This is a genomic window from Streptomyces sp. NPDC036764, assembly GCF_055609385.1.
In genome coordinates, this window is the sequence record NZ_JBVJPT010000016.1 from 142,511 (window position 1) to 197,907 (window position 55,397).

General features: G+C 71.6%; 54 protein-coding genes and 1 pseudogene (2 of these 55 running past the window's edge). 28 read left to right on the forward strand and 27 right to left on the reverse strand.

Features of this window, described 5'->3' with window-relative positions:
• Positions 1-591, reverse strand: partial view of an ABC transporter permease gene (locus tag ACZ69Q_RS38975; protein ID WP_471051795.1) — the 5' portion only. It extends 192 nt beyond the left edge of the window; the window shows 591 of its 783 coding nt (coding positions 1-591); it begins with the start codon at positions 589-591; the stop codon falls past the left edge of the window.
• Positions 588-1,526, reverse strand: coding sequence for an ATP-binding cassette domain-containing protein (locus ACZ69Q_RS38980; RefSeq protein ID WP_471051798.1), 939 nt, complete (start codon positions 1,524-1,526; stop codon positions 588-590). The genes ACZ69Q_RS38975 and ACZ69Q_RS38980 overlap by 4 nt, the downstream gene beginning before the upstream one ends.
• Before the next feature lie 63 nt (positions 1,527-1,589).
• On the opposite strand from ACZ69Q_RS38980, the gene ACZ69Q_RS38985 reads away from it, so the two are divergent.
• A complete protein-coding gene (locus ACZ69Q_RS38985; RefSeq protein ID WP_471051801.1) occupies positions 1,590-2,312 on the forward strand; it encodes a TetR/AcrR family transcriptional regulator in 723 nt (240 codons plus the stop codon).
• A gap of 85 nt (positions 2,313-2,397) precedes the next feature.
• Here ACZ69Q_RS38985 and ACZ69Q_RS38990 read toward each other — a convergent pair whose 3' ends face one another.
• From ACZ69Q_RS38990 to hmgA, 3 genes are all read right to left on the reverse strand, one after another.
• Positions 2,398-3,540, reverse strand: coding sequence for a type ISP restriction/modification enzyme (locus ACZ69Q_RS38990; protein WP_471051804.1), 1,143 nt, complete (start codon positions 3,538-3,540; stop codon positions 2,398-2,400).
• Between the two features lie 117 nt (positions 3,541-3,657).
• On the reverse strand, positions 3,658-4,407 hold the full coding sequence (locus tag ACZ69Q_RS38995; RefSeq protein ID WP_471051807.1) for a GntR family transcriptional regulator: 750 nt from the start codon (positions 4,405-4,407) through the stop codon (positions 3,658-3,660).
• 27 nt (positions 4,408-4,434) lie between these two features.
• A complete protein-coding gene (gene hmgA, locus ACZ69Q_RS39000; RefSeq protein ID WP_471051810.1) occupies positions 4,435-5,787 on the reverse strand; it encodes a homogentisate 1,2-dioxygenase in 1,353 nt (450 codons plus the stop codon).
• Between the two features lie 160 nt (positions 5,788-5,947).
• Between hmgA and ACZ69Q_RS39005 the strand changes: the two genes are divergently transcribed.
• The 12 genes from ACZ69Q_RS39005 to ACZ69Q_RS39060 all read left to right on the forward strand — a co-directional run bounded on the left by ACZ69Q_RS39005 (position 5,948) and on the right by ACZ69Q_RS39060 (position 20,148).
• Positions 5,948-6,610, forward strand: a complete 663-nt coding sequence (locus ACZ69Q_RS39005) for a hypothetical protein (protein WP_471051812.1) — start codon at positions 5,948-5,950, stop codon at positions 6,608-6,610.
• Positions 6,607-7,221, forward strand: coding sequence for a TetR/AcrR family transcriptional regulator (locus tag ACZ69Q_RS39010; RefSeq protein WP_471051814.1), 615 nt, complete (start codon positions 6,607-6,609; stop codon positions 7,219-7,221). Before ACZ69Q_RS39005 ends, ACZ69Q_RS39010 begins: the two co-directional genes overlap by 4 nt.
• A 154-nt stretch (positions 7,222-7,375) precedes the next feature.
• Positions 7,376-9,628 carry a molybdopterin oxidoreductase family protein gene (locus tag ACZ69Q_RS39015; protein WP_471051817.1) on the forward strand — a complete coding sequence of 751 codons (2,253 nt, stop codon included), beginning with the start codon at positions 7,376-7,378 and terminating at the stop codon, positions 9,626-9,628.
• Between the two features lie 132 nt (positions 9,629-9,760).
• Positions 9,761-11,164, forward strand: coding sequence for a CitMHS family transporter (locus ACZ69Q_RS39020; protein WP_471051819.1), 1,404 nt, complete (start codon positions 9,761-9,763; stop codon positions 11,162-11,164).
• Positions 11,165-11,208: 44 nt separating this feature from the next.
• On the forward strand, positions 11,209-12,447 hold the full coding sequence (locus ACZ69Q_RS39025; RefSeq protein WP_471051821.1) for an MFS transporter: 1,239 nt from the start codon (positions 11,209-11,211) through the stop codon (positions 12,445-12,447).
• Between the two features lie 100 nt (positions 12,448-12,547).
• Entirely contained in the window at positions 12,548-13,159 is a 612-nt protein-coding gene (locus ACZ69Q_RS39030) for a hypothetical protein (protein ID WP_471051825.1), read from the forward strand.
• Complete coding sequence (locus tag ACZ69Q_RS39035; protein ID WP_471051827.1) at positions 13,149-14,048, forward strand: class F sortase; 900 nt, start codon at positions 13,149-13,151, stop codon at positions 14,046-14,048. Before ACZ69Q_RS39030 ends, ACZ69Q_RS39035 begins: the two co-directional genes overlap by 11 nt.
• 240 nt (positions 14,049-14,288) lie before the next feature.
• A complete protein-coding gene (locus tag ACZ69Q_RS39040) occupies positions 14,289-15,626 on the forward strand; it encodes an ABC transporter ATP-binding protein (protein ID WP_471051829.1) in 1,338 nt (445 codons plus the stop codon).
• Positions 15,627-15,655: 29 nt separating this feature from the next.
• Complete coding sequence (locus ACZ69Q_RS39045) at positions 15,656-16,108, forward strand: DUF3574 domain-containing protein (protein ID WP_471051832.1); 453 nt, start codon at positions 15,656-15,658, stop codon at positions 16,106-16,108.
• Positions 16,109-16,217: 109 nt separating this feature from the next.
• A complete protein-coding gene (locus ACZ69Q_RS39050; protein ID WP_471051835.1) occupies positions 16,218-17,606 on the forward strand; it encodes an aldehyde dehydrogenase family protein in 1,389 nt (462 codons plus the stop codon).
• An 11-nt stretch (positions 17,607-17,617) separates the two neighbouring features.
• A complete protein-coding gene (locus ACZ69Q_RS39055) occupies positions 17,618-18,697 on the forward strand; it encodes a Zn-dependent alcohol dehydrogenase (protein WP_471051837.1) in 1,080 nt (359 codons plus the stop codon).
• 128 nt (positions 18,698-18,825) lie between these two features.
• Positions 18,826-20,148 carry an MFS transporter gene (locus tag ACZ69Q_RS39060; protein ID WP_471051839.1) on the forward strand — a complete coding sequence of 441 codons (1,323 nt, stop codon included), beginning with the start codon at positions 18,826-18,828 and terminating at the stop codon, positions 20,146-20,148.
• On the opposite strand, the gene ACZ69Q_RS39065 is transcribed toward ACZ69Q_RS39060, so the two are convergent.
• From ACZ69Q_RS39065 to ACZ69Q_RS39075, 3 genes are all read right to left on the reverse strand, one after another.
• A complete protein-coding gene (locus tag ACZ69Q_RS39065) occupies positions 20,140-21,081 on the reverse strand; it encodes a DMT family transporter (protein WP_471051841.1) in 942 nt (313 codons plus the stop codon). The genes ACZ69Q_RS39060 and ACZ69Q_RS39065 overlap by 9 nt on opposite strands.
• 456 nt (positions 21,082-21,537) lie before the next feature.
• On the reverse strand, positions 21,538-22,248 hold the full coding sequence (locus ACZ69Q_RS39070) for an ArsR/SmtB family transcription factor (RefSeq protein ID WP_471051844.1): 711 nt from the start codon (positions 22,246-22,248) through the stop codon (positions 21,538-21,540).
• A 204-nt stretch (positions 22,249-22,452) separates the two neighbouring features.
• Entirely contained in the window at positions 22,453-23,094 is a 642-nt protein-coding gene (locus ACZ69Q_RS39075) for a TetR/AcrR family transcriptional regulator (protein WP_471051847.1), read from the reverse strand.
• 122 nt (positions 23,095-23,216) lie between these two features.
• On the opposite strand from ACZ69Q_RS39075, the gene ACZ69Q_RS39080 reads away from it, so the two are divergent.
• The 3 genes from ACZ69Q_RS39080 (at position 23,217) to ACZ69Q_RS39090 (ending at position 25,398) form a co-directional block, all read left to right on the forward strand.
• Positions 23,217-24,368: an acyl-CoA dehydrogenase family protein gene (locus ACZ69Q_RS39080; RefSeq protein WP_471051850.1), complete on the forward strand. Its 1,152-nt coding sequence runs from the start codon at positions 23,217-23,219 to the stop codon at positions 24,366-24,368.
• Positions 24,369-24,437: 69 nt separating this feature from the next.
• Entirely contained in the window at positions 24,438-24,683 is a 246-nt protein-coding gene (locus ACZ69Q_RS39085) for a YiaA/YiaB family inner membrane protein (protein ID WP_471051852.1), read from the forward strand.
• Positions 24,684-24,774: 91 nt separating this feature from the next.
• Entirely contained in the window at positions 24,775-25,398 is a 624-nt protein-coding gene (locus ACZ69Q_RS39090) for a TetR/AcrR family transcriptional regulator (RefSeq protein WP_471051855.1), read from the forward strand.
• Positions 25,399-25,432: 34 nt separating this feature from the next.
• On the opposite strand, the gene ACZ69Q_RS39095 is transcribed toward ACZ69Q_RS39090, so the two are convergent.
• Positions 25,433-25,894: a MaoC family dehydratase gene (locus ACZ69Q_RS39095; RefSeq protein ID WP_471051858.1), complete on the reverse strand. Its 462-nt coding sequence runs from the start codon at positions 25,892-25,894 to the stop codon at positions 25,433-25,435.
• 133 nt (positions 25,895-26,027) lie between these two features.
• Between ACZ69Q_RS39095 and soxR the strand changes: the two genes are divergently transcribed.
• Positions 26,028-26,522 (forward strand): redox-sensitive transcriptional activator SoxR, encoded by a 495-nt coding sequence (gene soxR, locus ACZ69Q_RS39100; RefSeq protein ID WP_471051860.1) that lies wholly within the window; start codon positions 26,028-26,030, stop codon positions 26,520-26,522.
• Between the two features lie 126 nt (positions 26,523-26,648).
• On the opposite strand, the gene ACZ69Q_RS39105 is transcribed toward soxR, so the two are convergent.
• The 3 genes from ACZ69Q_RS39105 to ACZ69Q_RS39115 form a co-directional block, all read right to left on the reverse strand.
• Complete coding sequence (locus tag ACZ69Q_RS39105) at positions 26,649-27,716, reverse strand: RNA ligase (ATP) (RefSeq protein ID WP_471051862.1); 1,068 nt, start codon at positions 27,714-27,716, stop codon at positions 26,649-26,651.
• A 103-nt stretch (positions 27,717-27,819) separates the two neighbouring features.
• Complete coding sequence (locus ACZ69Q_RS39110) at positions 27,820-28,551, reverse strand: 3-keto-5-aminohexanoate cleavage protein (protein ID WP_471051864.1); 732 nt, start codon at positions 28,549-28,551, stop codon at positions 27,820-27,822.
• Positions 28,552-28,669: 118 nt separating this feature from the next.
• The gene (locus tag ACZ69Q_RS39115) at positions 28,670-29,275 is read right to left on the reverse strand and encodes a hypothetical protein (protein ID WP_030951696.1); all 606 of its coding nucleotides are present in this window, start codon (positions 29,273-29,275) and stop codon (positions 28,670-28,672) included.
• A 221-nt stretch (positions 29,276-29,496) separates the two neighbouring features.
• On the opposite strand from ACZ69Q_RS39115, the gene ACZ69Q_RS39120 reads away from it, so the two are divergent.
• Positions 29,497-32,295: a penicillin acylase family protein gene (locus ACZ69Q_RS39120; protein ID WP_471051866.1), complete on the forward strand. Its 2,799-nt coding sequence runs from the start codon at positions 29,497-29,499 to the stop codon at positions 32,293-32,295.
• A gap of 20 nt (positions 32,296-32,315) precedes the next feature.
• Here the strand turns inward: ACZ69Q_RS39120 and ACZ69Q_RS39125 are convergent, their stop codons facing one another.
• Both ACZ69Q_RS39125 and ACZ69Q_RS39130 read right to left on the reverse strand, forming a co-directional pair.
• Positions 32,316-33,644 (reverse strand): serine-threonine protein kinase, encoded by a 1,329-nt coding sequence (locus tag ACZ69Q_RS39125; RefSeq protein ID WP_471051867.1) that lies wholly within the window; start codon positions 33,642-33,644, stop codon positions 32,316-32,318.
• Between the two features lie 97 nt (positions 33,645-33,741).
• Positions 33,742-34,974 (reverse strand): exo-beta-N-acetylmuramidase NamZ family protein, encoded by a 1,233-nt coding sequence (locus ACZ69Q_RS39130; RefSeq protein ID WP_471051869.1) that lies wholly within the window; start codon positions 34,972-34,974, stop codon positions 33,742-33,744.
• Positions 34,975-35,162: 188 nt separating this feature from the next.
• Here ACZ69Q_RS39130 and ACZ69Q_RS39135 point away from each other — a divergent pair, with 188 nt between their 5' ends.
• From ACZ69Q_RS39135 to ACZ69Q_RS39145, 3 genes are read left to right on the forward strand one after another with little or no spacing between them, the layout of a single operon-like run.
• The gene (locus tag ACZ69Q_RS39135) at positions 35,163-35,936 is read left to right on the forward strand and encodes an SDR family oxidoreductase (protein WP_471051870.1); all 774 of its coding nucleotides are present in this window, start codon (positions 35,163-35,165) and stop codon (positions 35,934-35,936) included.
• Complete coding sequence (locus ACZ69Q_RS39140) at positions 35,933-37,597, forward strand: class I adenylate-forming enzyme family protein (protein ID WP_471051873.1); 1,665 nt, start codon at positions 35,933-35,935, stop codon at positions 37,595-37,597. Before ACZ69Q_RS39135 ends, ACZ69Q_RS39140 begins: the two co-directional genes overlap by 4 nt.
• A gap of 55 nt (positions 37,598-37,652) precedes the next feature.
• Positions 37,653-38,246 (forward strand): TetR/AcrR family transcriptional regulator, encoded by a 594-nt coding sequence (locus ACZ69Q_RS39145; protein WP_471051876.1) that lies wholly within the window; start codon positions 37,653-37,655, stop codon positions 38,244-38,246.
• A gap of 1 nt (position 38,247) precedes the next feature.
• On the opposite strand, the gene ACZ69Q_RS39150 is transcribed toward ACZ69Q_RS39145, so the two are convergent.
• From ACZ69Q_RS39150 to ACZ69Q_RS39160, 3 genes are all read right to left on the reverse strand, one after another.
• Complete coding sequence (locus ACZ69Q_RS39150; protein WP_471051878.1) at positions 38,248-39,462, reverse strand: acyl-CoA dehydrogenase; 1,215 nt, start codon at positions 39,460-39,462, stop codon at positions 38,248-38,250.
• 6 nt (positions 39,463-39,468) lie between these two features.
• Complete coding sequence (locus tag ACZ69Q_RS39155; RefSeq protein ID WP_471051880.1) at positions 39,469-40,503, reverse strand: phosphotransferase family protein; 1,035 nt, start codon at positions 40,501-40,503, stop codon at positions 39,469-39,471.
• A gap of 176 nt (positions 40,504-40,679) precedes the next feature.
• Positions 40,680-40,976: a hypothetical protein gene (locus ACZ69Q_RS39160; RefSeq protein ID WP_471051882.1), complete on the reverse strand. Its 297-nt coding sequence runs from the start codon at positions 40,974-40,976 to the stop codon at positions 40,680-40,682.
• A 112-nt stretch (positions 40,977-41,088) separates the two neighbouring features.
• On the opposite strand from ACZ69Q_RS39160, the pseudogene ACZ69Q_RS39165 reads away from it, so the two are divergent.
• Positions 41,089-42,076 (forward strand): annotated as a pseudogene (locus tag ACZ69Q_RS39165) (NADP-dependent oxidoreductase).
• 49 nt (positions 42,077-42,125) lie between these two features.
• Here ACZ69Q_RS39165 and ACZ69Q_RS39170 read toward each other — a convergent pair.
• The 4 genes from ACZ69Q_RS39170 to ACZ69Q_RS39185 form a co-directional block, all read right to left on the reverse strand.
• On the reverse strand, positions 42,126-42,455 hold the full coding sequence (locus tag ACZ69Q_RS39170) for a DUF202 domain-containing protein (RefSeq protein WP_471051884.1): 330 nt from the start codon (positions 42,453-42,455) through the stop codon (positions 42,126-42,128).
• Complete coding sequence (locus tag ACZ69Q_RS39175; protein ID WP_359097598.1) at positions 42,452-42,844, reverse strand: YidH family protein; 393 nt, start codon at positions 42,842-42,844, stop codon at positions 42,452-42,454. The genes ACZ69Q_RS39170 and ACZ69Q_RS39175 overlap by 4 nt, the downstream gene beginning before the upstream one ends.
• 63 nt (positions 42,845-42,907) lie before the next feature.
• The gene (locus ACZ69Q_RS39180; protein ID WP_471051887.1) at positions 42,908-43,423 is read right to left on the reverse strand and encodes an NUDIX domain-containing protein; all 516 of its coding nucleotides are present in this window, start codon (positions 43,421-43,423) and stop codon (positions 42,908-42,910) included.
• 33 nt (positions 43,424-43,456) lie between these two features.
• On the reverse strand, positions 43,457-44,350 hold the full coding sequence (locus tag ACZ69Q_RS39185) for a DMT family transporter (protein ID WP_471051890.1): 894 nt from the start codon (positions 44,348-44,350) through the stop codon (positions 43,457-43,459).
• Positions 44,351-44,654: 304 nt separating this feature from the next.
• Between ACZ69Q_RS39185 and ACZ69Q_RS39190 the strand changes: the two genes are divergently transcribed.
• The 5 genes from ACZ69Q_RS39190 to ACZ69Q_RS39210 all read left to right on the forward strand — a co-directional run bounded on the left by ACZ69Q_RS39190 (position 44,655) and on the right by ACZ69Q_RS39210 (position 49,419).
• Positions 44,655-45,605 (forward strand): hypothetical protein, encoded by a 951-nt coding sequence (locus ACZ69Q_RS39190; RefSeq protein ID WP_471052093.1) that lies wholly within the window; start codon positions 44,655-44,657, stop codon positions 45,603-45,605.
• A gap of 107 nt (positions 45,606-45,712) precedes the next feature.
• Positions 45,713-47,257 (forward strand): APC family permease, encoded by a 1,545-nt coding sequence (locus ACZ69Q_RS39195; protein ID WP_471051893.1) that lies wholly within the window; start codon positions 45,713-45,715, stop codon positions 47,255-47,257.
• 79 nt (positions 47,258-47,336) lie between these two features.
• On the forward strand, positions 47,337-48,086 hold the full coding sequence (locus tag ACZ69Q_RS39200) for a molybdopterin-dependent oxidoreductase (RefSeq protein WP_471051896.1): 750 nt from the start codon (positions 47,337-47,339) through the stop codon (positions 48,084-48,086).
• Positions 48,070-48,693, forward strand: coding sequence for a cytochrome b/b6 domain-containing protein (locus ACZ69Q_RS39205; RefSeq protein ID WP_471051897.1), 624 nt, complete (start codon positions 48,070-48,072; stop codon positions 48,691-48,693). Before ACZ69Q_RS39200 ends, ACZ69Q_RS39205 begins: the two co-directional genes overlap by 17 nt.
• 456 nt (positions 48,694-49,149) lie before the next feature.
• Positions 49,150-49,419, forward strand: coding sequence for a hypothetical protein (locus ACZ69Q_RS39210; RefSeq protein WP_471051900.1), 270 nt, complete (start codon positions 49,150-49,152; stop codon positions 49,417-49,419).
• 517 nt (positions 49,420-49,936) lie between these two features.
• Here the strand turns inward: ACZ69Q_RS39210 and ACZ69Q_RS39215 are convergent.
• The 4 genes from ACZ69Q_RS39215 to ACZ69Q_RS39230 form a co-directional block, all read right to left on the reverse strand.
• The gene (locus ACZ69Q_RS39215) at positions 49,937-50,962 is read right to left on the reverse strand and encodes an L-idonate 5-dehydrogenase (RefSeq protein WP_471051903.1); all 1,026 of its coding nucleotides are present in this window, start codon (positions 50,960-50,962) and stop codon (positions 49,937-49,939) included.
• A 14-nt stretch (positions 50,963-50,976) separates the two neighbouring features.
• Complete coding sequence (locus ACZ69Q_RS39220; protein WP_471051905.1) at positions 50,977-51,738, reverse strand: SDR family oxidoreductase; 762 nt, start codon at positions 51,736-51,738, stop codon at positions 50,977-50,979.
• 27 nt (positions 51,739-51,765) lie between these two features.
• On the reverse strand, positions 51,766-53,163 hold the full coding sequence (locus ACZ69Q_RS39225) for a GntP family permease (protein WP_471051907.1): 1,398 nt from the start codon (positions 53,161-53,163) through the stop codon (positions 51,766-51,768).
• Between the two features lie 99 nt (positions 53,164-53,262).
• A complete protein-coding gene (locus tag ACZ69Q_RS39230; protein WP_471051910.1) occupies positions 53,263-53,781 on the reverse strand; it encodes a gluconokinase in 519 nt (172 codons plus the stop codon).
• A gap of 137 nt (positions 53,782-53,918) precedes the next feature.
• Between ACZ69Q_RS39230 and ACZ69Q_RS39235 the strand changes: the two genes are divergently transcribed.
• Positions 53,919-54,620: a FadR/GntR family transcriptional regulator gene (locus ACZ69Q_RS39235; protein WP_471051913.1), complete on the forward strand. Its 702-nt coding sequence runs from the start codon at positions 53,919-53,921 to the stop codon at positions 54,618-54,620.
• A 28-nt stretch (positions 54,621-54,648) separates the two neighbouring features.
• On the opposite strand, the gene ACZ69Q_RS39240 is transcribed toward ACZ69Q_RS39235, so the two are convergent.
• The gene (locus tag ACZ69Q_RS39240) at positions 54,649-55,020 is read right to left on the reverse strand and encodes a YchJ family protein (protein WP_471051916.1); all 372 of its coding nucleotides are present in this window, start codon (positions 55,018-55,020) and stop codon (positions 54,649-54,651) included.
• A 13-nt stretch (positions 55,021-55,033) separates the two neighbouring features.
• Positions 55,034-55,397, reverse strand: partial view of a M1 family metallopeptidase gene (locus ACZ69Q_RS39245; RefSeq protein ID WP_471051919.1) — the end only. 980 nt of this gene lie beyond the right edge of the window; the window shows 364 of its 1,344 coding nt (coding positions 981-1,344); the start codon falls outside the window, past its right edge; the stop codon is at positions 55,034-55,036.

Consider the following 55,397-nt stretch of genomic DNA (forward strand, 5'->3'; position numbering starts at 1 on the left):
GCGCAGCCAGCCCGGCAGACCGTCCGTCGGAATGTAGGCGTTGGACAGCAGCGGCAGGATGAAGGTCGCCCCGCCGAGCTGGCCGGCGGCCTCCTCGTTCCGGGTGAGCAGCCCCAGGAATATCCCGATCCACGTGGTCGCGAACCGGAACAGCAGCAACAGCGCCACGGCGCCGGCCGCTTCGAGCGCGGACCCCTCGATCCGCCACCCCACCGCGAGCCCGACCAGTAGGAACGGCACCGTTCCGGCGGCCGTCACGACCAGATCGGCGGTCGCCTGCCCGAGCGGTACGGCCGCCCGGCTCATCGGCAGTGTCCTCAGGCGGTCCATGACACCGCGGTGGGTGTCCTGGGCGGCCTGGAACATCCCGGTCATGATTCCGTTGGCCGCGGTCGCGACCAGCAGACCCGGCACCAGGAAGGACCGGTACTGCTCGCCCGGCATCGCCAGCGCGCTGCCGAAGACGTAGCCGAAGAACAGCAGCATGGTGATCGGCATGGTCTGGGTCAGGATCAGCAGCCCGGGGTTGTTGCGGATCCGCCGGAGCTGCCGGCCCAGCATCGCGCCGCCGTCGTAGGCCAAGGTGCTCATGCGGCACGCTCCTCGGTGAGTCGCAGGAAGACGTCGTCGAGTGTCGGTGGCTGGATGCTCGCGTCCAGCAGCGGGACGCCCGCCGCGTCGAGTTCGCGCACCAGCCGGGGCAGGGTCAGCGTGGCGTCCCGGGTGACGGCGCCGACGGAGCGCCGGTCATGGTCGAACGAGGGCTCGGCGCCGGTGAGTTGATCCAGTACGGCCGCCGCCTTGACCAGGACGTCGGCATCGGCGACGACGACCTCCACATGTGCGCCGATGGTCGCCTTGAACTGGGCGGGCGAGCCCTGGTGTGCGACCTTGCCCCGGTCCACCAGGGCGATGTCGTCGGCCAGTTGGTCGGCCTCCTCCAGGTACTGAGTGGTCAGCAGCACCGTGGTGCCGTCGGCCGTCAGCTCCCGTACGGCGTCCCAGATCCGGTTGCGGCTGGCCGGATCGAGGCCGGTCGTGGGCTCGTCGAGGAAGAGGACTTCGGGGCGGCGTACGAGGCTCGCCGCGAGGTCGAGGCGGCGGCGCATCCCGCCCGAGTAGGTGGACGCCGGCCGGTCGGCCGCCTCGGTCAGGCCGAAGCGGTCCAGGAGCTCACCGGCCCGCTCGGCCGGACCGCGCACCCGGTGCAGCCGCGCGAACAGCCGGAGGTTCTCGCGGCCGGTGAGGTCGCCGTCGACCGAGGCGTACTGGCCGGTGACGCCGATGCTGCGGCGTACGGCCGCCGGATCCCGGAGCAGGTCGTGCCCGGCGACCCGGGCCGAGCCGGCGTCCGGCCGCAGGAGCGTGGTGAGGAGCCGTACGGCCGTCGTCTTGCCCGCGCCGTTCGGGCCGAGGAGGCCGCAGACGGTGCCCTGCGCGACGGCCAGATCGAGTCCGCGCAGGGCGTGGACCTCGCCGAATCGCTTCTCCAGACCTTCACTAAGTACAGCGTACGTAGAAGTCATGGGTCGACCATAGCGCACTACGTACGGTGTACGTAACTAGGATGGTGGTCGAGGTGATGATCGATGGCAGGCAAGGCAGCCGAACCTGGCGTGATCTGGGCGCGACCCGAGCGGACGGGGCGGGGGCCGAAGCCCGCGTTCACGCGCGCGGACATCGCGGCCGCGGCGGTGCGGACCGCTGACGCCGGCGGGCTGGACGCCGTGTCCATGCGGCATGTGGCGGCCGAGCTGGGCTGCGGGACGATGTCGCTGTACAACTACGTCCCCCGCAAGGAGGACCTGTACGAGCTGATGATCGACGCGGTCGGTGCCGAGCACGAGATCCGGCAGCCCTCCGGCGACTGGCGGGCCGACATGATCCGCAACGCGCAGGAGACCCGCGCCATCATGCACCGGCACACCTGGGTGCCGCGCCTGATGTCAGGGGTGTACGGCTTCAGCCCCAACACCCTGCGCTACCTGGAGCACTGCCTGGCCTGTCTCGAACCGCTGGACGTTCCGTACAGCGTGAAGATGGAGCTGGTCGCGCTGCTCAACGGTGTCGTGACGACGTACACCGCGAACGAGATCGCCACCGCCGAGCGCACCCGTTCCCTGCCCTGGTCCGAGGAGGAGGAGAACGCGGTCCGCATCGCCTACCTCGGCAGTCAGGTCGCCACCGGCAGGTATCCGCTGCTCGCCGCCGCCTTCATGGCGGACAGCGGGCCGATCGATCTGGAGGCGGTGTTCCGGCGGGCGCTGGAACGGGTGCTGGATGCTTTTGACCCCGAGTGCCGCGAGTCGTAGTTGTTCGGGTGCGGCGGCGTCGTGGCTGGTCGCGCCCGCGCGGCGGAGCCGCAGATCAGATACGGTCCCGCGCCTCTGAGGTTGGTCAGAGCAACGCGAACTGGCCTTCTGGGCCTTCCTCGTGGTGGTCCAGGACGGATGCCGGGCGGCGTGCCGGCTCCGGCACCGGCAGGACGCCGGCCTTGCGGAGGTCGGTCGCGGTGATGGTCGACGTCAACTCCTGGTCGAGCGGCTGGAGTTCCGCCAGCAGGGCCAGGACGGTGATCAGTTCCAGCAGTTCCGATGTCCACGCCTGCGGCCAGGTCGCCGGGCGGATGGCCGCGAGGGTGCCCGGCTCGGGCTCCGTGACGCGGGCGATGAGCCACTGCTGCAGGACCTTCACGCCGGCCACCTCGTAGTCCCAGGCCTCGGGCGGGACCGGTGAGATGCGGCCCTCGTCCAGGAGCAGGGCCTCCTCGTCGCGGTCGTACTCCAGCGTCAGCGGCCGGGAGGGGAGCGGTGCGCGGACGTACGGGCGGCGGCCGCCGGGCAGCTTCGGGCGGTCGCCGTTGCGTCGCATCAGCCACAGGGCGCGGTGGCCCGACTCCACGCCGCGCGCCCACAGTTCCGGGTCGGCGGTGAGGGGGACGGTGAGGTCCGGGCGTACGGCCGCCAGCGTCCAGGCGAGGAGGTCCAGCGGCTCGACCGGTCCGCCGAGCCGGTCCCGGAGGTGCTCCAGGAGGCCCGGGGCCAGATTGGGTTCGTTGCCGCCCGGGCGGCGGTACAGCGGGCGGACGCGTCCCGGGCGCACCAGCGGGAGCACGGAGGTCGCCGCCAGCGGGGACTCCGGCGCCTCCAGGACGAAGACCTGGTGCTCGTCCAGCACCCGCCACAGCTCCGGGCGGGCCGCGTCGATCAGGCGGTGGTCGGGGATCAGCCACTGTTCGTCGAAAGGGGCGTGCAGCACGCGCACCGGCTCCGGGCAGGGGCCCGAGGCGCGGACCAGCCTCTCGGTGCCGGTGGACCGGCCGGGTAGCTGTCCGACCGCGGAGTGCAGGGTGCGGGAGCGGGTCGGCTCCAGCAGGGTCTCCCGGTCCGGGCCCTCGGCCTTGACGAAGGCGTCCCAGCGGGCCTTCAGGGTCGCTGCGTCGGGGCCCGCCGGCCACCCCCGGCCGAGCCGCGGCGGTGCGACGGACCACGGCATGAGGTCCGCCAGCGGCGGAGCGTCGTCGTGCGTCACGCTGGGCATCGTACGGCCTCGGTCCGACAGGCGGGGTGGGGCAGCGTCCCCTGTAAGGGGCGCGGGGAACTGCGCGACCGGCCCCCACCGGCCCGCAGGCTGCGCACCGTGCTTCCGGCGCCGCACCTATGTCGCGTCCAGGGTCACCGTGAAGGAGAAGCGGTCGCCCCGGTAGTGGATGACCGCCGCGTCCAGCACGCGCCCGTCCGCGTCGTACGTCACGCCCGTGTAGTGCAGGATCGGGCTCAGCAGGGGGACTTGGAGCAGCCTCGCCGTCTCCGGATCGGCCAGGCGCGCCTCCACAGTGTCCGTGATGCGGCTGATGTCCGCCCCGACGACGTCCCTCAGCACCTTCGTCATCGGCCAGCGGACGAGGTCGTCCAGGTCGATGCGCGCCGCCAGTTCGGGGCGCACGTAGTTGCGAGCGTGGTTGGTCGGCTCGCCCGTCTTCTCGTCGCTGCGCAGGCGGTGGTACGTCGCCACCTCGTCGATGTCCGGGAAGTACTCGGCGAGTTCCGCCGGCACCTGTGCGCGGCCGTGGTCCAGCAGTTCGGTCGCCATGCCGGACTGCTGGGCCACGATCGCGTCCACCGAGCCGAGCAGCCGCACGGGGGCGCCCCGGCGGGCGGCCGGCTCGATGAACGTGCCGCGCCTGCGATGGCGGGTGATCAGGCCCTCGTCCTCCAGCTCCTTCAGCGCCTGCCGCATGGTCAGCACGCTCACGCCGTAGTGCTCCGCCAACTGCTCCTCGGTGGGCAGCCGCAGCGGGTCCTGCGGCCGGCGGCCCAGTATCGAGGCGCGCAGCGACTGCGACACCTGGTACCAGAGCGGCAGCTTGCGGTTCAGGACGATCGAGTCCGGGGCGAAGGAGGTCACAGGGCCATCCGTACCGGTAGGGGATCTTTACTGCAAGGGGCGGAAGTGGCGCTCCATGCCTTGCCAGACGTCGTCGTAGCGCTGTTGCAGGTGGTCGGCCCCGGCCGCCTGCGGGGTCAGCGTCACCGGCCAGCGGGTCTCGAACATGAACGCCAGCCCGTCGTCGATCTTCTGCGGCTTCAGCTCGGCGGCGCTCGCCCTGTCGAACGTCTCCCGGTCCGGGCCGTGCGCCGACATCATGTTGTGCAGCGAACCGCCACCGGGCACGAAGCCCTCCGCCTTCGCGTCATAGGCGCCCTCGACGAGGCCCATGTACTCGCTCATCACGTTCCGGTGGAAGTACGGCGGCCGGAAGGTGTCCTCGCCCACCAGCCAGCGCGGCGCGAACACGACGAAGTCGACGCCCGCGAGACCCGGGGTGTCCGACGGGGACGTCAGCACCGTGAAGATCGACGGGTCGGGATGGTCGTAGGAGATGGTGCCGATCACATTGAAACGGCGTAGGTCATAGACGTACGGCACATGGTTGCCGTGCCAGGCGACCACATCGAGGGGTGTGTGGTCGTAACTGGCCGTCCAGAGGTTGCCGCAGAACTTGTTCACCACCTCCACCGGACCCTCGGCCTCCTCGTACGCGGCCACCGGCGCCTTGAAGTCCCGGGCGTTGGCGAGGCCGTTGGCGCCGATCGGGCCGAGGTCGGGGAGATGGAAGGGCGCACCATAGTTCTCGCACACATATCCCCGGGCGGAGTCATCCAGCAGCTCCACACGGAAGCGCACCCCACGTGGCATCAGCGCCACATGTCCCGGCTCCACATGCAGCAGCCCGAACTCCGTGCGCAGCAGCAGCCCGCCGAGCTCCGGCACGATCAGCAGCTCGCCGTCGGCGTCGCTGAAGACGCGGTCCATCGAGGAGTTGGCGTGATACAGGTGCACGGCCATGCCGGTGCGCTGGGTCGCGTCGCCGTTGCCGCCGAGGGTCCACAGGCCGGCCAGGAAGTCGGTACCGGGCGCGGGCTCGGGCAGCGGGTTCCAGCGCAGCCGGTTCGGGTCCGGCACCGACTCGGTGAAGGGCGCCGTACGGATCGCGCCGTTGTCCGTGCGGGTGAACGCCGGATGGGCGGCCGACGGATGGATGCGATACAGCCACGAGCGGCGGTTGTGCGCCCTCGGCTCGGTGAACGCCGTACCGCTCAGTTGTTCCGCGTACAGTCCCAGCGGGGCGCGCTGGGGTGAGTTGCGGCCCTCGGGCAGGGCGCCCGGCACCGCCTCCGAGCTGTGCTCGTTGCCGAAACCGGAGAGGTAGGTCAGCCCTTCCGCGGTCTTCCGCGCTCCCCCGTGCTCGAACACGCTCGCGCGGGAGGTGCCCCCATCGCTCATGATCGCTCCCTAGTGATCTGATTCCTATGCTTCACCGTAGGATTGCGATTTCCCTCGCGCAAGAGATCGGCCGGACCTCCTCTGCGGGTACGACCGGAAACGGACGCCAACCCGACTCAAGGGGGATTCGGCTGCCGGACCGGTGTTCTAGTCTCCGGGCATGTCGTGGATCCGGACCCCGCTCACCGTGTCGGCGGTCTGTGTCCTGCTGCTGACCGGATCCGCCGGTTGCGGCTCCGGCGATACGCGCGACCGGGGGGACGGTGGCGTGTCGCCGGCCCCGGTGGGCAAGGTCCTCGGCGACACCGACGCCGACGGGCGGCACTACCGGGAGGTCGGCAAGGGCGGTGCGCCCGAGGTCGCCATAGAGGTCCAGCCGGACCCGGACAGTGACGGTGAGGGTGACTGGGGGGTGCGGCTGACGGTGCGCGCCTTCCGCTTCTCGCCCGCCGGTGCCGAGCGGCGGGCGGTGGCCGGGCGCGGGCTCGCGTACCTCTTCGTGGACGGCCGCTTCGTCACCAGGCTCCGTGCTCCCGGCTACCGCCTCCCGGCCGACCTCGTCCCGCGCGGCACGCACCATGTCACCGTCCGGCTCTACGCCGACGACGGCACGGTGTGGGCCGTGGGCGGCGAACCCGTGGAGAGCACGGCCGACGTCACGGCCTCGGAAGCGGAGACGGAGACGGGGGCGGGGGCGGCGACGGAGACGACACCGGCACCGACGGCGTCCGCCCCTGTGCCGAGCGCAGCACTGAGTACACCGGGTACCCGATTCCGTACCGGGGGTCAGGGTTCACCCGACCGAGCCGGAAAGGCATCATGAAGACCGTGCCCCATCCAGCAACGCTTCGCAGGGCGCCCGTGCAGCGGCGCAGTGCCGAACGGCTCACCAGGATCCTCGACGCCTGCGCCGACCTCCTCGACGAGGTCGGCTACGACGACCTGAGCACCCGGGCCGTCGCCCAGCGGGCCGGCGTGCCCATCGGCTCGGTCTACCGGTTCTTCGGCAACAAACGCCAGATGGCCGACGCTCTCGCCCAGCGCAACCTCGAGCGCTACACCGCCCGGGTCACCGATCGCCTGGCGGCGACGGCCGACGGAGGATGGCGGGTGGCGATGAACGCCGTGCTCGACGAGTACATCGCCATGAAGCGCACCGCGCCCGGCTTCTCCCTGGTCGACTTCGGCAACCAGATCCCCGTCGGCACCCGCGGTGAACCCAACCACCGCGTCGCCGACCGCCTCACCACCCTGCTCTCCGGCTACCTCGACCGCGAACCGGACGAGGACCTGCGCCGCACCTTCCTGGTCTCCGTCGAAACGGCCGACACCCTGGTCCACCTGGCCTTCCGGGTGGCTCCGGAGGGCGACGAGCGAATCCTGGAGGAGGCCCGCGAGCTGCTTCGGGCGTATCTGGCGCGGGTGCTCGACTGACGGCCCCGCGCCCTTCGGCGTTCGGCCGTCCGCCGGCCGGTGGCCCGCGAATTTCCGATCCCGCCCCCGGAGAGGGCTCCCCTCCGTGCATACCGGTCGGTATGCTCGGCTCCGAGTCCGCGCGCCACCGCCGCCGCCATCTCCGGGAGGACCCGTGTCCCGCACCGCTCTGCGTATCTGCCCCCTCTGCGAGGCCACCTGCGGCCTGACGCTCACGATCGAGGGGACCGCGGTCACCGGCGCCCGCGGTGACCGTGACGACGTGTTCAGCCAGGGATTCATCTGCCCCAAGGGTGCCTCGTTCGGTGCCGTCGACGGCGACCCCGACCGGCTGCGCACCCCGCTCGTGCGCCAGGACGGCGAGCTGCGCGAGGCCACCTGGGAGGAGGCCTTCGACGCGGTCGCCGCCGGCCTGCGCCCGGTCGTCGAGCGGTACGGGCCCAACTCCGTGGGCGTCGTGCTCGGCAACCCCAACGTGCACACCGTGGCCGGCGCGCTCTACCCGCCGATCCTGATGGCCGGCCTGCGCACCCGCAGCGTCTTCACCGCCTCCACGGTCGACCAGATGCCCAAGCACGTCTCCAGCGGGCTGCTCTACGGCGACGCCCTCGCGATCCCGGTGCCGGACCTCGACCACACCGACCACCTCCTCCTCATCGGCGCCAATCCCCTGGAGTCCAACGGCAGCCTGTGCACCGCCCCCGACTTCCCGGGCAAGCTCAAGGCGCTCAAGGCCCGCGGCGGCACCCTCACCGTCATCGACCCGCGCCGCACCCGCACCGCCAAGCTCGCCGACCGGCATGTCGCGATCCGGCCCGGCACCGACGCGCTGCTGCTGGCGGCGATGGCGTACGTGCTGTTCGAGGAGGACCTGGTCGCCCTCGGGGAGCTCGCGCCACACGTGCAGGGAGTCGAGGAAGTCCGCGCGGAGGTACGGGACTTCACCCCGGAGGCCGTCGCCGGCGCCTGTGACGTGGACGCCGGCACGATCCGCGCGCTGGCCCGCGAGCTCGCCGCCGCCCCGACCGCCGCCGTCTACGGTCGCATCGGGAGCTGCACCGTCCCGCACGGCACCCTGGCGAGCTGGCTCGTCGACGTCCTCAACGTCCTCACCGGCAACCTCGACCGCCCCGGCGGCGCCCTCTTCCCGCAGGCCGCAACCGACAAGACGCCCCGCCCCGCAGGACCCGGCCACGGCTTCGCGCTCGGGCGCTGGCACTCCCGGGTGAGCCGGCACCCCGAGGCCAAGGGCGAGCTGCCGCTGTCCGCGCTCGCCGAGGAGATCGACACCGCCACCGCCGAGGGCGAGCCCGTCCGCGCGCTCGTCGCCGTCGCGTCCAACCCGGTCCTTTCGGCCCCCGACGGCGACCGGCTCGACAAGGCCCTCGGCTCGCTCGACTTCATGGTCAGCGTCGACCCGTACCTCAACGAGACCTCGCGCCACGCCCACGTCGTGCTGCCGCCGCCCCCGCCCTCGCAGAGCCCGCACCACGACTTCGCCTTCAACACCCTCGCCGTGCGCAACCAGGTCCGCTACACCCGCGCCGCCGTCCCGCTGGAGCCGGGTCGCATGGCCGAGTCCGAGATCCTGGCCCGGCTGATCCTGGCCGCGACCGGCATGCACGGCGCCGACCCCGCCGCCGTCGACGCGATGGTCATCGACCAGACGCTCGGCAAGGCGGTGAAGGAGCCGCACTCCCCGGTGCACGGCCGTGACCCGAAGGAACTCGCCGCGCAGCTCACCGGCGTGAGCGGCCCCGAGCGACGGCTCGACATGATGCTGCGCCTCGGCCCCTACGGCGACGGCTTCGGCGTACGGCCCGACGGGCTGACCCTCGAAAAGCTGCTCGCGCATCCGCACGGCATCGACCTCGGACCGCTGAAGTCCCGTCTGCCGCAGCCGCTCAAGACCGTAAGCGGCAAGGTGGAGCTGCTGCCGGAGCCCATCGCCGGCGATCTGCCCCGGCTGCGGGAGGCGCTGCGGCACCGCCCCGACGGGCTCGTCCTCATCGGCCGCCGCCATCTGCGCTCCAACAACAGTTGGATGCACAACGTGCCCGCCCTCACCGGCGGTTCCAACCGCTGCACCCTGCACATCCACCCGGAGGACGCCGAGCGGCTCGGTGTACGGGACGGGGCGGCCGTACGCCTCAAGGGCGCCGGGGGAGAGGTGACCGCCCCCGCCGAGGTCACCGACGCGGTGCGCACGGGTGTGGTGAGCCTGCCGCACGGCTGGGGCCACGACCGCCCGGGCACCCGGCTCGGCCACGCCGCCACCGACCCCGGGGTCAACGTCAACCAGCTCCTCGACGGCAGCCTGCTCGACCCGCTGTCGGGCAACGCCGTGCTCAACGGAGTGCCCATCGAGGTGGCCCCGGTGTCCGAAAAGATCACGCCTCTGACCTGAGCAAAGCTCTGACCTGGAGTTTTGCGCTTATTGCTCGCATGTCAACGTCTTGTTAACGCCGCTTGGCGGGACCTAACGTCGTCGCACCCCCGGCCCTCGTGGGATGTTCAAGGGCGAACGTTAGGTATCCACATGCTGACCATCCTCGGCTTCGCCATGATCGCGACCTTCCTGGTCCTGATCATGATGAAGAAGATGTCGCCGATCGCGGCGCTCGTGCTGATTCCGGCACTGTTCTGTGTGTTCGTCGGAAAGGGCGCCAAGCTCGGTGACTACGTCATCGAAGGCGTCACCAGCCTCGCCCCCACCGCGGCGATGCTCATGTTCGCGATCGTCTACTTCGGTGTGATGATCGATGTCGGCCTCTTCGACCCGATCGTTCGGGGCATCCTGAAGTTCTGCAAGGCCGACCCGATGCGAATCGTCGTGGGCACGGCGATCCTCGCCGCGATCGTCTCGCTCGACGGCGACGGCTCGACCACCTTCATGATCACCGTCTCGGCGATGTACCCGCTGTACAAGCGCCTGAAGATGAGCCTGGTCGTGATGACCGGCGTCGCGGCGATGGCCAACGGCGTGATGAACACCCTGCCGTGGGGCGGCCCGACCGCCCGCGCCGCCACCGCGCTCAAGCTCGACGCCAGCGACATCTTCGTCCCGATGATCCCGGCCCTCGCCGTGGGTCTGCTGGCCGTCTTCGTCCTGTCGTACGTCCTCGGTCTGCGCGAGCGCAAGCGGCTCGGCGTGCTCACGCTGGACGAGGTCCTGGTCGAGGAGAAGGAGACCGAGACGGTCCTGGTGGGGGCCGGCGGCTCCGGCACGGCCAAGACCCCCGCGGGCACCGGCGGTTCGGGCTCCGGCACCGACGCGGAGGACACCGAGGACGACGAGCGCTTCCAGGCCCTCGACCCCGACCGGCCCACCCTGCGCCCCAAGCTCTACTGGTTCAACGCGCTGCTGACGGTCACCCTGCTGACCGCCATGATCATGGAGTGGCTGCCGATCCCGGTGCTGTTCCTGCTCGGCGCCGCGCTCGCGCTCACCGTGAACTTCCCGCACATCCCGGACCAGAAGGCCCGCCTCGCCGCCCACGCCGACAACGTCCTGAACGTCTCCGGCATGGTCTTCGCCGCCGCCGTCTTCACCGGCGTGCTCCAGGGCACCGGCATGGTCGACCACATGGCCAAGTGGATGGTGGACGTCATCCCCGAGGGCATGGGTCCGCACATGGCCCTGGTCACCGGTGTGCTGAGCCTTCCGCTGACCTACTTCATGTCCAACGACGGCTTCTACTTCGGCGTCCTGCCGGTGCTCGCCGAGGCCGGCGCGGCGCACGGCGTCACCCCGCTGGAGATGGCCCGCGCCTCCCTGGTCGGCCAGCCGCTGCACATGTCGAGCCCGCTCGTCCCCGCGGTGTACGTCCTCGTCGGCATGGCCAAGGTGGAGTTCGGCGACCACACCAGGTTCGTGGTGAAGTGGGCGGCCCTCACCTGCCTGGTCATCCTCGCGGCGGGCATGCTCTTCGGAATCATCTGATCCACAAGTCCGGTCCACGCACACCGTTCACGGAGGACACGCTCATGAGGCCCGGTGGGAACCGCGGCTGGCTGCTCCGCCTCGTCATCGCCTTCAGCTTCGCTCAGGGGGCGGTGTCGATGGCACGGCCCGCCGTCTCCTACCGGGCCCTCGCGCTGGGCGCCGACGAACGGGCGATCGGTGTGATCGCGGGCGTGTACGCCCTGCTCCCGCTGTTCGTCGCCGTCCCGCTGGGCCGGCGCACCGACCACGGCCGCTGTGCCCCGCTGCTGCCGGTCGGCGTGGTCCTGATATCCGGCGGCTGTGCCCTCAGCGGCCTGGCGGGCTCGCTGTGGGCGATGGCGGTCTGGAGCGGGGTGATGGGCCTCGGCCACCTGTGCTTCGTCATCGGTGCTCAGTCCCTGGTCGCCCGCCAGTCCGCCCCGCACGAACAGGACCGCAACTTCGGCCACTTCACCATCGGCGCCTCCCTCGGCCAACTCGTCGGCCCGATCGCCGCGGGCGCGCTCATCGGCGGCCGGGACATGGCGGGGACCAGTGCGCTCGCCCTGCTGGTGGCGGGCGCGGGCGGCGCGGTCGCGTTCACGTCGCTGTGGCGCATAGAGAGCCGTACGACGGTCAAGTCCCGCGAGGAACGGGGCGAGCGGGTTCCGGTCCAGCGCATCCTGCGTGCCCGGGGTGTGCCCGCCGGCATCTTCATCAGCCTCGCCGTGCTGTCCGCGACGGACATCCTCACCGCCTATCTGCCGGTGGTCGGCGAGCACCGGGGCATCGCGCCGGCCATGATCGGCGTCCTGCTCAGCCTGCGCGCGGCGGCCACCATCGCGTGCCGGCTGGTCCTGACGCCCCTGCTCCGGCTGCTCGGCCGCACCCTGCTGCTGACCGTGACCTGTCTGCTGGCGGCCCTGCTGTGCGCGGGCATCGCGCTGCCGGTGCCGGTGTGGGCGCTGGCCGTGATGCTGGCGGTGTTCGGATTCTGCCTCGGCGTCGGCCAGCCGCTGTCCATGACGACGGTCGTCCAGGCGGCTCCCGAGGGTGCCCGCTCCACCGCCCTCGCCCTGCGGCTGACCGGCAACCGCCTCGGCCAGGTCGCCGCACCGGCGTCCGCGGGCCTGGTCGCCGGGCTCGCGGGGGTGGCGGCGCCGTTCGTGATGCTGGGCGCGCTGCTGCTGGTGTCGGCCGGCATTGCGCTGCGGGCGCCCGCGCGGCCGGCGGGGGAGTCCGAGGGCACCGGTCAGGCCATCCTGCCGAGGGCGATCTTGCGTCGAAAGAGTGGTATCTGATGGGCCGTAAGGCGCTGCTTCCACGATTCGGCGTGCACATGTGAAAGAGAGTCAGACGAAGAGCGATTTGTACGAAAATCGTCTGACTCGGAGGACTCGCATGCCCACCACGCCTCTTCCACGCCGCGCCGCGCGCATCGTCGCCGTCACGGCGCTGACCGCCGCGCTGACTCCGCTCACCGGGATGCCGACGTCGGGAGCCGCGCCGATGGCGCCCGGTGACAATGGCACGCTCAAGATCCACACGGCGCCTTGGGACGGGGTCGCGCGCACGCCGTACGGGGACGCGATCGACGAGCCGAGGGTCTGCCGGTTCTACCTCGACGCCGCCAACTTCGAGACCATCACGGCCGTCACCTGGAACATCGCGACCCAGCCCAATGTGCCGGGCGGCGCCACGCTGCGCGGGACCCTCAACCTCGCCGGCGGCATCGGCCACACCGAGGACCTGAACCTGCCCGACGGCCAGTACCAGCTCACATGGACGTTCACGGGCATCACCGGCGGCGAGCGGCAGAAGACCTTCTCGGTCGACTGCCGCACCTCGATGACGACGCCCCCGCCCGGCCCGCAGGGCGGTCCGCCGGCCGGCGGTGGTGGCATCGCGCGCGGTGAGGCCTTCACCACGGTCGCCGGTGCCGGCGTCGTCGGCCTGGCCGCGGTGGGCGGGGTGATCTGGTTCCGGCTCCGTCGCCGTACGCATGGCGCGTAGAAGACGCAGGCCCTGGTACCGCAGGCGCGCCTACCGCCTGGCGAGGACGGCCGTGCTGACCGTCTCGCTGGTGGTGGTCTGCGTCCGCTGCGACCACGAGAGGCCCGGAGCCGGTACGGCCGCTCCGGGCTCCGCCGAGGCCTCCGAGGTCCAAGCCGCCGGCACCGGAAGCGGTGCCGGCGGGGCGGGCGCCGACTCCCGCCCGCTCGCGGGCGATCCGCCTCCCGACCGGCGCGAGGCACCCCCCGGACCACCCGGCGGTTCCCCGCCCGACCCCGCGTCCCCGACCGACCCCGTGGCCGGCGCTCCGGCCCCGGTGGGCACCCCGGCCCCGGTGAGCACCCCCGCCCCGCCGTCCCCCTCGCCCCGGCCCGCCCGTGCCGGAAGGTCCACCGGCCCGAGCCCCCTGCCCCGCTCCCGTGCGACCCGCCTCGTGATCCCCTACATCAGCGTCGACTCCCCGCTGATGGACCTGCACCTCGACAGCGAGCGGCGCCTGCCCGCGCCCCCGGAGGACAAGCCCAACCTGGTCGGCTGGTACGCGGACGGACCCTCCCCGGGTGAGCAGGGCACCGCCATCGCCGTGGGTCACCTCGACACCGACACCGGACCCGCCGTATTCGGCGGCCTCGGCGAACTGAAGCGCGGCAAGCGCATCGAGATCCGGCGCGCCGACGGACGGACCGCCGTCTACAAGGTCGACGCCATCAAGACGTACCAGAAGGACAAGTTCCCCAACCGTGAGGTGTACGGCGCCCGGGCCCGGCCGGAGTTGCGGCTGATCACCTGCGGCGGCAACTACAACCGCAGGACCGGCTACACGGGCAACGTCGTCGTCTACGCCCATCTCGCCGCGACCCGGGGGCCGAAGGGCGCCGGCCGGCGCTGAATCCGGCCGTCCGCTTGCCCGCCTGATGGACAGCGGCGCCCGATTCGGGCCGTTCCCTTCCCCCGGCCGCACACATTCCGTTAACTTCCGTGACTCACACGCCCCGTGCGACCCGCACTAGGCGTTCGACCACGGAGCACCAGGGCCCGTCCGGCGCAGCGCGTGCCGGACCGTGCGTAATCCTCACCCGGCATGCCGGACGGGCCCCGGCGCCTGAATGAGCCCCCGGGGGCATCCGTCATGACACGCGCCATCTCCCTGCACGACGTGAGCAAGTCCTACACGCGCGGCACCCGCGTCGTGGACCGGCTCACGCTGGACATCGAGCCCGGTGAGTTCCTCGTGCTGCTCGGGCCCTCCGGCTGCGGCAAGTCCACCGTGCTCAGGATGATCGCCGGTCTGGAGGAGATCGACGAGGGCGAACTGCTGCTGGACGGCGAGTGGGCCAACGACCTGCTGCCTGCCGACCGGCGCATCGCGATGGTCTTCCAGAACTTCGCCCTGTACCCGAGCATGACCAGCCGCGACAACATCGGCTTCCCGCTGCGCATCGAGTCGCCCGGCGAGGACCCCCGGACGCGGGTGGACGCCACGGCCCGCATGCTGGGCATCGAGGACCTCCTCGACCGCTTCCCCGCCCAGCTCTCCGGCGGCGAACGCCAGCGCGTCGCCATGGGCCGGGCCATCGCCCGCCACCCCTCCGCGTTCCTGATGGACGAGCCGCTGTCCAACCTCGACGCGAAGCTCCGCAACCATCTGCGCGCCGAGATCTCCGACCTCACCCGCAAACTGGGCGTCACCACGGTCTACGTGACCCACGACCAGGCCGAGGCGATGTCCCTCGGCGACCGAGTTGCCGTCCTGCGCGGCGGCGTCCTCCAGCAGGTCGGCACGCCCCGCTCGGTCTACTCGCTGCCGCGCAACGTGTTCGTCGCCGCCTTCATCGGCACCCCGCGCATCAACCTGCTGCGCGGCATGGTGCGCGCCCCGCTGGACGGCGCGATGACCATCAGCCTGGGCAAGCAGTACCTCCGGCTGCCCGAACCCCTGTGCCTGGACCACCAGTTGCTGCGGGTGCAGCAGGGGCGCGAGGTCATCGTGGGCCTGCGTTCGGAGGCCGTCCGCATCGCGAAGCCCGCCAGTGCCCGCCCCGGCGAGGTGCACATCACCGGCCTGGTCGAGCATGTGGAGTTCCAGGGGCACGAGGTCCTCGTCCACTTCAACACCGGCTCCCGGCCTGCCGTCGTGCCCGACCTGGAGGCCCCGCGCCCCGCCCCGTCGGTCCGGCGCCGCCGCCGGGACTCCGGCGGGGTGCTGGAGCGGCTGCGCAACCGCGCGGGCGCCCTGCGCGCCGGGCCCGTGGTGACGCTCGATGACCCGGCCGACGGCGCCCACGACACCGCGCCGCCCGAGGGCCGGCTCCCCGGCGACCTCATCGTCCGCACCACCCCCGACTTCGACCTGCGGCACGGCATGCACGTCCCGCTCCTCGTCGACCTCGCCCATCTGTTCGTCTTCGACCAGCACGGCGACCGCATCTGCCCGGCCCCGGCGAGGCTTCCCGACCTGGAGGAGTGAAGTCGGCCCGGTTTGGCTAGTTATGGACCATGAACGCGCAATTCACCCGAACCCGGGCTGTTCTCGCCTCCGTTGGCCTGCTGCTGGCCGTCGGTGCGCCGACCGCCTACGCCACTCTCGACGCCGGCGCCACCGCGGTGCCGGCGCGGGGAGAGCCGTACATCGAGACCCAGTTGTTCTTCGGAACCGCGCGCCCGGACGGCGGCCCCGCGGTCACCGACGGGCAGTTCATGGAGTTCGTCGACAGGGAGGTCACTCCGGACTTCCCGGAAGGGCTCACGATCCAGTCCGGGCGAGGGCAGTGGCGGGACGCGAGCGGCGCGATCGAGAAGGAGCGGTCGTACGAGCTGATCCTGCTCTATCCGCGGACCCGGGCGGACGCCGGTGACCGCAGGATCGAGGAGATCCGGCGCGCCTACGAGAAGGCATTCGGCCAGGAGGCGGTGGGCAGGGTGGACGACGAGGCGCGCGTGGACTTCTGATGTCATGGACCGCGCGGCGAAGTCGCTGTCGATACAGTTGGCAGGCGAAAACTAACGCCGCTAGTTTATGAGCCGGACGACGAGGTCGCCCCGCCCGGGAGGAAGCGTGATGAAGGCACACGACGGCATGTACATCGACGGCGCGTGGCGCCCCGCCGCGAGCGGGGACGTGATCGAGGTGGTGAATCCGGCCGACGAACAGGTCATCGGACGGGTCCCGGCCGGCACCGCCGCCGACGTCGACACCGCCGTACGGGCCGCCCGCACCGCCCTCCCGGGCTGGGCCGCGACCCCGCCCGCCGAACGGGCCGCACGGCTGACCGCCCTCCGGGACGCGCTCCAGGCCCGCAGTGACGAGATCGCCGAGACGGTCACCGCCGAACTCGGCTCGCCCCTGAAGTTCTCCCAGTCGGTCCACGCGGGCGCGCCGATCGCGGTCGCGGGCACGTACGCCGAACTGGCCCAGACCTACGCCTTCGAGGAGAAGGTCGGCAACTCGACGGTGTACCTGGAGCCCATCGGCGTGGTCGGCGCGATCACGCCCTGGAACTACCCGCTCCACCAGATCGTCGCCAAGGTCGGCCCGGCGCTGGCGGCGGGCTGCACGGTGGTGCTCAAGCCCGCCGAGGACACCCCGCTGGTCGCCCAGCTCTTCGCCGAGGCGGTCCATGAAGCCGGCCTCCCCGCGGGCGTCTTCAACCTGGTCACCGGCCTCGGCCCGGTCGCGGGCCAGGCGCTCGCCGAGCACCCGGACGTCGACCTGGTCTCCTTCACCGGCTCCACCGCCGTCGGCCGGCAGATCGCCGCGGTGGCCGGCGCGGCCATCAAGAAGGTCGCCCTGGAGCTGGGCGGCAAGTCCGCCAACGTCATCCTGCCGAGCGCCGACCTGGCCAAGGCGGTCAACGTCGGCGTCGCCAACGTGATGTCCAACTCCGGGCAGACGTGCAGCGCCTGGACGCGGATGCTGGTCCACCGCGACCAGTACGACGAGGCCGTGGAGCTGGCCGCGACCGCCGCCGCCAAGTACGGCGAGCGCATCGGCCCGGTGGTGAGCGCCAAGCAGCAGGCGCGGGTCCTCGGCTACATCGAGAAGGGCGTGGCCGAGGGTGCACGGCTCGTCGCGGGCGGCACCGAAGCGCCGCGCGAGCAGGGCTGGTTCGTCAGCCCGACCGTCTTCGCCGATGTGACGCCCGAGATGACCATCGCCCAGGAGGAGATCTTCGGCCCGGTCCTGTCGATCCTGCGGTACGACGACGAGGACGACGCCCTGCGCATCGCCAACGGCACCGTCTACGGCCTCGCGGGCGCCGTCTGGGCGGGCGAGGAGGCGGAGGCGGTGGCCTTCGCGCGCCGGATGGACACCGGGCAGGTCGACATCAACGGCGGCCGCTTCAACGTCCGCGCCCCCTTCGGCGGCTACAAGCAGTCGGGCGTGGGCCGTGAGCTGGGCACGCACGGCCTGGCCGAGTACCTCCAGACCAAGTCCCTGCAGTTCTGAGGAGCCCGCACATGGTTCGCGCCGCCGTCCTGCCCGCCATCGGTGCTCCGCTGGAGGTCATCGACATCGAACTGCCCGACCCCGGCCCCGGCCGGGTCCGCGTCCGCCTCGCCGCCGCCGGCGTCTGCCACTCCGACCTGTCCCTGTCGAACGGCACCATGCGCGTCCCCGTTCCCGCGGTCCTCGGCCATGAGGGCGCCGGCACGGTGGTGGCCGTGGGGGAGGGTGTCGCTCATTTCGCGCCGGGCGACGGAGTCGTCCTCAACTGGGCCCCCTCGTGCGGCAGTTGCCACGCCTGCGGGCTCGGCGAGGTCTGGCTGTGCGCCAACGCGCTGAACGGCGCCGCCGACGTCTACGCCCGCACCGCCTCGGGCACCGACCTGCACCCCGGCCTGAACGTCGCCGCGTTCGCCGAGGAGACGGTCGTCTCCGCCGACTGCCTCCTTCCGCTCCCCGACGGCGTCCCGCTCACCGACGCCGCCCTGCTGGGCTGCGCCGTCCTCACCGGCTACGGCGCCGTGCACCACTCGGCGCGGGTGCGGGAGGGGGAGACGGTCGCCGTGTTCGGTGTCGGCGGGGTCGGCCTGGCCGCCCTCCAGGCCGCCCGGATCGCGGGCGCGGCGAAGATCGTCGCCGTCGACGTCTCCCCGGAGAAGGAGGAACTGGCACGCGCGGCGGGAGCCACCGACTATGTGATCGCCTCCGAGAACACCGCCCGCGAGATCCGGGGCCTGACCGGCAAGCAGGGCGTGGACGTGGCCGTCGAGTGCGTGGGTCGCGCGAGCGCCATCCGCACGGCCTGGGACTCCACCCGGCGCGGCGGCCGCACCACGGTCGTCGGCATCGGCGGCAAGGACCAGCAGGTCACCTTCAACGCGCTGGAGATCTTCCACTGGGGCCGCACCCTCTCCGGCTGCGTCTACGGCAACTCCGACCCGGCCCGGGACCTGCCGGTGCTCGCCGAGCACGTACGCGCGGGCCGGCTGGACCTGGGCGCGCTGGTGACGGAACGGATCGCGCTGGAGGGGATTCCGGCCGCGTTCGAGAACATGATCGCGGGCAAGGGCGGCCGGGCGCTGGTGGTGTTCTGAGGTTCCGATGTCGTTGCCCGGGGCCTCGGGTGCCCCGGGCAACCTTCATGCACAACCGTTGACCCCATACCGTCCGGTCAGTACGTTCGCCGCCAACGTCCCCACCGCACCCACCGGAGTGTGCACGCATGGACATGGCCCCCTCCGCTCACCCCGACACCACGACCACCCTCCCCACGGTCAACCGGCGCCGCGTGGCCACAGCGGCGGCCCTCGCCTCGGCCGTCGAGTGGTACGACTACTTCGTCTTCGGCATCGCCGCCGCCCTCGTTCTCGGCGACCTGTACTTCCCGGCGGGCAACCCCACCGCCGGAGTGCTCGCCGCCTTCGCCACCTTCGCCGTCGGCTTCCTGGCCCGCCCCATCGGCGGCGTCGTCGCAGGTCAGATCGGCGACAAGCGCGGCCGCAAGCCCATGCTGGTCCTCGCCCTCACCCTCATGGGCATCGCCACCACCGGCATCGGCCTGCTCCCGACCTACGAGACGATCGGCGTCGCCGCCCCGATCCTGCTCGTCCTCCTGCGCATCGCCCAGGGCGTCGCGGTCGGCGCCCAGTGGGGCGGCGCGATGCTGATGGCCACCGAGTACGCGCCCGAGGGCAAGCGCGGCGTCTACGGAAGCGTCGTCCAACTCGGCGTCCCCATCGGCGTGGTGAGCGCCAACACCGTCTTCCTGCTCGCCGGCGCCTTCACCACCGACGCGCAGTTCGCCGCGTGGGGCTGGCGGGTGCCGTTCCTGATCGGACTGTTCGTCCTCGCCCTCGCCTGGTACATCCACACCCGCGTCGAGGAGACCCCCGAATTCCGCGAGGCCGAGCGGGCGTTGGCGGAGAAGGAGAAGACCGAGCAGTCCAGCCCGCTGCGCACCATCCTCAAGGACCACCTCGGCACGGTCCTGCTCGCCGGCGGCTCCTTCGCCGTCAACACCGCGACCTTCTACATCCTGATCACCGGCGTCCTCGACTACACCACCCGCGAACTCGACATGGACAAGAGCGCGGTCCTCACCGTCTCGCTCTGCGTCAGCCTCACCCAGCTCGTGCTGATCCCGGCCGCCGCCGCGCTCTCCGACAAGGTCGGCCGCATCCGCGTCTACGCGCTCGGCGCCGCCGGCATCGCCCTGTGGGCCGTACCGCTGTTCCTGCTCGTAGACACCGGATCACTGCTGTGGCTGGCGGTCGGCTCCTTCGTCGCAAGCTGCTTCCTCAGCATCATGTACGGCCCCCAGGCGGCCCTGTTCGCCGAGCTGTTCACGCCCGAGATGCGCTACACCGGTGCCTCCCTCGGCTACCAGATCGCGGCCGTGCTCGGCGGCGGGCTCGCGCCCTTCGTCATGGTGCTGCTGCTGGAGGCCTCGGGCACCTCGATGGCGGTGTCCGCCTACATCATCGGCCTCGCCGTGATCGCCCTGGTCTCCATCAAGGTGCTGGCCGGCAGGGCGAGTTCACGCTGACTCGCGGGTCTGCTCGGGTTGCGGCGCACTCGCCACGACCCGGGCGGACCCGGTCCGCGACCGCGACACGGCCACGCCCGCCAGACACAGCGCACCGCCCGCGAGCGTGAGCAGCCCGGGCACCTCGCCGAGCGCCAGCCACGACATCAGTACGACCAGCGCGGGCACCGCGTACGTGGTCGCGCCCATGCGGCTGGCGGTCGTACGGGCGAGGGCGTACGCCCATGTCGTGAAGGCGAGCGCCAGCGAGAAGACGCCGAGATAGACCAGGTTGAGCGTCGCGGACACCGAGGCGTGGGCCGCGTCGTCGACGAGCTGTCCGGCGAACGGCAGGCAGAGCACCGCGCCGACCAGACACCCGTACGTCGTCACCTGGAGCGCGCTCGCATGGCCGAGCGCCGGCTTCTGCGCCACCGCGCCGCCCGCGTAGCCGATCGCGGCGAGCAGGCACAGCACCACTCCGAGCACCGACGAACCGCCCTCGCCGGACATCGAAAGCCCCACGGTGACGGCGCCGGCGAACGACACCGCCATGCCCGCCAGCAGCCGCGGCGGCATCGGGTCTCCGAGCAGCCGGGCGCCCAGCAGCGCGATGAGGATGGGCCCGATGTTCACGACGAGAGCCGCCGTACCGGCGTCCACCTGCTGCTCGCCCCAGTTCAGGACGACGCTGTAGAAGCCGAACCACAGCAGTCCCGATATCGCGATCCCGGGCCGGGCCGCCCGCGGAGGCGGCCCTTCCCGCCGGACCAGGCAGATGAGCCCCAGCACCACCGCACCGACGAGCAGCCTCCCCAGCGCGAGCGCGCCGGGCGAGTACTCGGCCCCGGCACTGCGGATGGACACGAAGGCCGAGGCCCACATCACGACGGTGACGCCGGCAGCACCGGCGGCGAGCAGATCGGGACGACGGGCAGAGAGGCTGTTCATCATGTTCCAGAGGCTAGAAAGGAAGACGGGCGAAGACTGGCGATTTTCGGACGGGGCGTGAATGCCGGGCCCTGTCAGGGCGACAGCGGCTGCAACCAACCAGGGGCACGGGGAACTGCGCGACAGTCCTCAACGGCGCGCCGGGCCCTTGCCAGGGCGCCACCGGCTGCAACCAACCAGGGGCACGGGGAACTGCGCGACAAGCCCCACTCACCCCGCACCCGGCACAGCACCCCCGGCGCGCCGGTTCCTGTCAGGGCGCCACCGGCTGCAACCAACCAGGGGCACGGGGAACTGCGCGACAAGCCCCCACTCGCCCGCACCCGGCACAGCACCCCCGGCGCGCCGGTTCCTGTCAGGGCGACGTCGGCCGCAGCCGACCAGGGGCACGGGGAACTGCGCGACAAGCCCCCACTCACCCGCACCCGGCACACCACCCCCGGAGTCGTTCCCGTCGGCTCACCGCAACGCCCCCGCCTCGATACCCAGAAGCTCCCCCAACGCCCGCTCCCCCGACGGAGTCACCTTCACGGCCCGCTCCGAGCCGATCCGCACGCACCAGCCGACGTCCAGCGCATGCCGGCACAAGGCCGCGCCGGCGACACCGGCCAGATGGGGACGGCGCTCCGTCCAGTCGAGGCAGGCCCGGGCCAAGGGACGGCGGCTCGCACGGTCGAGGGGGATGCCGGCCGAGTCGAACCAGCCGATCCCGGTGTCCGTGAGCGCGAACCCGGTGTCCTGGCGCAGCAGCCCGCGCGAGGTGAGCGCGTCGGTCACCGCGATGCCGAGCCGCCCGGCGAGATGGTCGTAGCAGGTCCGGCCGCGCGCCATGGCAGAGCCGGCGCTGGACTCCCGTAGGTTCCGGGGCCGGCGGACCGCCCCCGGGGCCACCTGGGCGACAAGGTCCTCCACCAACCCGGCGACCCGGTCGTCGGCGAGCCGGACGTAGCGGTGCCGCCCCTGCCGCTCCTCGGTGAGCAGCCCACCCGCGACCAGCTTGCCCAGATGCTCGCTCAGCGTCGACGCCGCGACACCGGCGTGCCGCGCCAGCTCACCGGCGGTCCACGCCCGCCCGTCGAGCAGCGCCAGCAGACATGCGGCCCGCGTCTCGTCGGCGATGAGCCCGGCGATGCGGGCGAGCTGCGGCGCCTGAGGGTCCTTGGTGGCCATGCGTCCCAGGATGAGGCACGGACACTTCGGCGGGGGCCGAAGAGTGACTGTGCGCGTGCCGAAGCGGGACCGGGCGGCCTGCCTCTGAGGATCGGGTGCCCTGCCGAAGAGCGACCCGGCTGCCTTCCGATAAGTGACCGGGCAGCCTGCCGAAGAGGGCCGAGCGGCTCGCCGAAGAGTGACCGAGCGGTCTACCGGCGTTGCTCAGGCATCCCGGCCGACCTGCTCGTACTGCCGGGCCAACCCGTCAAGCAGCGCCGTCAGCCCCGTCTCGAAGGCCCGCTCGTCGATCTTCTCCTGCTGGTCGGCGAGGAGGTGGGCCTGCCCGAGGTGCGGATAGTCGGCGGGGTCGTACGCGCTCGCGTCGTCCACGAAGCCCCCGGCGAACGAACCGAGCGCCGAACCCATGATGAAGTACCGCATCAGCGCGCCGATGGACGTGGCCTGGGCCGGCGGCCAGCCCGCCGCCACCATCGCGCCGTAGGCGGCGTCGGCGAGCCGCAGCGCGGCCGGGCGGCGGCCGGGACCGCGGGCCAGTACCGGCACGATGTTGGGGTGGTCGCGCAGGGCCGCACGGTAGGAGACGGCCCAGTCGTGCAGCGCGGTCCGCCAGTCCCGGCCGCCCTCGAACATCGACAGGTCGACCTGCGCGCTCACCGAGTCGGCGACCGCCTCCAGGATCTCGTCCTTCGTGCGGAAGTGGTTGTACAGCGACGGCCCGCTCACCCCGAGCTCGGCGGCGAGGCGGCGCGTGGAGACGGCCGACAGGCCCTCCGCGTCCACGAGTTCGCGGGCCGTCTCGACGATCCGGTCGTAGCTGAGGAGGGGCTTGCGCGGTCGGGCCATGGCGCACATAGTAGGGCTGCTGAACATAAACTAGCAGTGCTAATTTAAATGTACGGCTTTCAATGTACGGCTCTCTATGGCCACCGTCCGCGTGCTGGCCACCGTCTGTGGGGTGACTCTGCATGAACCTGGAGCTCAGCGAGGAGCAGACCGCCGTCCGCCGACTCGCCCGGGACTTCGTGGACCGCGAGATCGCGCCGAACGTCGTCGAGTGGGACCGTGCGGAGGAAGTGGACCGTGCCATCGTCAAGAAGCTCGGCGAGGTCGGCTTCCTGGGCCTGACGATCGACGAGGAGTACGGCGGCTCGGGCGGCGACCATCTCGCGTACTGCCTGGTCACGGAGGAGCTGGGGCGCGGCGACTCCTCGGTGCGCGGGATCGTGTCGGTCTCCCTCGGCCTGGTCGCCAAGACGATCGCCGCCCGGGGGAGCGAGGAGCAGCGGCGTCGCTGGCTGCCGGGGCTCACCGCGGGCGATCTGGTCGGCTGCTTCGGCCTCACCGAGCCCGGCACCGGCTCCGACGCCGGAAACCTCACCACGCGGGCGGTGCGCGAGGGTGACGACTACGTCATCAACGGCACCAAGATGTTCATCACCAACGGCACCTGGGCGGACGTCGTCCTGCTCTTCGCCCGCTCCACCGACGCGCCCGGCCACAAGGGCGTCTCCGCCTTCCTGGTCCCCACCGACACGCCCGGCCTGACGCGCCGCCCCATCCACGGCAAGCTCGGCCTGCGTGGCCAGGCCACCGCCGAGCTGGTGCTGGAGGACGTGCGGGTGCCCGCGTCGGCGATGGTGGGGGAGGAGGGCAAGGGCTTCTCGGTCGCGATGTCGGCCCTGGCCAAGGGGCGGATGTCGGTCGCCGCGGGGTGCGTCGGCATAGCCCAGGCCGCGCTGGACGCGGCCGTCCGTTACGCCGGGGAGCGCGAGCAGTTCGGCAAGCCGATCGCCCGCCATCAGCTCGTCCAGGAGCTGATCAGCGACATCGCCGTCGACGTGGACGCGGCGCGCCTGCTGACCTGGCGGGTCGCCGACCTGATCGACCGCGGGCTGCCCTTCGCCGTGGAGTCCTCCAAGGCCAAGCTCTTTGCCTCGGAGGCTGCCGTGCGCGCCGCCAACAACGCCCTCCAGGTCTTCGGCGGCTACGGCTACATCGACGAGTACCCGGCGGGCAAGCTGCTGCGAGACGCCCGCGTGATGACCCTCTACGAGGGCACGAGCCAGATCCAGAAGCTGCTCATCGGGCGGGCGTTGACTGGGGTTTCGGCGTTCTGAGTATCTCCGCGTACCTCCTAGGTACTTCGGCGGATGTGGCAGCGGCCGCATTCGCCGACCCTTGTCCCCATGAGTGACGCATCGGGCAAGCAGCAGAACACCGCCGCCTTCTACGGTCAGGCGGTCGCCTCCTTCTCGGTCGCCATGGCCGCGACCGCCATCGGCATCTTCAAACTGAACGCCGACGCCTGGGTGCGTGCCTTCCTCGCGATCGCCGTCCTGTATCTCGTCACCTCCGCCTTCACCCTCTCCAAGGTGATCCGGGACCGGCAGGAGGCCGCCCGGCCCGCGTACCACCCCTTCGAGAAGCTCTGAGAACTCCTGACGCCCGAACGGGCCGGGCTAAGCGCTCGCTCACCCTGGGCGGTATGGTGGTCCTTCTGTCAGCGAGAGGGGCGAGTGAGCGATGAGTACGGCGGAGGAGACGGCCGGCGGCGAGACGTCGGCGTGGGCCGAGGTCACGCCCGACGCGGCCCGGCGGCTGCTGATCGCCGCCGTGGAGGCCTTCGCCGAGCGCGGCTACCACGCCACGACGACCCGCGACATCGCGGGCCGCGCCGGTATGAGCCCGGCCGCGCTCTACATCCACTACAAGACCAAGGAAGAGCTGCTCCACCGCATCAGCAGGATCGGCCACGAGAAGGCCCTGGACATCCTGCGGACCGCGGCCCGGCGCGAGGGCACCCCCGCCGAGCGGCTCTCCGACGCCGTGAGCTCCTTCGTCCGCTGGCACGCCGGGGGGCGCACCACCGCGCGGGTCGTGCAGTACGAACTGGACTCGCTCGGCCCGGACGCCCGCGCCGAGATCCTCGCGCTGCGCCGGCAGTGCGACGCCGAGGTGCGCGCGATCATCGAGGACGGGGTGGGGGCCGGCGACTTCCACGTCCTGGACGTCAAGGGCACGACCCTCGCCGTGCTGTCGCTGTGCATCGACGTGGCCCGCTGGTTCAACGTCGACGGTCCCTGGACGCCGGACGAGGTCGGCGCGCTGTACGCCGACCTCGTGCTGCGGATGGTGGGGGCGAAGTAGGCACGGCCGGGCGCCGGCCTGCCCGGCGCGTCGGCTACAGGTAGTAGCGCGAGACGGACTCGGCGACGCACACGGGCTTGTCCCCGCCCTCGCGCTCCACGGTGAACGCGACACTGACCTGGACGCCGCCCGTCACGTCGTCGACGCCCGTGATCGTCGCGGTGGCGCGCAGCCGCGAGCCCACGGGCACCGGGGCGGGGAAACGCACCTTGTTCGTCCCGTAGTTGACGCCCATCTTCACGCCCTCGACCTTGATGAGCTGAGGGCCGAAGAGCGGCAGCAGCGACAGGGTGAGGTACCCGTGGGCGATGGTGGTCCCGAAGGGGCCGGCGGCGGCCTTCTCCGGGTCGACGTGGATCCACTGGTGGTCACCGGTGGCCTCCGCGAACAGGTCGACCCGCTTCTGGTCGACCTCCAGCCAGTCCGTGTACCCCAGCTCCTCGCCCACCGCCGACTTCAGGTCGTCGACGGAGGTGAAGATCCTCGGCTCTGCCATGTCCCGGCCTCCCGCGTCACGTATGCCTAGTGAGTGATGCCTGCGCCTATGTCTAAGCGACTGCTTAGCATGCTAGGTGCCGAAGCCCCTGTCAACGGACCGGGGCGGTGACGTGGGTAGGTAGGTTGGATGGGTGCCCCAGATCCCCGAGAAGATTCACGAGCTCACGGTCGGCCAGCTCTCCGCCCGTAGCGGCGCCGCCGTCTCCGCCCTGCACTTCTACGAGTCCAAGGGCTTGATCAGCAGCCGGCGCACGTCCGGCAACCAGCGCCGCTACACCCGCGACACCCTGCGCCGGGTCGCGTTCGTGCGGGCCGCGCAGCGCGTCGGCATCCCCCTGGCCACGATCCGTGACGCCCTTGCCGAACTCCCCGAGGAGCGCACCCCCACACACGAGGACTGGGCGAAGCTGTCGCAGGCGTGGCGCTCCGAACTGGACGAGCGCATCAAGCAACTCAACCGCCTCCGCGACCACTTGACCGACTGCATCGGCTGCGGGTGCCTCTCCCTGGACACCTGCGTCCTGTCCAACCCGGACGACGTGTTCGGCGAGCGGCTCACGGGCTCGCGCCTGATGGTGGAGCAAGGGGGAGGCCGGCAGCAGGGGCGACAGGGCCGAGCCGGCTAGCGCGAGCCAAAGCCGGACGGCCACCGCCGGGAGGGCGGTGGCCGTGGGCGTCGGGACGGGCGGGACCTGCCGGGAGGGCGGTGGCCGTCGGTGTCGGACGGGCGGGCCGCAACTGGCACGCCCGTCTCACTCGTACTCGGTGCCGCCCTTGCGCGTCAGATAGGCCGGGCTGACCGCCTTCGCGATCGCCCGCCCGCCGGTCACCGCGCTGTACCGCTCGACGGCCGGACGTATCACCACGCCCTCCCGCAGATGCAGCTCCCGCCCGGACACGGTCTCGCGCCCGCTCGCGACCTCCAGCACCCGCTCGATGTCGAAGGGTCCCTCGAACAGCCGCGGCACCAGGGGCAGTTCCCCGTCCAGCACCTCCGCCGCGTCCAGCCATCGCACCCGCCCGTCGATCTCCGCGGACACGTCGAACACGGCGTATCCCAGCGTCTCGCGCCGGCCGTCGGCACCGTACGTCAGGTCCTGCACCCCGGCCCCGAAGACCTCACCGAAGACGCCGACCCGCCGCGCCCCGAGCCGTTCGGCCAGTCGGGCCGCCGCCTCGGCGACGCCGTGGCCGCGGATCGCCCGCCAGTACAGGTTCCGCGACTCCTCGCGCAGCGCCAGCGACTTCGAACCGAAGCCCTTGGAGGACACGTACACCCGCTCCTCGTCGGCGACGTACGTCAGCAGGCAGGCCGACCCGTGCAGCTTCTCGGTCAGGACCACCGGTTCGCCGGGCGTGAAGATGTCCGGATACCGCTGGATGTTCTCGATGTCGACCCACGGCAGCAGGTCCGGCGCCGACTCCACGTCGCCCGACATCGTCGGCGGGATCGGCGGCACCCACTTGGTGATCCCGAGCAGTTCGGCGAAATCGGTGCCCTCCGCGGCCGCCCGCGGCAGATCCACGTCGGCCAGCGCCTTCGGCCGGCACACGATCCCCTGCGACAGCTCCCCGCGCAGCCGCACCGCCTTGACCCGGTCGGCCCCGCTGCCCGCCAGCCGCCCGGTCAGCCCCAGCTCCTCGATCAGGCCGGTCGGCAGCACCGCCTGCTCGGGGATGTACACGGCGGCCTCACCGGTGCGGTACGCGCCCTTGGCGACGACGGCCCGGTACAGACCCACCTGGGCCAGTTCCAGCGCGTCGGCGTTGGGATGTTCATGGACGGTCAGCACTTCGGCGGTGACGCGCAGCGTCGACATGAGGGGGCTCCTTCAGGTCCTCGGGTCTCGTTTCATCGCCCCCAACTGTCCGTACGGGAAAGGGATGGAGCGACCCATTTAGCCTCTGCTATCGTCGCGATCTTCAGTCCGGCGCCCGGCGCTGCCGCCCGTACTGGACCAGCCCCTCGGCCACCAACCGGGCGTTGGACAGGGCACGTTCGCCGTCCGGCAGGGTCAGTGTGTCCTCCAGGCCGATGCGCGTCGCGAGCCCCAGTCGTCCCGCCAGCCGCAGCACCGGCCAGGCACTCCCGTCCTCCCCGTGCAGCAGCACCGGGCGGCCGAACGCCGGGCCGATGTCGGCCAGCAACGCACGCGCGCTCGCCTCGGCCGTCTGCGCCGACGTGTCCGTCACCTCCGCCAGCACCCGCAACACCCTCGGCCCCCACGGTGAGTCGGCGAACCGCGCGGCACCGTCCGTGCCGGACCAGATGCCCGCCTCCACGCCCACGCCCCGCTCGATCAGCGCCGCCGCGAGTTCCTCGGCTCCCGCCTCGTGCCAGTTGACCGAGGCGTGGTCCGGCAGCACCGTCCAGCTCCGTATGCGCTCCAGCCGCGCCATGGGGTCCGGCTCCGCCCACGCGCCCGTCGTCACACCGACCGGCACCGCCACCCGGGCCCGAATCGCCTCCAGCGTCGGCGCGAGAACGCGCGGTGACAGGCTGTCCTGCCCGCAGGGGGTCTTGGGGTGGACATGGATGTCCGTGGCCCCGGCCGCGACGGCCTCGGCCGCGGATTCGGCCAGCGCCTCGGGCGAGAGCGGCACCACCGCACCGTCGCCCGCTCCGCGAGGCCCGTTGAGACACACCTGGATCATGCGTCGATGGTGCCAGCCGCCACTGACAGTCGTCGCCGCCCCGGAAAACGCCGCGGCAAAGGCCCGACAAACGCCCCGGCAAAGGGGGGTGCGGCATCCCCGGCGCACCCCCGTCGTACTAAGCGGACATCAGCAGCCGCCGTCCGCGCCTGGCAGCCGCCAGCGCCTCGGGCGTGAGAACCGGACGCGGCACCACGATCCCGCAGTCCGTGCAGACCGGGCCCGAGGAGGGTTCATGGGCCAGGTCGTACTTCCAGATCAGCCGCCCCCCGCTGCACGCCGGGCACTCCGAACCCGGTTCGCGCTCCAGCGCGGAGATCAGTCGGCGCAGCACCTCGGCCAGGGGTTCCTGCGGGTGGACCCGGGGGTCGTCGCACCAGGCGACTCCGAAACCGCCCCAGGTCAGCCGGTGCCAGTCGTCCACGCTGCCCGGCCTGCGCAGTCCGTCGTGCTTTTCCTTCTTGCGCCGCTCGGCGAACTCGACCTCGTAGGCCAGCCAGACCGAACGCGCCTCTTCCAGCTCCTCCAACGCGGCCACGAGCCGCGCCGGGTCGGGGGACCGGTCCTCGGGACCGAATCCCGCCCGGGAGCACAAGTGGTCCCAGGTCGCCCTGTGCCCGTAAGGAGCGAACCGCTCCAGGCACTTACGCAGCGAGTAGCGCCGCAGCGCGAGATCGCACCGTGGATCGCGCACCTGTCTCGCCAGACTCCGGAAACCGGCCATCGCCCTGCACCTCCGTCACATCTGCACCTGTACTTCGGTCACTTCGGCGTCGTCCTTAGGACGTTGCCGAATAGACGTATCGACAAGCGATTCGGCTCCATCCGATTTCCGATGACCTCCATAGCGAGCCCTGGTGGCTCAAAAAGTGACGCATGTTCATCTTCAATCCCGGGGATACCGCCGGTAACACTCTCGGCCCACCCTCGTCGGTAGGAGCTGCCATGCCACGGCGTACCCCACGTACCGCGCCAGACAGACTGAGAACTCCCGGCGGATCCCCCGGGTTCCTGAAGGCCGCATTCGTATGCGCGCTGATTGCCGGTCTTTTGTCGCCTCTTTCCCCGGCGGCCACCGCGTCACCCGCCGCGGCGGCCGAGATCACGGCCGCGAACGACCACTGCGGGAACCAGTGCTCCGACATCCTGCCGCCGGGCCAGAACGGCAACGCCACTCTCGCCCAGATCCTGCTCAACCAGGCTTTCGGCACCCAGCCCGAACACGCGGAGGACCAGCTCGGCCCGTACGCCAACCTGGCCAAGGGCTACTCCGGCCTCACCAACGCGACGATCAACAACTTCTTCAACGACGCCTCGTTCGGCGTCCCGTCCGACCAAGTCGCCTCCACCGTCCGACCCGCAGGGCGCAGCGACGTGACGATCGTCCGGGACAAGAAGACGGGTGTGCCGCACATCACCGGTACCACCAGATACGGCACGGAGTTCGGCGCGGGCTATGCGTCGGCCCAGGACCGGCTGTGGCTGATGGACGTCTTCCGCCACGTCGGTCGCGGCGGGCTAACCTCCTTCGCCGGCGGCGCGCCCTCCAACCAGGGCCTTGAGCAGCAGTTCTGGCGCAACGCGCCGTACACCGAGGCCGATCTGCAGGCGCAGATAGACAACGCCGTCGCCTCCAACGGCGAACGCGGTCAGCTCGCCCTCGCCGACGCCAAGGCCTATCTCGACGGCATCAACTCCTACATCGACGCCTCCGACAGCGGCCGCTACTTCCCCGGCGAGTACGTCCTGACCGGCCACAAGGACTCCGTCACCAACGCCGGCACGATCGAGCACTTCAAGCTGACCGACCTCGTCGCGCTCGGCTCGGTGATCGGCGCCCTGTTCGGCTCCGGAGGCGGCGGCGAGGTCAACAACGCGATCTCCCTGCTGGCCGCGCAGGAGAAGTACGGCGTGGCCGAGGGCACCGAGGTCTGGGAGTCCTTCCGCGAGCGCAACGACCCCGAGGCGGTCGTCACCGTCCACGACAAGAGCTTCCCGTACGCCACCAAGCCCGCCGACCCGCAGGGCGAGGCCCTGCCCGACGCCGGCTCGGTGAGCGAGGAACAGCTCGTGTACGACCGTACGGGCAGCGCGTCCGGCGCGGCGGCGTCCGGCGCCTCGGCCACGGCCGCCGCCACCGCGATGACCTCGGCCAGGCGGGGCATGTCGAACGCTCTCGTGGTCGGCGGCGAGCATACCGCCGGCGGCCACCCGGTCGCCGTCTTCGGACCGCAGACCGGCTACTTCGCACCCCAGCTACTGCTCCTCCAGGAGATCCAGGGGCCCGGCATCAGCGCCCGCGGCGCCTCCTTCGCCGGCCTGAGCATGTACGTCGAGCTCGGCCGCGGCCAGGACTACTCCTGGAGCGCCACGACCTCCGGCCAGGACATCATCGACACCTACGCCGTCGAGCTGTGCCAGGACGACTACCACTACCTGTACCGCGGCACCTGCACGGCGATGGAGAAGATCGAGCAGAAGAACGCCTGGAAGCCCACGACCGCCGACAGCACCCCCGCGGGCTCGTACACGATGCGGGTCTGGCGCACCGAGTACGGTCCCGTCACCCACCGCGCGACCGTCGGCGGCAAGAAGGTCGCCTACACCACCCTGCGCTCCTCCTACATGCACGAGGCCGACTCCATCATCGGCTTCCAGATGCTGAACGACCCCGACTACGTCAAGGGCCCCGAGGACTTCCAGAAGGCGGCGCAGCACATCAACTACACCTTCAACTGGTTCTACGCCGACTCCGAGCACACCGCCTACTACAACAGCGGCGACAACCCGGTCCGGGCGAGCGGCGTCGACGCTGAGTTCCCGGTGTGGGCGCGGCCGGCGTACGAGTGGCGCGGCTGGAACCCCGCGAAGAACACCGCGGACTACACACCGCCCTCGGCCCACCCCAACTCCATCGACCAGGACTACTACATCTCCTGGAACAACAAGCAGGCCAAGGACTACACGACCGCGCCCTGGGGCGACGGCTCCGTGCACCGCGGCAATCTGCTGGAGAGCCGGGTGCGCAAGTTGGTCGACGCGGGCGGCGTGACCCGCGCCTCGCTGGTGAAGGCGATGGCCGACGCGGCCCTGGCCGACCTGCGGGCCGAGGACGTCCTGCCGGATCTGCTCAAGGTCGTCAACAGCTCCCCGGTGACCGACACCACGGCGGCGGCGGCCGTGAGCAAGCTCAAGGCGTGGCTGTCGGCGGGCGGCAAGCGTACCGAGACCGCCGCGGGCTCGAAGAAGTACGCCGACGCCGACGCGGTCCGCATCCTGGACGCGTGGTGGCCGCTGCTGGTGAAGGCCGAGTTCGAACCGGGTCTCGGCAGTGAGCTGTACGCCGCGATGACCGCCGCTCTGCCCATCGACGAGTCCCCGTCGGCCGCGCACGGCCCGACCGGCGCGCACGCCGGAAGCTCCTTCCAGTACGGCTGGTGGAGCTACGTCGACAAGGACGTCCGGGCCGTGCTCGGTGAGTCCGTGCAGGGCCCGCTCGACCGGAAGTACTGCGGCGGCGGCAGCCTCGGTGCCTGCCGGGACATGCTCATCAGCACCCTGAAGGAGGCCGCGGGCAGGACCGCGGCCCAGGTGTACCCCGGCGACGACCAGTGCTCGGCGGGCGACCAGTGGTGCGCCGACTCGATCGTCCAGCGCACCCTGGGCGGCATCAAGCACGGCAAGATCGGCTGGCAGAACCGGCCGACGTACCAGCAGGTCGTGGAGTTCACCTCACACAGGTGACGGCGAGTGACTGGCGGCGGTCAGCGGATGCGCCCCGCCGCCAGCACCATCCGCGCCAGCTCCCGGTGCACGATGTCGCTGTGCGCTCCGGCGGGCGGCCCGCCCCGCTTGACCACCGCCGCCGCGTCGACGTTCACGCACCCCGACGCCGGGAGCTTCGCCCGCAGCGCGTCGGCAAGCTCGTAGGACTTCGTCCCCGGCACCGCCTGGATCCCGTCGTGCCCCATCGCACCCCACTTGGCACCCAGCATCCGGCCGATGTCCGGCGCCGCGATCCCGCGTGCGTCCCCGGCCATGCGGGAGGCCAGCGGGTACATCGTGGACAGGGCCGAGTCGTGCCGTGAGTGGCAGCACACCAGCGGTCCGTCGATCCGGTTGTGCTGGCCCTCCAGCACCCCGCCCGCCCGGGCGTCGTGCGGCAGCCGGGACGCGAACGCGTAGTGCGAGAAGGCGCCTTGGAGCAGCGTCACGGACTTCACCGTGCGCACGCCCTTCGGCAGTCCGCGCAGCGCGAACGACACCAGCCGCGCCCCGAAGCTGTGCCCGACGAGATGCACCCGCACCTCGGGCGAGCGTGCGGCCAACTGCCCTACGACCCGGCCGAGCCCGCGCTCACCGACGGTGCCTGCGCGCCGTTTCATCGCGTAGTACGTCGCCTGCCGCAGCAGCTCGTGGGCGCCCTCCCACGGGTTCGGCAACGAGAAGGACGCCGCCCCGTCCGGTGTGCCGTCGGGCGATTCGAGATGCGTCAGCGCCTGCGCGAAGTCCTCGCACACGGCCGCCGTGGAGCCGGCGAAGAGTTCCGGCGAGTCCTGCGGCACCCCCTCGCACAGCGTGTCGGCCGCGAACAGCGCCTGCGGCCCCGGCGGCACGACGTCCACGAGCAGCCGCACCAGCCGTCCGAACTCCTCCAGCTCGGCCTCCTCGCGCGGCTGCTGGTCCAGCAGCCGGGCGATCTGGTCGATCACGGTCGCCCGCCCCGGGAACGTCTCCAGCAGTGCGTGCCGCGTGTCCTTGTCGAGCGCCGGCCGGCGTGGCATCTCGGCCGCCACCGCCCGCGGGAAGTCCGGGATCGGCTCGTCGGAGAACCGCATCGAGGGCCAGCAGACGCCCACGTACCCGATCCTCGCCTCCGGCGCCAGCCCCGGGATCGGCGCGAAGAAGCCGTCGTAGAGCCGGGTCGCGCCGGAGCGGTCGTTGTTCCAGCCGTGTGCGAAGACGATCAGATCACGGACGTCGTGCCTCGCCACCCCGGCCAGCAGCCGGTCCCGCCGCCCGGCGTCCGGGTCCCCGTCCGCGTCGAAGGTCAGCTCCCAGTAGGGAGATACGCTCACCGCCGGTTTCGCCATGACAGGCCCCCTCGTCCCCCGTGACAGTGCGATACGGGCGCATCGTCCTGCCGGCGGGCGGGAATGGCCATACGTCGTCGCCCATCCGTGGCGCCGCTCATGTGTACAGCAGGTACTCCCGGCGGGTTCGCCGGAACGCCGACAGCTCCTGCTGCCAGTCCGCCACCACCTCGTCGGCGCTCGCGCCCGCGTCGATCAGTGTGCGGACCCGGTTGTTGCCGGTGAGCTTGTCGATCCAGTTGTCCGGGCGCCAGGCGAACCCGCTCCACACCTTCCTGGCGGTCACCAGCAGGGCGATTCCGGTGCGGACGGGGTCGTAGGCGGCGCGGTCGTGGACGTGGATCTGAACGCCGCCGACGGTCTTGCCCTGGAACTTCGAGAACGTCGGCGCGAAGTACGCCTCCCTGAAGTGCACGCCGGGCAGGCCGAGTTCATTGACGGCCTCGGCCCAGCGCCGGTCGATGCCCTCCGCGCCGAGCAGTTCGAAGGGGCGGGTCGTGCCGCGCCCCTCCGAGAGGTTCGTGCCCTCGAAGAGACACGTGCCCGAATACACCAGGGCGGTGTCCGGAGTGGGCATGTTCGGGCTCGGCGGCACCCAGGGCAGACCCCAGGCGTCGTAGAACGCGGACCGCTTCCAGCCGGTCATCCGTACGGTCTCCAGGGGGACCGGGGTGGTGAGGAACTCCCCGTTGAACAGCCGCGCCAGCTCGGCGACCGTCATGCCGTGCGCCTGCGAGACGGGCCTGCGGCCCACGAAGGTCGAGAACTCCATGTGCAGGACCGGCCCCTGTGCGGAGCGGCCGGTGACGGGGTTCGGCCGGTCCAGTACGACGAAGCGCTTGCCGGCGAGCTGGGCCGCCTCCATGCAGTCGTACAGCGTCCAGATGTAGGTGTAGAAGCGGGCGCCCGCGTCCTGGATGTCGAAGACGACCGTGTCGACGCCGGAGGCGGTGAAGATGTCGGCCAGCGGCCGGCCGCTCTTGAGGTACGTGTCGTAGACCGGGAGTCCGGTCGCCGGGTCGTCGTAACGGCCCTCCGAGCCGCCTGCCTGGGCGGTGCCGCGGAAGCCGTGCTCGGGGCCGAAGACGGCCCCTAGGTTCACCCTTTTGTCGGCGTGCATGACATCCACGATGTGGCGGACGTCGCGGGTCACGCCTGTGGGGTTGGTGACGATTCCGACCTTCTGGCCTTCGAGGACCGAGTAACCGTCGGCTGCGAGGCGTTCGAAGCCGGTGTGCAGTCGCGTGTGGCGCGAGGACGCTGCCGCTGCGGACGGGAGTGATGCTGCTGCCGTTGTCGCTGCGAGAAGAGCTCGTCTGGATAGGCGCATGTGGGGCACGGTATTGCTCCCGCAGGTTGTGGGGAAGGTGGCGGTGGTTCGTGGCTTGTCGCGCCCACGCGGCGGAGCCGCACATCGATACCGCCCCGCGCCCCTGAAGGCGTGGCAGTCGCCCTTCCCAGTCACATACCGACCGGTTAGTCTGGCCGTCGCAGGAGAGCCGCAGTCGAAGGAGACCGATGGTGGAAGCCGTTCAGGGTGCCGGAGTCGTCGTTACCGGGGCTGGGGGTGGCATCGGTGCGGCGCTCGCCCGGCGCTTCGCCGCAGAGGGAGCCCGCGTCGTCGTCAATGACCTCGATGCCGGGAAGGCCGAGGCCGTCGCCGGTGAGATCGGCGGCATCGCGGTCCCCGGCGACGCCTCCGCGATCGTCGACGATGCGCGTGAGGCGCTCGGTGGTGCCATCGACGTCTACTGCGCCAACGCCGGTGTCGCCTTCGGCGGGCCGGACCTCGACGACCTCGGCGACGAGAAGTCCTGGTCGGTGTCCTGGGACGTCAATGTCATGGCACACGTCCGGGCCGCGCACGCCCTGCTTCCCGAGTGGCTGGAGCGCGGCGGCGGCCGGTTCGTCTCCACCGTCTCCGCGGCCGGCCTGCTCACCATGGTCGGCGCCGCTCCCTACGCCGTCACCAAGCACGGGGCGTACGCCTTCGCCGAGTACCTGTCCCTGACGTACCGGCACCGCGGCGTCAAGGTGCACGCCATCTGCCCGCAGGGTGTGCGCACCGACATGCTGGACGCCACCGGGAGCGCGGGCGACCTGGTGCTCAAGCCCACCGCCATCGCGCCGGAGGACGTGGCGGACGCCCTGTTCAAGGGGATGGAGGAGGACCGCTTCCTGATCCTGCCGCACCCCGAGGTCGCCGGTTTCTACCAGGCGCGGGCCGGTGACCCCGACCGCTGGCTGGCCGGCATGAACCACCTCCAGCGGAAGTGGGAGGAGGCCCGGTGACGGACTCCCGCTACGCGGTCAAGCCCTGGCTGGAGCTGCTGAGCGACACCCAGCGTGCCCCGATAACCCCCGACGACTCACTCGTGCACGCCCTGCGCCGGGTCGCCGCCGAGGTACCCGACCGGCCCTTCCTCGCCTACTTCGACGGCCGCCTGACCTACCGCGAGGTCGACGAGCTCAGCGACTCCGTCGCCGGGCACCTCGCCGCGCGCGGTCTGGAGCGCGGCGACCGGGTGGCGGTCCTGCTCCAGAACTCCCCGCACTTCGTGCTCGCCGTGCTCGGCGCCTGGAAGGCGGGGGCGGTCGTGGTGCCCGTCAACCCGATGTACAAGTCGGGGGAGGTCACCCACGTCCTGCGGGACGGCGACGTGGCCGCGCTGATCTGCTCCGACCGGGCCTGGGAGTCGTATCTGCGCGATACGGCCGCCGACTCGCCGGTGCGGATCGTGCTCACCGGGTGCGAGCGGGACTTCCAGACCCGCGACGACGCGCGCGTGCTGACCTTCGAACGGCTCCCGCAGGCCGCCGACGCCGACGACCTGGCGGCAGTGGCCCGCGCCGGCCACAAGCCGCCGGACGGCCGCGACCTCGGCCCCTCGGACATCGCGCTGATCAGCTACACCTCGGGCACCAGCGGCACACCCAAGGGCGCCACCAACACGCACGGCAACATCATGTACAACGCCGAGCGGCAGCGCACCGGCCTCGCCCTGCCCGAGGCGCCCGTCTACTTCGCGATGGCGCCGCTGTTCCACATCACCGGGATGGTCGCCCAGTTCGCCGCCTGCCTGAACAGCGCGGGCCTGCTCGTGCTGGCGTACCGTTTCGAGGCCGGTGTCGTGCTCGACGCGTTCGCCGAGCACGGGCCGCACTACACCGTCGGCCCCTCGACCGCCTTCATGGCACTGGCCGCCCACCCGGACGTCAGCCGCGAGCACTTCGCGTCCTTCGTCAACATCTCCTCCGGCGGCGCCCCGCTGCCGCCCGCGCTGGTGGAGAAGTTCCGGGCCGGCTTCGGGCCGTACATCCGCAACGGCTACGGCCTCACCGAGTGCACCGCCCCCTGCGCCGCCGTACCGCCCGGCCTAGAGGCCCCGGTCGACCCGGCCTCCGGGACGCTCGCCGTGGGCGTGCCGGGGCCCGAGACGGTCGTACGGATCGTCGACGACCAGGGCGAGGAGGTGCCGTTCGGCGAGCAGGGCGAGATCGTCGTACGGGGGCCGCAGGTCGTCCCCGGCTACTGGCGGCGCCCCGACGCCACCGCCGAGACCTTCCCCGACGGCGAGCTGCGCACCGGCGACATCGGCTTCATGGACGCCGAGGGCTGGCTGTACGTCGTCGACCGCAAGAAGGACATGATCAACGCGTCCGGCTTCAAGGTCTGGCCGCGCGAGGTCGAGGACGTGCTCTACACACACCCGGCGGTGCGCGAGGCGGCCGTCGTCGGCGTGCCCGACGGGTACCGCGGAGAGACCGTCAAGGCGTACATCAGCCTCCGTCCGGGTGCCGAAGCGGACCCCGACGCACTCGCCGCGTACTGCCGGGAGAGACTGGCCGCTTACAAATACCCGCGGCAGGTGGAGGTCCTGCCCGACTTGCCCAAGACGGCGAGTGGGAAGATCCTCCGTCGGGAGCTTCGTTCCCGCGCGAACGACGGCTAGACAGCAGACGGCAACACCGCAAGCGGAACATCTCGGAAGGGCAGGTGGCGGCACAGTGGCCAGGACGACGGACGGAGACGGTACGCCCGTCCCCCAGCGGCTGCTCGCCGCCGCCACCCGGCTCTTCGCGGAACGGGGCTACGACCGCACCTCGGTGCAGGAGATCGTCGAGGCGGCAGGCGTCACTAAGGGCGCGCTGTACCACTACTTCGGCTCCAAGGACGACCTCCTGCACGAGGTGTACGCGCGCGTGCTGCGCGTCCAGCAGGAGCGGCTCGACTCCTTCGCGGACGCCGACGAGCCGGTCGAGAAGCGGCTGCGGGCCGCGGCGGCGGACGTCGTGGTGACGACCATCGACAACCTCGACGACGCGATGATCTTCTTCCGCTCGATGCATCATCTGAGCCCGGAGAAGAACAAGCAGGTGCGCGCCGAGCGCCGGCGCTACCACGAACGCTTCCGTGCGCTCATCGAGGAGGGCCAGGAGGCGGGCGTCTTCTCCAAGGCGACCCCGGCCGACCTGGTGGTCGACTACCACTTCGGGTCCGTCCACCACCTGTCGACCTGGTACCACCCCGACGGCCCGATGAGCCCCCAGCAGCTCGCCGACCACCTGGCCGACCTGCTGCTGAGGGCTCTTCGGCCCTAGCTCACAGGTACTTCTTCAACTCCCGCCGCGCCAGCGACCGCTGGTGCACCTCGTCCGGCCCGTCGGCGATCATCAGCGTCCGCGCCCCGGCGTACAGCTCGGCCAGCGGGAAGTCCTGGCTGACGCCGCCCGCGCCGTGCAACTGGATCGCGCGGTCGATGATGTCGACGACCGCGCGCGGGGTGGCGATCTTGATGGCCTGGATCTCGGTGTGCGCGCCCCGGTTGCCGACGGTGTCCATCAGCCAGGCCGTCTTCAGCACCAGCAGCCGCAACTGCTCGACCGTCACGCGCGCGTCGGCGATCCAGTTGTGCACCACGCCCTGCTGGGCGAGCGCCTTGCCGAAGGCGTTGCGGGACACCGCCCGGCGGCACATCAGCTCGATCGCCCGCTCGGCCATGCCGATCAGCCGCATGCAGTGGTGGATCCGGCCGGGGCCGAGCCGGGCCTGGGCGATGGCGAAGCCGCCGCCCTCCTCGCCGATGAGGTTGGCCGCCGGCACGCGCGCGTGGTCGAAGATCACCTCGGCGTGGCCGCCGTGGTAGTGATCCTCGTAGCCGAAGACCTGCATCGCGCGCTTCACCGTGACGCCCGGGGTGTCACGGGGGACCAGGACCATGGACTGCTGGCGGCGGATGTCCTCGCCGTCCGGGTCCGTCTTGCCCATCACGATGAAGATCTTGCAGTCCGGGTTCATCGCCCCGGAGATGTACCACTTGCGGCCCGTGATGACGTACTCGTCGCCGTCCCGCTCGATGTGCGTGGTGATGTTGGTGGCGTCGGACGAGGCCACGTCCGGCTCGGTCATCGCGAAGGCCGAGCGGATCTCACCGGCTAGGAGCGGCTCCAGCCACTGCTTGCGCTGCTGCTCGTCGCCGAACTGGGACAGCACCTCCATGTTCCCGGTGTCCGGCGCCGCGCAGTTCAGCGCGGTCGGCGCCAACTGCGGGGAACGGCCTGTGATCTCGGCGAGCGGGGCGTACTGGAGGTTGGTGAGACCGGCGCCGTACTCGGCGTCGGGCAGGAAGAGGTTCCACAGGCCCTGCCTGCGCGCCTCGGCCTTGAGCTCCTCCACCACGGCCGGCGTGTCCCACGGGGACGCCAGCGCGGCCCGCTGCTCCTCCGCGACCGCCTCGGCCGGATAGACGTGCTCGTCCATGAAGGCCAGCAGCCTGGCGCGCAGCTCCTCGGTGCGTGCGTCGAACGCGAAGTCCATGTCCCGTCAGCCTTCCTGGATGCCATCTTGAAGAGTGGTCAGGCCGTGCTCGATGAAGACCGGGACCAGGTCGCCGATGCGGTCGAAACCGCGGCCGACCGTCTGGCCCAGCGTGTAGCGGTAGTGGATGCCCTCCAGGATCACGGCGAGCTTGAACCAGGCGAACGCCGTGTACCAGGACACCGCGGAGACGTCGCGCCCGGAGCGTTCGGCGTAGCGCTGGATCAGTTCGGCGGGGGAGGGATGTCCGGGCGCCTCGGCCGTCGTGGAGACCGGGGAGTGCGCCATGCCCAGCGGCATGCTGTACATCACCAGCAGGCCCAGGTCGGTCAGCGGGTCACCGAGCGTGGACATCTCCCAGTCGAGGATCGCCCTGATGCGGTCGTCCTCGCCGATCAGCACGTTGTCGAGGCGGTAGTCGCCGTGCACCACGGCCGGGGCGGGGGAGGTGGGCAGTTGCCTGCCGAGCGTCGCGTGCAGCTCGTCGATGCCGGCCAGCTCGCGGTTGCGGGAGGCGTCGAGCTGCTTGCCCCAGCGGCGAAGCTGGCGGTCCAGGAAGCCCTCGGGGCGGCCGAAGTCCTCAAGACCCACCGACGCCGGGTCCACCGCGTGCAGCTCGACGAGGGTGTCCACCAGCGACAGCACCGCGCCCCGGGTGCGCTCCGGGCCGAGCGGGGCGAGCTGGTCGGCGGTGCGGTACGGGGTGCCCTCGACGAACTCCATGACGTAGAACGGCGCCCCGAGCACCTCCTCGTCCTCGCACAGCAGCACCGGCCGCGGCACCGGTACGTCCGTCGAGTGCAGGGCGCTGATGACCCGGTGCTCGCGCTTCATGTCGTGCGCGGTGGCGAGGACATGGCCGAGCGGAGGGCGTCGTACGACCCACTTCGAGGTGCCGTCGGAGACCGCGTAGGTGAGATTGGACCGTCCACCCTCGATCAGCCGGCCGGTCAGCGGACCGTGCGCCAGACCGGGCCGCTCGCGCTCGAGCAGGCCGTGCAGCCGGTCCAGGTCGAGGCCGGGCGGATGGTCGGGGCTCATACGTGGCTCCTAAAGGCAGGTGAACGGGACCTGACTCATGATGCCGACCAGTCGGTATGTAGTCCAGTGGGGGAGCCGAACGTGATCGGGGCCACGATAGGCCGACAGCTCCCCGCGCCGGGCGCCGGGGAGCTGTCGATGGGGAGCTTTTTGGACTCGGCGGGGTGTCTGCGACCTCAGTGGTCGTCCCAGTGGCCGTTGTGCGCGGCGTGCCGGTGGCCGTCGTGGAGGTAGTCGACGTGGTCGCCGTGCAGCACGCTCTCGTGCCCGCAGTCGGCGCCGTGCTGATGGGCGTGGCCCTCGTGTGCCTTGTGCCCGTCCGTCTCGCACTCGTCCCAGTGCCCGGCGTGCTCCCGGTGCAGGTGGCCGTCGTGCGCGTAGTCGGTGTGGTCGCCGTGCGGCACCGCGGTGTGTCCGCAGTCGGGGCCGTGGGCGTGGGTGTGCGAGCGGTGTTCCGTGTGGAGGGTGGTCATGGTGCTCACCTTCGAAGGAGCGGGGGATGACGTCGGACAGGCTGCCACGCGAACGCCGCATATCAGGCGATTCGGCTTGCGTGGCGTCCGGTCACCCCGGAGGGTCGAAGCCATGAAGGGGATCACCTACTCACGCTACGGCGGGCCCGAGACGCTCGGCCTACGGAGATGTGCGCGACCCGCGGGTCGGGCCCGACTCCGTGCTGGTCAAGGTGCGGGCGGCGGCGGTCAACCCGGTCGACTGGAAGTGCCGCGAGGGCTATATGGACCGGCTGCTCGAACCGGTCTTCCCGGTGGTGCCGGGGTGGGACGTCTCGGGCGTGGTGGTCCAACCGGGTGTGTCCGTCATGGAGTTCGGTGTCGGCGACGAGGTCATCGGATACGTCCGCGAGGACCTCCTGTCCCGGGGCACCTTCGCCGAGTACGTCGCCGCTCCCGTGCGCACCCTCGCCCGCAAGCCCCGCAACCTCACCTGGGAGGCGGCGGCCGGACTTCCCCTGGTCGGACTGACGGCGTACCAGGTCCTGACCCGGGTGCTCCAGGTCAAGCGCGACGAGACCGTCCTGGTGCACGCCGCGGCCGGCGGGGTGGGCTCGATCGCCGTCCAGCTCGCCCGCCATCTGGGTGCCCGGGTGATCGGCACGGCCGGCGAGCACAACCACGACTTCGTCCGCGGCCTCGGCGGCGAGCCCGTGGAGTACGGCGACGGCCTGACGGAACGCGTACGCGGGCTGGCCCCCGAAGGCGTGAACGCCGCCTTCGACACGGTCGGCGGCGACGCGCTGAAGGCGTCCGCCAATCTGCTGGCCCCCGAGGGCCGCCTGGTGTCGATCGCCGACCCGGACGTCGTCGACTACGGCGGCCGGTACTACTTCGTGCGCCCCGACTCCGAGGACCTCCTGCGGCTGTCCGAGCTCGCGGAGCAGGGCGTGGTGAGCGTGCATGTCTCGCAGACGTTCCCGCTGGAGCGCGCGGCGGACGCCCAACGGCTGAACCAGGAGGGCCGCACGCGGGGCAAGATCGTGGTCACCGTCGACTGGGACACGGAGGAGGCGGTGGCGCCGGACGGGTTGTGGCAGGAGGCGGAGCAGGCGCAATAGCGGACGGTGCGGTCAGGGCGCGCCGGCGTTTCGGGGCCTCGCGGGGCCCTCAGAACAGCAGTGCCGCCCCGCACACGGCCAGAGCCACCGTGATCAGGACGGTCGCCGTGGCGCGCCGGGGAGCCAGTGCCGCGGGCCGCGGCGACGAGGCGAGTTCGCGGATGCGCCGGTGCGCGAGGGCCAGGAAGCCCAGCCACAGCCCGCAGCACAGGGCGCAGACGAGGCCCCCGGCCACCGTGACCTCGCCGTGCAGCGCGGTCTTCACCGCAAGCACGGCGGCGACGGTGCCGGACAGCGTCGTACGACGCCATGCGAGGCGGGTCCGCTCGGGCTGGAGTCCGGGGTCCCGCAGCGGCTCCGCGGCCGCCGAGGCGCTCACCCCTCCCACCCGACGAGCACGACGAAGACCATCGCGACGGCCACGACGGCGACCACGAGGCTCAGCACCGCCGGGAAGCGCGACACCGGCAGGTCCTCGCCCCGGCGCATCGCCCGCTCGCAGCGCACCCAGTGATTGACCGCGCGCAGCGAGCACAGCACGCCGGCCGCCAGCAGCGCGAGCGCCAGGCCGACCCGCCAGCCCCAGCGCAGGTCCGGCAGGAACTGGTCGACCGCGAAGCCGCCGCCGATGAGGGCGAGCGCGGTGCGCAGCCAGGCCAGGAAGGTGCGCTCGTTCGCCAGCGAGAACCGGTAGTCGGGGGTGCCGCCCTCCTGGCGCACCTCCTGCGGCGCGAACCACAGCCGGACGTTTCGCACGAACTCGCTCACATGACCGACCCTATCCGGGCGCTCCGCGGGAGGCTCCGCCGGATCCGCCCGCCGGGGGTCGGCTCAGCGGGCAGCACGCAGGGCCTTGAGCCGCTCGTAGGCCGCCAGCCCGTCCGGCACCCACGCCCAGTCCGCGAGGCGCCGCTCCACCTCGGCCTCGGACAGGAAGCCGTACCAGGCGACCTCCTCCACCTGAGGGCTCACCGGCAGCACGCAGCGCACCTCGTACACCGCCGACCACCAGGTCTGCCCGGCGCCGTCGTCGTACAGGAACTTGAACAGGTACGTCGGCCGGGGCAGCCCGCTCACCCCGAGCTCCTCCTCGGCCTCGCGCAGGGCGGCCTCGTCGTACGACTCGCCGGCGCCCACGACCCCGCCGACGAACATGTCGTACCGCGAGGGAAAGACCAGCTTGGTGGGGGTGCGGCGGTGCACGAAGAGCCGGCCCTCGGCGTCCCGTGCCTCGATGAAGACACAGCGGTGGCGCAGCCCCTTGGCGTAGGCCTCGCCGCGCGGGGAACGCCCGATGACCCGGTCCTGTTCGTCGACGATGTCGAGGATCTCGTCAGCAGAGCTCATGGGGCCATCCAAGCAGGGGTGGCCCGGAAGCGTTCAGGGCGTCTGAAGGGCCGGCGTGCGCTTCGGCTGGATCACTCCGGACGGCATCGCCGAATGCGTGCCGAGCATGATGATGCCGACCACGATCCCGGCGAGTCCGGCCGCCTCCCAGGCCAGCGCGCCCGCGTCGGTGCGCAGCCGGTCGCCGAGGAAGCCGACGCCGCAGAGGATGCCGGCCAGCGGCTGGGCGGCGGTCAGGGCGGGCAGGGACATGCGCAGGGAGGCCGTCTCGAAGGCGCTCTGGACCAGGATCAGCCCGGTCAGGCCGAGCGCCACCACGGCGTACGGCTGCCAGCCGGTCAGGACCTCCGCCATGCCGCCCTCGGCGAACCGCTCCCCGGTCACCCGGGTCAGGGCGTCCTGCACGCCGTACAGGAGACCGGCCGCGGTCGCCAGCAGTGCGGGGCCCGAGCTGAGCCGGGAGCGCTTGGCGTACGCCGTGAGCAGAAGGGCCACGCCGACCATGAGGCCGATGATCAGCCAGTGGCGCATGGGGTCGCTGGTGGCTGTGCCGCCGGTCGGCTGGCCGGCCACGATGAACGCTGCGACACCGCCCGCGAGCAGCGCGAGGCCGGTCCAGCCCTGGCGTCCGAGGGGTTGCTTGGTCTGGCGGCGGGAGAGCATCAGCGCGAACAGCAGGTTCGTCGCGAGCAGGGGTTCCACCAGGGAGATCTCGCCCTGGCCCAGCGCCATCGCGCCCAGGGCCATGCCGACCACCATCAGGCCGATGCCGCCGAGCCAGCGCGGCACCTTCATCAGGTCCAGCAGGATCCGGGGCGAGAGAAAGTCGCTCAGCGGAGCCTTCTGAGCCGCGTTCTGCTGGAGGACGAAACCGAATCCCAGACAGCATGCGGCGGTCACTGCGAGTATCAGGATCTGGAGCGACACGCTGCGTACCTCGAATCCTGCCGGGCTGGACGGGGTGCGTAAGGGCCGACTGTAGCGGCCCCTGGCCCGGCGTGCGCGTTCCACCATCGTGCGGTGCCCAAACGGACAGCGCCATGACGTACGCCACACACAACGAATAAATCCGGCATTGCGGACAGGTTGAAAGCCACAACTGCCCCATCAGTAACACTAGTTGACGCGTGTAACGCGTCAGCGGCCCTTGACGTGAACCCTTGGCGGAGGGTTTGCTGCGAGTGATCGCTTGATGACAGTCCACAATCTGCTCACAACAGGACCCAAGCCGGTGTCCCCACCCCCACCTCCCCTGGGCCGCGGCCGAAAGCGCGCTGCCCACGCCTACGACGCCGCCCTCGACGACGCCGAGCTCACCGCCGCCCGCGCCGCCCTCGCTCAGGGCAGGTGGCAGACGGCCCGCTCGCTGCTCGCCCGAACCGGCGACGACTGGGACCGCAGAGGGCACCGCGTCACCGTCCTCGCCCAGGAGAAGTACTGCGTCCCCTGGACCCGCGACTGGCTGCTCGCCGAGCCCGACTCCGCGGACGCCGCCGTCCTGCTCGGCCTCGCCCAGGTGCACCGCGCCCTGCGCGGCAAGGAGAAGCCGGTCCGCGCCCGTGAGGCCTGCCACGCCGCCGCCGCGCTCGCACCCGCCGATCCGACCCCCTGGCTCGGCCTGCTCATGCTGGAGAAGACCCTGGGCGCCGAACCGGAGGTGCGCCGCCTGTTCGCCGAGGTCCGCGCCCGGTACGCCGACCACCACCACGCCCACCACCTGATGGTGGCCCGGCTCGCCGAGCACCAGTCCGGCACCGGCACCGACCCGCTGCACGAGGTCTACGACTTCGCCAACGCGGCCGCGGACCGGGCTCCCGCCGACTCCCCGCTCGCCGTCCTGCCGGTCATCGCCCACGCCGAGCGCTACCGCGTGCTCGCGGCGGCGGGCCATGAGCCCCGGGACGCGCCCGCCTCCGGGCACTGGACGGGCCGCCGGGCCCGGCAGGTCATGCGGGCCGCCTTCGACTGGTGGCTGGAGTGGGAGCAGGAGGGCCACCCGCGCCGGCTGATCGACCTGAACTTCCTCGCGCACGCCAAGGTGTGCGAGGGCCGGGGCGCCGAGGCCGCCGCCCTCTTCCACCGCATCGGCGAACACGCCACCCCGTCGCCGTGGTCCTACCCCGACCGCGACCCGTACTCCGCCTTCCGCGCCGCCCGCGACACCGCGCTCGGCACGGCCTAGGGCCGGCGGCTCAAGCACCGCCCCGACGAAGACGTACCGCCCCGACGAACACGCACCGACACCGACCGCACACCAGCGCCCCCGACCCGACGAAGGACGGTCATTCGATGACGACGGGCAGTTCCAGCACGAGCACAGTCACCGCCGGCGGCGGCATCAGTACGTTCAAAGGACAGGACCGCGCCCTGCGGGCCGACCGGCTGGGGACCACGGGCCTGCTGCTGTCCGTGCTCGCCGCGACCGCGCCCCTGATGGTCGTCGCGGGTGTCATGCCCACGACCTTCGGGGTGATGGGCGTCCTAGGCCAGCCGCTGCTCTTCGTGATCCTCGGCGTCGTCCTCGCCCTGTTCAGCGTCGGGTACGCCGAGATGAGCCGGCACGTCCACAACGCCGGAGCCTTCTACGCCTACATCTCCCGCGGCCTCGGCGGCACGGCCGGCGCAGGCGCCGCCATGGTCGCGCTCGTCGCCTACAACGCGCTCCAGGTCGGCATCTACGGCATCTTCGGCTTCGAGGTCTCCGGGCTGTTCGCCACCTACCTCGACACCGAGATCGCCTGGTGGATACCGGCGCTGCTGGCCGTCCTCGCGGTCGGCGCGCTCGGCTGGCTGAAGATCGACCTCAACGCGCGCGTGCTCGGCGTGCTGCTGATCATCGAGGTCGTCCTCGTGGTCATCTTCGACGTCGCCGCCATCGCCGACCCGGCGGGGGAGGGCCTGTCCCTGCACGCCTTCAACCCGGACACCCTCAGCGGCGCGGGCATCGGCACGGCCCTGTGCTTCTGCGTCGCCGCCTTCCTCGGCTTCGAGCAGGCCCCCGTCTACGCCGAGGAGACCAGTCGCCCGCACGTCCTCGTGCCCCGCGTGATGTTCCTGGCCATCGGCGGGATCGCGGTCTTCTACACGATCAGTTGCTGGGCGTACACCGTCGCCGCCGGGCCCTCGGCGATCGTCGGCACCGCGCAGAAGCAGAGCGCCGGGCTGCTGTTCTTCCTCACCGGGGACCTGCTCGGCGACACTTTCACCGACGTGCTGCACGTGCTCTTCGTGACCGGCATGTTCGCGGCGATGCTCAGCTTCCACAACGTCGTCGCGCGCTACGCCTTCGCCATGGGCCGCGAGGGCCTGCTGCCCGCCGCGTTCGGCCGTACCAGCGGCGCGAGCGGTGCCCCCGGCACGGGATCGCTGCTGCAGACCGCGATCTCGCTCGTGGTCGTGGCTGTGTTCGCCCTCACCGACGACAAGCCGACCGGCGACCCGACCGCGCCGGTGCTGCACCTGTTCACCTGGATGGGCAACCTCGGCGCGCTGGGCGTCGCCGCGCTGATGGCCGCCGCCTCGGTCTCCGTCATCGCCTTCTTCGTGCGCCGCGGGGCCGTCGCCGCCCAGCTCTGGCGGCTGGCCGCCTCCGCGCTCTCGGTCGTCGCGCTGGTCTTCATCGTCGTCTACACCGTCAAGGACTTCGACGTCCTGATCGGGGCGGGCCCCGGTTCGGCCCTGAGCTGGGCACTGCCCGCCGTCATCGCCCTCGCCCTGGTCGCCGGCGTCGTCCAGGGCCTGCTCCTGCGCTCCCGAGCCCCCGAGCGGCACGCCCGCATCGGGCTCGGCAACGAGGCGTTCCAGCTCGAGAAGGCGGCGACGCGGACTCCGTAGCGTGAGAAGTGGTTACGGAACTCTGACGAGCACCCGCGATTCCTGGTCCAGCCGGGGTCGCGGGTGTTCGAATGAGTAGGTGAACTCCGAACAGTCCGACGCAGAGGACGAGGAACAGGGCGAGCGCAAGGGCAAACCCATCGGCCGCCGTGTCCTGCTGGGCACCCTCGGCCTGGGCGCCCTCGGCGTGGTCACCGCGCCCGGCCTCCAGCGCGGCCTGGAGTCCTTCCTCGCGAGCGCCTCCGACAAGGACCCCACCGGCCTGACGGACCTGCTGCCCAACGGCGGCGGCTTCCGCTACTACTCGGTGACCTCCTCCGTACCCCGCAAGAGCGCCACCACCTACCGCCTCACCGTCGACGGCCTCGTCGACCGCCCCGGGTCCTACACCCTCGCCGACCTGCGCGCCCTGCCGCAGACCCGGCTGGTGCGCGACGTGCAGTGCGTGACCGGCTGGCGGGTCCCCGGCACACCCTTCGAGGGGGTTCGCCTGTCCCGGCTGCTGGATGCCGCGGGAGTGCGCGAGGGCGCCGGCGCGGTGCGCTTCACCTGCTTCGACGGTGCCTACAGCGAGAGCCTCACCCTCGACCAGGCCCGCCGCGCGGACGTCCTGGTCGCCCTGCGCATGCAGGACAAGGACCTCGGCCACGCCCACGGCGGCCCGGCCCGCCTCTATGTCGCCCCCATGTACTTCTACAAGTCCGCCAAGTGGCTCTCCGGCATCACCGTCACCAAGGACGTGAAGCCGGGCTACTGGGAGGAACGGGGCTACGACGTCGACGCCTGGGTCGGCCGCTCGAACGGACGCGACGATGAGCCTACGACTTGACGCCCCCGGCGCGGCCACCGGCGTCCGGCGCTTCGGCGGAGCCACGCGCTGGGTGCACCGTACGACGGCCGTGCTGATGGGCGTGTGCGTGGTGACGGCGGCCTGCCTGTACATCCCGCAGCTCGCCGAACTCGTCGGCCGCCGAGAGCTGGTGGTCCGCATCCACGAGTGGGCCGGCCTCGCCCTGCCGGTGCCTGTCCTGGCCGGCCTCGCCTCCCGGCTGTTCCGCGCCGACCTGGGCTTCCTCAACCGCTTCGGCCCGCACGACCGGGTCTGGCTGCGGGCTGCCGTGCGGCGCGACAAGCGGCGGTCCTCACGTCCGGCGGGGAAGTTCAACGCCGGGCAGAAGATCTACGCGGCCTGGATCGCGGGTGCGACGCTGGTGATGCTCGGCACCGGCCTGATCATGTGGTTCACGCATCTCACGCCCTTGGAGTGGCGCACCAGCGCGACGTTCGTCCATGACTGGCTGGCTCTCACGATCGGGATCGTTCTCGCCGGCCACATCGGCATGGCCCTGGGGGATCCGGAGGCCCGCCGCGGCATGCGCACCGGCCTGGTCAGCCGGGAGTGGGCCGAGCGGGAGCACCGGCTGTGGCGACCGTGACGGGCGCTCCACGGGAGTGCCGTGACGGGGCGTCTGCGGGTTCGTTGTGGCTGGTCGCGCAGTTCCCCGCGCCCCTTGGGGCGTGGGTGAACCATCGGTCGCGTTGCCGGGGGTGCTTGGCTCGGGCGGGGCAACCGTGAAGGCCATCGGTAGCCGGACCTCCGTGCCGCCGTACCGTACTGCCACGTCCACCGGGCCCGGCGCCAGTACCGGTACGACCGCCGACAGCACCCCCCGATCACTCAGCACCGGCACCCCCTGTCCCCCGATGCTCACACCCCCACCGCGCGGCAGTTCGGCCGGGTCGAAGTACATGTCTGCCAGCTCGATGCCGATCGCCTCACCCGGTATCGCCGTCCCGTCGCCGCCGGTGTCAACCCCGGTGATCCGGTAGTCGCACGCAGGTGTGCCGCCCGACGCGCGTTTCAGCCGAACCGAGGCCGCGGGGTGCCGGCGATGGAAGTCGAGCAGCCCGCCGAGCACGGCGTGGGCGGCCCGCCCCTTGCAGGAGTCGCCCCCGCCCGACGCGGCGTGATCGCGTATCGCCTGCTCCCAGCCGCCGTCGCCCTGCACGGCGAGACAGGCGGAGGCCAGGCCCCGCAGCAGCGTCCACTCGCCGTCGGTGGTGAGCCGGGGGATCACACCCAGGGCGGCCCGGCACCGGGCGGGGTCGCTCAGCAGGTCGTACACGCTCGCCGGGTCAGGGATGTCGTCGGCGTCCGGTGAGTCGGGGCCGGGCGGCAGCCAGTCGGGGACTTCGAGGACCTTCTGGCTCACGGAGGGACTGGGAGAGGGGCTCGGGGGCTTGCTCGCGGTGCCGCTGACCGAGGGAGGGCTGGGGGTGCCCGCGGAGGCGGGTGCGCCGATGTGCCCGTCGGGCCGTTGCCCCGGCGGGGCGGAGGAGACGCCGGCCGGGTCGGTCGGCAACCGCCCGGCACCGGCCGTGGGTCCGGCGGTGACGATGGTGCCCCCGCCGCCCCTGCCGTCCGCCCTGTCGCCCCCGTCACCGGTGAAGGCCGCGGCGGCCACCGCCACCGCCCCTACGACGAGCAGCCCCGAGATGCGCATCCCGAGGGAAACTGCCATGACGCCCCCCGAAGTCCTCACCCACGAAAGCCGCCGGCCTCCGAGGGTCCCCTCATCATCGGGCCCGCGGCGCCCCCGGGGAAGGCGCTTCAGCGGATCGTCAGGGCGAGTTCAGGCCCGGGTGGATCACGGACCGGGGAAACGGAAGCCGGGCCGTTCAGCCGGCGAAGTCCAGCAGGACCTTGCACGACCGGCTCCGGTCGGCTGCCAGGGCGAACGCCTCCTCGGCCTGTCGCACCGGCACCACCGCGCTGACCAGCCCGTCGAACGAGCCCTCGGCGGCGAGCAGTTCCAGCGCGGCGTCGAACTCCGCGTCGAAGCGGAACGCCCCGCGCAGCTCGATCTCCCGGCTCACGACGAGGTTGCCCGCAAACGGACTCTGCCCCGGCGGCAGCATCCCGAGCTGCACCACGACACCGCCCCGCCGCACCAACTGCAGACAGGTGTCGAGACCGGCGGCCACCCCGGACGCCTCGATCGCCACGTCCACCTCGCCGGGCCACCCGGCATCGTCCGGATCGTCGGCCCGTACGACGGTGTCGGCCCCGGCGGTCCGGGCGTACTCCAGCGCCGCCGGCAGCAGGTCCGTCACCGTCACGCTCGCCGCGCCGGCCGCCTTGGCCGCCGCGACCACCAGACACCCGATGGGCCCGGCACCGGTGACCAGGACATGCCTGCCGGCCACCTCTCCGGCCCGCCGCACGGCGTGCAGTGCCACGGACAGCGGCTCGGCGAGCGCCGCCCGCCGCAGATCGAGGCCGGCCGGAAACGGCCGCAACTGGTCGGCCGGAACGGCGACCTGGGCCGCGAAACCGCCCTGCACATGCGGGAAGCGCGCCGCACTGCCGAGGTAGCGGGTGTCCCGGCAGACGTTGCGCCGCCCGTCCGCGCACTCCGGGCAGCGGCCGCAGGGCGTGGCCGGGTGGACCGCGACGGCCGTACCGGCGAGCGGGCCCGAGGCCCCGTCGCCGTACCCGACGACCGTCCCGACCACCTCGTGCCCGAGCAGCATCGGCTCCCTGAGCCGGAAGTCGCCCACCCCGCCGTGCCGCCAGTAGTGCAGGTCCGAGCCGCAGACCCCGCCGTACCGGACGGCCACCAGTGCCTGTCCGGGGCCCGGCAGCGGCACCGGGAGTTCCTCGACCCGCAGGTCGCCCTGACCGTGGATCACACAACCCAGCATCCCTCGGGCCTCCTTCACAGCACGCTGGTCATGCCGCCGTCGACGTACAGCACCTGCCCGCCGACGAAGTCCGCGGCCGGGGAGGCGAGGAACAGCACCCCGCCCACCAGGTCCTCGGTGCGTCCCCAGCGTCCGGCCGGGGTGCGGCGGCGCACCCAGGCGCTGAACTCCTCGTCCTCGACCAGCGGCCGGGTCAGCTCGGTCTCGATGTAGCCGGGGCCCAGGCCGTTGACCTGGACGCCGTACGGGCCCCAGTCGGCGCACATGCCCTTGGTGAGCATCTTCAGCGCGCCCTTGGTGGCCGCGTAGGGAGCGATGCCGGGGCGGACCACCTCGCTCTGCAGCGAGCAGATGTTGACGATCTTTCCGTGGCCGCGTTCCGTCATCCGGCGGGCCGCCTCCCGGCCCACCAGGAACGCGCTGGTGAGGTTGGTGTCCAGGATGCGGTGCCAGTCCGCGTCCCCGAACTCCAGCAGGGGTGCGCGCAGTTGCATCCCCGCGTTGTTGACCAGGATGTCGAGCGGGCCCACCCGCTCCTCGACGTCCGCTATCCCGGCGGCCACCGACGGGCCGTCGGTCACGTCGAACGCGGCCGTGTGCACGTCGCCGGACAGTTCCGCGGCGGCCTCGGCGAGGCGCTGCGCGTCCCGTCCGTTGAGGACCACCGTGCAGCCGGCCTCGGCCAGACCGCGGGCGAGCGCGAGGCCGATGCCTCTGCTGGAGCCGGTGACCAGGGCCGTGCGGCCGCTGATGTCGAAGAGAGGGTGAGCCGTCATCGTCGTGTCCCTGTAGGTGTCGTAGCGCTAGATGACCAGTGAGAGCAGCAGGACCAGGCCACCGGCGACCACCGAGATGATCGTCTCCATGACGGACCAGGTCTTGACGGTCTGGCCGACACTCAGGCCGAAGTACTCCTTCACCAGCCAGAAACCGGCGTCGTTGACATGGCTGAAGAACAGCGAGCCGGCGCCGATGGCGAGGACCAGCAGGGCCGCGTGGGTCGTCGACATGTCGGCCGCGAGCGGGGCGACCAGACCGGCCGCGGAGACCGTGGCCACCGTCGCCGAGCCCGTCGCCAGCCGTATCGCCACGGCGATCAGCCAGGCCAGCAGCAGCGCCGGGATCGACCAGTCCTCGGAGACGTCCAGGACCATCCGGCCCACGCCGGTGTCGATCAGCGTCTGCTTGAAGCCGCCGCCGGCACCCACGATGAGCAGGATGCCCGCGATGGGGGCGAGGCTCTTCTCCACCAGCGGCGAGATCCGCTCCTTGCTGAAGCCCGCGGGCCTGAGCAGGGTGAAGATGCCGACCAGCACCGAGGCGAGCAGGGCGATCAGCGGCGAGCCGACGACGTCGAAGACACGCTGCACGGTGTTCTCGGGGTCGTCGATGACGATGTCGACCAGCGCCTTGGAGAGCATCAGGACGACCGGCAGCAGTATGGTCGCGAGCGTGGCGCCGAAGCCGGGACGCTTCTCCAGCTCCTCCGAGACGCGCTGCGGGATCATCCGGTCCGGGGCCGGGACGTCCACCCAGCGGGCGGCGTACCGGGAGAAGACCGGTCCGGCAATGATCACCGTCGGTATGGCGACGAGGACGCCGAGCGCCAGCGTCACACCCAGATTGGCGCCGATCGCGTCGATCGCGACCAGCGGGCCCGGGTGCGGCGGGACCAGGCCGTGCATCACGGACAGACCGGCCAGGGCCGGGATGCCGATGCGCATCAGCGAGTAGTTGCCGCGCTTGGCGACCATCAGCACGACCGGGATCAGCAGCACCACGCCGACCTCGAAGAACAGCGGCAGCCCGATCACCGAGGCGATCAGCACCATCGCCCAGGGCATCGACCGGCCGCTCGCCCTGTCGAGGATGGTGTCGACGATCTGGTCGGCGCCGCCGGAGTCGGCGAGCATCTTGCCGAGGATCGCGCCGAGCGCGATCAGCACGCCCACGCCGGCCACGGTGGTGCCGAGCCCGGTGGTGAAGCTGGCGATGACCTTGTCGAGCGGCGCCCCGGCGATCGCGCCGAGCACCAGCGAGCCGAGGGTCAGCGACAGGAACGCGTGGAGCTTGAACTTGGTGATGAGCAGGACGATGACGGCGATGCCCGTCAGCACGGCGATGCCCAGTTGAGCGTGGCCGGCCGAGGTGATGGGCTCGACGGTGTCCGCTGCCAGCATCTCGACGCTGAGTCTGGTCACGGGGGTTCCCTTGCAGATACGGGGGTTGGGGGAGGGGTACTGCCGTGGGGGGTGCCCGGCGCGGGCCGGGGGCGGAGCGGGGTGTTGCGCGGGTGCGTGTTACTCGGCCGACCCGGGAATCCCGCTCAGCGCTTCGACGGCCCGTTCGGTGATCTCCTCGGGGCTGCCGGCGACATCCACCGCGACCCCGGCCTCGTCGGCCTGGAGAGGCTGGAGCGTGGCGAACTGCGAGTCCAGCAGCGCGGTCGGCATGAAGTGCCCCTGCCGGTGCGCCATCCGGTCCTCGATGAGGGCCCGGTCGCCGCTGAGGTGCACGAACACGACCCCGGGCGCCTCGGCCCGCAGCCGGTCACGGTACGACCGCTTCAGTGCCGAGCAGCTCACCACCCCGCCGAGCCCGGCCCGTTCGTGCGCCCAGGAGCCGATGGCGTCGAGCCAGGGCCACCTGTCGTCGTCGTCGAGCGGGACGCCGGCCGACATCTTGGCGATGTTGGCCGGCGGGTGGAAGTCGTCGGCCTCGGCGTAGGGGACGCCGAGCCGGGCCGCGAGCAGGGGACCGATGGTGGTCTTCCCGGTGCCCGCGACGCCCATGACCACGACGACATGGGGGGTACTCATCGCTGCCTCACTGTCTGCTGTCCTCGTCGACACGTGATGTCGACGCCACTGAAACCCATTAGGTACGACGAATTCAAGAGTGTGTGATGTATAAGTCTGACTTTTTAAGATCGTGATCCACCGCGTACGCTGAGTGCATGACCACTCCGGGCCGGGGTCTGCACGGCCATGTACTGGAAACACTCGGCCCCGCGATCACCGCCGGCGATTATCCGCCGGGCAGCGTCCTGCGCACCGACGAACTGGCGCAGCGCTTCGATGTGTCCCGCTCGGTGATGCGCGAGGCGGTCCGCGTCCTGGAGTCCATGCACCTGGTCGAGTCCCGCCGCCGCGTCGGTGTCACGGTCCGCCAGAAGTCCGAGTGGAACGTCTACGACCCCCAGGTCATCCGCTGGCGCCTGGCCGGCGCCGACCGCCCCGGGCAGCTCCGCTCGCTCACAGTCCTGCGCTCGGCCATCGAACCGGTCGCCGCCGGCCTCGCCGCCAAGCACGCCACCGCCGACCAGTGCGCCGAACTCACCGAGTGCGCCCTCGGCATGGTCGCCCACTCACGCGGCCACCAGCTATCGGGCTACCTCGTCCACGACGTCGCCTTCCACCGCGTCGTCCTGAACGCCTCCGGCAACGAGATGTTCGCGCGCCTGGGCGACGTCGTCGCCGAGGTCCTCACCGGCCGTACCCAGCACGAGGTCATGTTCGAGGACCCCGACCCGGCGGCGGTCACCCTGCACGTCCAGGTCGCGGAGGCGATCCGGGCCGGCGACGCGGCGCGCGCGGAGCACCTGACCCGTGAGATCACGGTCGGCGCGCTTCAGGAGCTGGACATCCTGGCGCCTTGAGGAGCGCCTGCGGCGAGGCGTCTCCGGGTCAGTCCAGGAACTCCCCGTCCACGTACACCCAGGCCCCGTCCACCCGCTCGAACCGGCTCCGCTCGTGCAGCGAGCCGCCCCGGTACGAGGCGCGGAAGGTCACCGTGCCCGTGGAGTGGAACGCCGAACCACCCGTGGTGTCCAGGATCTCCAGGCCGGTCCACCGCATCCCCGGATCGAGGTCCAGCCGCGCCGGCCGCGTCCGCGGATGCCAGGTGCGCAGCAGATAAGCCGCATCACCCTTGACGAAGGCGCTGTACCGCGACCGCATGAGCGCCTCGGCGGTAGGCGCGGGGGTACCGCCGTGGGAGCGGCCGCAGCACTTGTCATAGGGCTCGGGCAGCCCGCACGGGCAGGAACGCGTGGTCATGGCCGCCATTGTGCTAGCCCGCGACCCGTGTCTGGGCCCCGGGCAGCGGCGGCAGCGGCGCCTCGTGCACCCACGCGTGCAGCAGCTCGTCCACCGGCTCGGCCGCGAAGCGGGCCACATGGGCGATGAACGCCGCCGTCGTCACCGTGCCGTTGCGGTGTAGCTGACCCCAGCTCCGCAGCATCCGGAAGAAGGCGATGTCGCCCAGCGCGCAGCGCACCGCGTGCAGGGTCACCCCGCCGCGCTCGTAGAGCCGGTCGTCGAACATCGCCTTGCGGCCCGGGTCGGCCAACCGCAGATCCTGCGGCATCGACGACAGCAACCGGTGCGCGGCGGACGCGAGTTGCTGCGCGGTACGCCCGCCCGAGCGCTCCGAC

Bases quoted from the DNA above. Each gene is read 5' to 3' on its own strand.
- ACZ69Q_RS38980 (WP_471051798.1), bottom strand. From the start codon at position 1,526: ATGACTTCTACGTACGCTGTACTTAGTGAAGGTCTGGAGAAGCGATTC.
- ACZ69Q_RS38985 (WP_471051801.1), top strand. From the start codon at position 1,590: ATGGCAGGCAAGGCAGCCGAACCTGGCGTGATCTGGGCGCGACCCGAG.
- ACZ69Q_RS38990 (WP_471051804.1), bottom strand. From the start codon at position 3,540: ATGCCCAGCGTGACGCACGACGACGCTCCGCCGCTGGCGGACCTCATG.
- hmgA (WP_471051810.1), bottom strand. From the start codon at position 5,787: ATGAGCGATGGGGGCACCTCCCGCGCGAGCGTGTTCGAGCACGGGGGA.
- ACZ69Q_RS39005 (WP_471051812.1), top strand. From the start codon at position 5,948: ATGTCGTGGATCCGGACCCCGCTCACCGTGTCGGCGGTCTGTGTCCTG.
- ACZ69Q_RS39010 (WP_471051814.1), top strand. From the start codon at position 6,607: ATGAAGACCGTGCCCCATCCAGCAACGCTTCGCAGGGCGCCCGTGCAG.
- ACZ69Q_RS39020 (WP_471051819.1), top strand. From the start codon at position 9,761: ATGCTGACCATCCTCGGCTTCGCCATGATCGCGACCTTCCTGGTCCTG.
- ACZ69Q_RS39025 (WP_471051821.1), top strand. From the start codon at position 11,209: ATGAGGCCCGGTGGGAACCGCGGCTGGCTGCTCCGCCTCGTCATCGCC.
- ACZ69Q_RS39030 (WP_471051825.1), top strand. From the start codon at position 12,548: ATGCCCACCACGCCTCTTCCACGCCGCGCCGCGCGCATCGTCGCCGTC.
- ACZ69Q_RS39035 (WP_471051827.1), top strand. From the start codon at position 13,149: ATGGCGCGTAGAAGACGCAGGCCCTGGTACCGCAGGCGCGCCTACCGC.
- ACZ69Q_RS39040 (WP_471051829.1), top strand. From the start codon at position 14,289: ATGACACGCGCCATCTCCCTGCACGACGTGAGCAAGTCCTACACGCGC.
- ACZ69Q_RS39045 (WP_471051832.1), top strand. From the start codon at position 15,656: ATGAACGCGCAATTCACCCGAACCCGGGCTGTTCTCGCCTCCGTTGGC.
- ACZ69Q_RS39050 (WP_471051835.1), top strand. From the start codon at position 16,218: ATGAAGGCACACGACGGCATGTACATCGACGGCGCGTGGCGCCCCGCC.
- ACZ69Q_RS39055 (WP_471051837.1), top strand. From the start codon at position 17,618: ATGGTTCGCGCCGCCGTCCTGCCCGCCATCGGTGCTCCGCTGGAGGTC.
- ACZ69Q_RS39060 (WP_471051839.1), top strand. From the start codon at position 18,826: ATGGACATGGCCCCCTCCGCTCACCCCGACACCACGACCACCCTCCCC.
- ACZ69Q_RS39065 (WP_471051841.1), bottom strand. From the start codon at position 21,081: ATGATGAACAGCCTCTCTGCCCGTCGTCCCGATCTGCTCGCCGCCGGT.
- ACZ69Q_RS39070 (WP_471051844.1), bottom strand. From the start codon at position 22,248: ATGGCCACCAAGGACCCTCAGGCGCCGCAGCTCGCCCGCATCGCCGGG.
- ACZ69Q_RS39075 (WP_471051847.1), bottom strand. From the start codon at position 23,094: ATGGCCCGACCGCGCAAGCCCCTCCTCAGCTACGACCGGATCGTCGAG.
- ACZ69Q_RS39080 (WP_471051850.1), top strand. From the start codon at position 23,217: ATGAACCTGGAGCTCAGCGAGGAGCAGACCGCCGTCCGCCGACTCGCC.
- ACZ69Q_RS39085 (WP_471051852.1), top strand. From the start codon at position 24,438: ATGAGTGACGCATCGGGCAAGCAGCAGAACACCGCCGCCTTCTACGGT.
- ACZ69Q_RS39090 (WP_471051855.1), top strand. From the start codon at position 24,775: ATGAGTACGGCGGAGGAGACGGCCGGCGGCGAGACGTCGGCGTGGGCC.
- ACZ69Q_RS39095 (WP_471051858.1), bottom strand. From the start codon at position 25,894: ATGGCAGAGCCGAGGATCTTCACCTCCGTCGACGACCTGAAGTCGGCG.
- ACZ69Q_RS39105 (WP_471051862.1), bottom strand. From the start codon at position 27,716: ATGTCGACGCTGCGCGTCACCGCCGAAGTGCTGACCGTCCATGAACAT.
- ACZ69Q_RS39110 (WP_471051864.1), bottom strand. From the start codon at position 28,551: ATGATCCAGGTGTGTCTCAACGGGCCTCGCGGAGCGGGCGACGGTGCG.
- ACZ69Q_RS39115 (WP_030951696.1), bottom strand. From the start codon at position 29,275: ATGGCCGGTTTCCGGAGTCTGGCGAGACAGGTGCGCGATCCACGGTGC.
- ACZ69Q_RS39120 (WP_471051866.1), top strand. From the start codon at position 29,497: ATGCCACGGCGTACCCCACGTACCGCGCCAGACAGACTGAGAACTCCC.
- ACZ69Q_RS39125 (WP_471051867.1), bottom strand. From the start codon at position 33,644: ATGGCGAAACCGGCGGTGAGCGTATCTCCCTACTGGGAGCTGACCTTC.
- ACZ69Q_RS39130 (WP_471051869.1), bottom strand. From the start codon at position 34,974: ATGCGCCTATCCAGACGAGCTCTTCTCGCAGCGACAACGGCAGCAGCA.
- ACZ69Q_RS39135 (WP_471051870.1), top strand. From the start codon at position 35,163: ATGGTGGAAGCCGTTCAGGGTGCCGGAGTCGTCGTTACCGGGGCTGGG.
- ACZ69Q_RS39150 (WP_471051878.1), bottom strand. From the start codon at position 39,462: ATGGACTTCGCGTTCGACGCACGCACCGAGGAGCTGCGCGCCAGGCTG.
- ACZ69Q_RS39155 (WP_471051880.1), bottom strand. From the start codon at position 40,503: ATGAGCCCCGACCATCCGCCCGGCCTCGACCTGGACCGGCTGCACGGC.
- ACZ69Q_RS39160 (WP_471051882.1), bottom strand. From the start codon at position 40,976: ATGACCACCCTCCACACGGAACACCGCTCGCACACCCACGCCCACGGC.
- ACZ69Q_RS39180 (WP_471051887.1), bottom strand. From the start codon at position 43,423: ATGAGCTCTGCTGACGAGATCCTCGACATCGTCGACGAACAGGACCGG.
- ACZ69Q_RS39195 (WP_471051893.1), top strand. From the start codon at position 45,713: ATGACGACGGGCAGTTCCAGCACGAGCACAGTCACCGCCGGCGGCGGC.
- ACZ69Q_RS39205 (WP_471051897.1), top strand. From the start codon at position 48,070: ATGAGCCTACGACTTGACGCCCCCGGCGCGGCCACCGGCGTCCGGCGC.
- ACZ69Q_RS39210 (WP_471051900.1), top strand. From the start codon at position 49,150: ATGGAAGTCGAGCAGCCCGCCGAGCACGGCGTGGGCGGCCCGCCCCTT.
- ACZ69Q_RS39215 (WP_471051903.1), bottom strand. From the start codon at position 50,962: ATGCTGGGTTGTGTGATCCACGGTCAGGGCGACCTGCGGGTCGAGGAA.
- ACZ69Q_RS39220 (WP_471051905.1), bottom strand. From the start codon at position 51,738: ATGACGGCTCACCCTCTCTTCGACATCAGCGGCCGCACGGCCCTGGTC.
- ACZ69Q_RS39230 (WP_471051910.1), bottom strand. From the start codon at position 53,781: ATGAGTACCCCCCATGTCGTCGTGGTCATGGGCGTCGCGGGCACCGGG.
- ACZ69Q_RS39235 (WP_471051913.1), top strand. From the start codon at position 53,919: ATGACCACTCCGGGCCGGGGTCTGCACGGCCATGTACTGGAAACACTC.
- ACZ69Q_RS39240 (WP_471051916.1), bottom strand. From the start codon at position 55,020: ATGACCACGCGTTCCTGCCCGTGCGGGCTGCCCGAGCCCTATGACAAG.